The organism is Pseudoalteromonas sp. NZS11_1 (genome assembly GCF_015864275.1).
GTDB lineage: Bacteria > Pseudomonadota > Gammaproteobacteria > Enterobacterales > Alteromonadaceae > Pseudoalteromonas > Pseudoalteromonas arctica.
In genome coordinates this window covers 57672-105407 of sequence record NZ_JADYXK010000014.1, presented here as the reverse complement: position 1 = coordinate 105407, position 47736 = coordinate 57672, and the positions used below count along the sequence as shown (strand labels likewise).

Genomic DNA, 47736 nt, shown 5'->3' with positions numbered 1-47736 from the left:
GATTACATCAAGGTCAGAAGTAATAATCTTCACTAAAAGACCGTATATATGACAGCAAACCTGTCCCTGCTATCGTTGAATGACACCTTGCAATACTGGAGGAGACCATATATGAACTCTAGATAATAAATCTATCTCAAGTAGCGTTCAGGTTAATTAATAGATAGCCTAGTTAAACTGGGTTATCTATGTCTATAAATGTCACATCAAAGCCATGCTCTTGAGCAAGTAACTCACCCAGAGCTTTTACACCATAGCGCTCTGTTGCATGATGCCCTGCGGCAAAAAAATCAATGTTTTGCTCACGAGAACTATGAATTGTTTGCTCCGATGCCTCACCCGTTAAATAAGCATCAATGCCTTGCTCTGCAGCTAAATCAATATACCCTTGCCCACCACCAGTACACAGTGCAATGGTTTCAATTTTAGCTGAACGTACTAAACTTGTGAGTGGGGTTCGATTTAGCACTTTTGCAATTTTATCGGCAAAATCTTCACCACTTAATGGTGTTTTTAAACGCCCTTTCATTGCTACGCTATTTGAAGTTGGCTCTAGCCCTGTTTCAATTTCAATATCCAATAACTTTGCTAGTTGCGCGTTATTGCCAACTGCTGGATGAATATCGAGTGGTAAGTGATAGCCAAATAAATTAATATCGTGTGCTAATAACGCACCTATACGACGCTTTTTCATTCCCGTTATTGGTTGGGATTCCCCTTTCCAAAAAAATCCATGGTGAACTAAAATAGCATCTGCTTGTTGCTCAATGGCAGCATCTATTAATGCTTGACTTGCGGTTACACCCGTCACAATTTTTTTAATTTCGTTTTTACCTTCAACTTGTAAGCCATTTGGGCAAAAATCTTTAATTAATTGAGGTTTTAAAATGTCATTTAGGAGTTGGTTAAATTCTCTACGTTGCATATAACTTACCTTACTTAGCACTGAATTTTGTGCAAATTTTGGCGTTTATAGCTCTAAAATGGAAGGAAAATCGCAAAAAATTGAAAAACTGTTTTAAAATAGGTATAAATACCTCTTCTTTATCTGTGTTCACAACGTATAGGGTCTCTGATGAGCAAACTAGACAAAACAGAAGTGTTATCTGCCTTTGAAGCAGCGTACGAAACTGCCAATGGTAAAAAACCTGAAATCACAACTAAACCTGGTTGGTACAGCATTGATGGCGGTAAAAATTTACGCCTAGCTGACGTAGCAGAGCTTACTAAAAAGTTAAACTCTGGTAAAACAACTAAAACGAAAAAACCAAAAGCAGCTGCGCCTGTTAAAGCACAGAAAAAAGCGCCATTCACTGTTGTTACCGAAAACGAAGAAGGTTACACAGCGGAAGAACTTTGGATTGTAATTTTAGCTCGTAAAGATCATGACTGTCGCTTACCGCGCGGTGTTGTTTAATCAACATTTATGATTTTTAAAAGAAACCGCGTTAAGCGGTTTTTTTATGTGCGTTATTTGCTAAAAAATATCTAAAAATTATATTAATTATCGTCTTCCAACCTTAATTGCACCATTTAATCAAAAAAATAGAGCCTTATAAGTTGAGTAAGACTAAAAAAAGCGGCTATGTAGCCGCTTTCAAAAGATCAAAATAAATTATAACTTTTCGAAGTAAAGTGGTTCGCGCTCTTTTTTACCCACTTCACTCATTGTCTCTGCATTGAATAATCGACCATTGATCATGGTGTAATCTACTTTATCCGAATCTCGAATATTTTTAAGCGGATCGCCATCTATAACCATTAAATCTGCCAGTTTGCCCACTTCAAGCGAGCCTACGTTTTTATCAAGCCCTAAATACTTAGCCGGATCAATTGTCGATGCACGTATAGCCTCAAGCGGTGTCATTCCGCCTTGTGCAAACATCCACATCTCCCAGTGTGCACCTAAGCCTTCACGCTGACCGTGAGCACCTAAGTTAACTAATACACCTAGGTCTTGTAGCTCAGCAGCAACGCGTGCGTTATTAAAGTGATTATAGTGATGATCGGGCGCTTTAATGCGGCGCATAGAGCGTGGTAATAATTGATTTTTTGGCACAAATTTACTTAAACGCGGGTGATTCCACACATCAGTTTTATCGTACCAGTAGTTCTCACCCCAAATGCCACCATAAGCCACTACAAGCGTAGGTGTGTAACCTACATCACTTTGCGACCATAACTGCTTTATATCGTCGTATATATGCTCTACAGGGATTGAATGCTCAATACCTGTGTGTCCATCTACAATCATACTTAAGTTATGTTGTAATAATGAGCCGCCTTCTGGTACTACCATCATTTCAAGTTCACGACCTGCTTCAATAACTTGTTGGCGCTGCTCTCGGCGTGGCTGGTTATACGACTTAACACTAAATGCACCTACTTTTTTAAGGCGCTCTAAATGAAATTTAGCATCGTCTAACGAGTCAATATGCGAAGTATAACCTGGCATATTTGCGCCATATAAAATAGTACCGGTTGAGAAAATACGCGGGCCAACAATCATGCCTGCTTTTTGCATTTCGCTTGCGGTAAATATTTCTGAGGTATCGTTTGATGGATCGTGAATTGTAGTTACACCCAGCGCTAAACCTGCAAAGTTTTTCCAGTTTTGCTGAGGTATAATTTCGTCACTTGCTTGCGAGCCATGTGCATGAGCATCAACAATACCAGGCATAATAGTTTTACCTGTTACATCAATAACCTCAGCACCTTTAGGAATGCTTATATCGCTGGCTGTACCAATTGCTTTAATATGCTTGCCATCAGTGATAATTACACCATTTTCAATAACCTTTTCGCCGTCCATAGTTATAATTTTTGCACCAGTGAGCGCAATCATACCTTTAGGCTCTGCCATTTTTTTACTGAAACCGATATTATCGCCACTTTTCACTTTAAAGTCGGCATCTTCGGCTTTGTTAATGGCAAACATCCCCTCAAGGCTTGCATGATAAAGCTCAGGCCCTAATGTCCAATAAAGTTTGTTGCTCTTAGCACTCCAGCTAATGTTTTCACCAGCACGTACCGATAACTGCTCTATTGGAAATTGACTGTCTTTAGGCCCAATATTAATTGTTTTACCACTTTGAACAAACGGCGTTACAAATACTTTAAATCGCTCAGCAAAAGCCAGATATTGCCCATCTGGTGATACTCTAAATTCAGTCGCATGCTCTGACTCGTATAGTTTGCGAACTTTTTTACTTTCAAGCTCAACTACACTAAGCGTTGGTTTTGGCCAAGGACTCATTATAAAAACGCGATCGTTTGCATCTCCAAATTGTGGTTGATAACCACTTTTTGAAATAAGCTCACTTTTACCGCCTTTTGCGCTTACGCTATAAACCCCCGGATTAAGTGACCACTTAGGGTTTAAAATACTGCCCCCCGTGGCTTTTCGATAAACAACCGTTTTCCCATCTGGACTAAACGTAGGCTCTACGTACTTGCCAGGCTCTTTAGTTATTGTATCGCCACGACCACTGCGCACAGACACAACCCTTACAGACCCTTGTTTGTTGTCATCCCATGTGGTGTAAACTATTTTTTTACCATCGCGAGAGTACTGTGGAAATAATTCGTAATGATCAGTTTGCTTTGTTAAACGCTTAATTTTACCCGACTCTAAATCGCGTTTATAAATATGCCCAAGCGCTTCAAAAATTGCAGTTTCGCCATCGGGGCTTACTTGCACATTACGCAGCATTTTTACATCAAACTCATCAGTATCTAAGTTTTGTGTAAAGCGCACCGCTTTTTGAATTTTTTTAGTAGTTTGCACTTTAAAAGGAATGGTTTTAACGGATTTGTCTGCAACATCTAGCTTGTGAATTGTACCACCAGCCCAAAATACTAACTCTTCGTTATCGGGTGTCCATGCAATAGTTGGGTATACACCATGAATAGCCCATGTTTCTTGCATATCTCGCTCAAGCTTATCGTAAAGCTTAGTGTGCTCACCGCTAGTTAAGTCATATAAATACAAGCTAGTTTGAAAGTCATCACGCTTTATATAAGCAAGTTTTTTACCATCTGATGATGGTGTAGGCCTAATAGCACCGCCCATCGTATCGATTACAGTTTCAATTTCACCCGTTTCACGGTCGTAGCGCTTAATTTTATAAATGCCCGCTACAGAATCCTTTGAATAATGAAAGGTTTTACCGGGTGTTGCATCATGCGAAAAGTATACATAACGACCATCAGGTGAAAACATTGGCTCACCTAAATCTTTTTGATCGTTCTCGCGTTTTGTAAGCTGTACGCCCTTACCACCCGCTTTGTGATACAACCACACTTCACCTGCTCCCAATGAGCGGCTAGCTGTAAAGTGTTTACGCGCAACTAAGTAGTCGCCATCAGGACTCCATGCAGGACTATTTAGTAATCTAAAGGTTTCATCGGTAACAGCGTGTTGATTTTCACCATTTAAGTCCATTATCCAAATGTTATCGCCACCACCTTGGTCGGAGGTAAACGCAATACTTTTGCCGTTAGGACTAAAGCGTGGTTGCATTTGCCATGCAATATCAGAGGTGAGCTTTGTAGCTGTACCACCACTCATTGGCATAGTGTAAATATCGCCAAGTAAGTCAAACACCACGGTTTTACCATCAGGGCTAATATCTATATTCATCCATGTGCCCTGCTCAACGCTAATTGCAGCGTCAACAAATTGCCCCTTAGGTGAATCTACTTGCCATTTTTGTTCGTCTTTTTCAGCAGCATTTACCTGCCCTATCGCTAATGACACCGACAGCGCCAATACTGTATGAAGCATTTTTTTCATGCGTTTCTCGCTTGTTATTGTTGCAGTAAAAACTATTTCACATGATTGCAACAAAAACAAACGCAACTTGCCAGCGTTATATGATAAAGCGCGGTTTATGTAGGTTTAATGCCAAACAATAGGGTCAAATTGATAGTAATTAACTAGCATACTGTAAATTTCAGGATCGTATCGGCGAAGCTCTGCGGGTTTTTCGAGGAAGGTTTCGGTGAGTACAGCAAAAAACTCAGCTTCGTTAGTCGCACCATAGCTGTGAATAACATGCGGCATGCTATAGGCAACATGGCTTTTTAACTGGGTGAAAGCACGGCTAAATACTCGGCCCCACTCTTTGTAATCTGCTGAGCTTTTTAAAATGGGTGTGCCCGTTGTTTTACCTGTTTCTTGATCGAGTTGATGCGCAAACTCATGAAATACCAAGTTATGTCCATCGCTTGGTAAACGATTACCCTCAAGTACATCATGCCAGCTTAAAACGAGCGTGCCGCCAGGCCATGACTCGCCTAGTCTTACCGTATTATGGTAACTCACAAGTCCTGCACTATCGCGAGTTGATTGCGGAGCATAATAAGCACTTGGATATAATAAAATTTCTTTTACATTTCTATATAACGGCCACGGTTTATTAAGTACTAATACACACGCATCGGCGGCAACAATTAACTTCATTGCAGACGTTAGCCTTAAGCCATCACAACCGACAAAGCGTTTTTCGTTTAAAAACCACGTAATATGTCGCTCTAATTTTTCTCTGTCGGCGTCGGTCATTTTTTTATAGATGGGCATGCAACGCAGTAAAATATCTTTTTGCTGCGAATTTAAAGCAAAGTCTTTATATTTACTGCGCCATAATCGGTTTTGAATTGATGGCCAACGCCAGAAAATCACCACAAAAAGAATTAAAACAACAATTAACAGTCCATTTATCATGGGGATTTCCTGAGCTAAGGTATGGTATATAAATATGTCCAGCACACGTGCTTTTCAAGCATACAAGGTTATGTATTTGAATATAAAGTAATTCACATCGCATTGCTTATAGATTACTTATAGATTACTTATAGATTACTTATAGATTACTTATAGATTACTTATAAATTGTTTACTGCTTTGCACTGCCGTTACTGATGTGTTTAAAGTTAATTTTTGCAAAAGGTGTCAAATGTACCCTGCAATGTGTTTATAAATTTCGCTACGTGCAAACCATCCATTAATGAATGGTGTACATCGATAGCTAAAGGCATTGTGCCTGTGTGTTTATCAAACTGACCAAATACAAATTTAGGAATGCCTAAACTCTGCCCTTCACTAAATGCATGCGAAAACGCACTAAAATTCAGCCACGGCAAAACAGATATATGAATTAAATCTGCCTGCCCTTCTGTTTGAGCAAATGCATCAGAAAATAACGGCTGTAATTTCGCTTTTTTGCTTACGTCACTTGCATGATTTGTAAACTCTTTAAAATCGCTTGCGCTATTAAAATAACTAAAAACAAACGTATCGTTTTCAGACAACTCAACCACACTTGCGCGAACACTGTTAAGTAACCATGGTAGATTATCTATTATACGTAGCATTATTGAATCGTACTCATGGCACGCTTTTAAGGTGCAATATACATACGCTTGAAAAAAAGAAAATTGATTGGTTTTGCAATAGTCGTAAAGTGCTTGAGCATCTAAACGCACACACACATTAAAATAAGGCTGAGAAAAGTGTTTAAATAATTCAAAGTGTTGCTTTCTAGGCCAATTATCTAAATCGATAGGCTGCATGAGAGAAGTTGAGGGAGTCATAATTTGCCGCACAAAATTAAAAATAAAGTGTACCGCTGTTCAGTAATAATTGCATTAACTTACAGATAAACAAAAGGTGTGCAATTGCACACCTTTATTGCATTTTAGCTTAAATTTATAGACCGTTTTTAATGATCTCTTGCGCTAATTCGTCAGCAATTAAATGCGTTGATTTTTGCTCTTTTTCGCTACGGGCAAAGATTTCCGTTAACGTATTAAAAATACCTTCAACATGTTTATTAGACGCTGCTGCACTGTAACCTTCTGGTGCTGTTTCGTAATAAACATTAATAATACCACCAGCGTTAATTACGTAATCTGGAGCATATAAAATGCCTTTTTCACGAATAACTTCACCGTGGCGAGACTCTGCCAACTGATTATTAGCACAGCCTGCAATAATAGTTGCCTTTAAACGCGGTATCGTTAAATCGTTAACAGTTGCACCTAATGCACAAGGTGCATATACATCAACATCTAAGTCGTAAATTTCATCAATGCCAACCGCAGTTGCGCCAAACTCATTAACTACGCGATCAATAGCCACTTTGTTAATATCTGTTACAAACAACTCAGCGCCCGCATCAGCTAAATGCTTACATAAACCATAAGCAACAGCACCTAAACCTTGAACAGCCACTTTCACACCTGCAAAATTTTGATGACCACGTTGATGCTGTAGCGCTGCTTTAATTCCTAAAAACGTACCGTATGCTGTAAATGGCGATGGGTTACCACTTTTACCTTCAAGACCCAGTACGTAATTAGTTTCTTTATTCATAATAGCTACATCAGCACATGTGATGTTTACATCTTCTGCTGAGTAATAGCTGCCATTTAATCGCTCTAATTGGCGGCCAAATGCACGGAATAATTGCTCAGATTTAATTTCTTTCGCATTACCTATAATTACAGATTTACCACCACCAAATGGTAAGCGCGCAACTGCATTTTTATAAGTCATGCCTTTTGATAAACGTAGCACGTCGTAAACAGCATCTTCGTCGTTCGCATAATCCCACATTCTACATCCGCCAACAGCAGGACCTAAGTTGGTATTATGTACAGCAATAATTGCTTTTAAACCCGATTCTTCATCAGAACAAAAAACCACTTGTTCATGGTTATCAAATTCAACTCGATTAAACACAGCCACTTAAAATACTCCGAAATAGTTAACCCGTGAGAGGGTATGCGCGCTGGAAATTGACGAGACTCTATCACTTCATATTGGTGTTCGCTATACTCACAGAAGATAAAACCAATGAAAGCACAGCTTTTGTATTAAATAATCTTATTTATATCTTTATGTGAATAAAAAATTCATATTTTTGTCATTAAGCAGTTTTAAAAGCTATAAATACAATTAACGTGATGATTTACGTTTACGACAACGTAAATCAGTTGCGACATGTAAAGTTTAATATACAAGTGCGACTTGCCCGCTAAGTACCACAAAGTATGGGTTTACAACAAAAAACTAGGTTTTTGGTTAACTGGTCAGAGGTGTAACCTTGATACAAGCCTTCTCTAAAAAACAAAAAAGCGAGCACTAGGCTCGCTTGTTAAAAACATAACGTACGTTATTTTAGCTTGCTATCAAGCTCTTCAATTTTAGCTTTCCAGATTGCAGGGCCTTGTGTGTGCGCATTAGCACCTTCACTGTCTACTGCAACGGTCACTGGCATATCTTCTACTTCAAATTCGTAAATAGCTTCCATACCTAAATCTTCAAAAGCAACTACGCGTGCTTTTTTAATCGCTTTAGATACTAAGTAAGCTGCGCCGCCTACAGCCATTAAATAAACAGATTTATGCTCTTTAATAGACTCAACAGTTGCAGGGCCACGTTCAGCTTTACCAATCATGCCTACAATGCCTGTTTTTTCTAGCATCATATCGGTAAATTTATCCATGCGAGTTGCCGTTGTAGGGCCAGCAGGACCAACTGCTTCATCGCGTACCGCATCAACAGGACCAACGTAATAAATAAATTTATTATCAAAGTCTACGCCTTTTGGTAAACCTTCACCTGAATTGATCATATCTTGCAGACGTTTATGCGCTGCATCACGACCTGTTAAAATAGTGCCCGAAAGTAAAACAGTTTCACCCATTTTCCATTCTTGAACATCTTTTTTAGTCAGTGTATTTAAGTCAACACGGCGAGTGCCTTCGCCCACTTCAAATGTTACTTGTGGCCAATCTTCTAGCTTAGGTGCTTTTAAATTAGCAGGGCCAGAACCGTCAAGTGTAAAATGTACATGGCGAGTTGCCGCACAGTTAGGGATCATTACTACAGGTTTTGAAGCTGCATGCGTTGGTGCTGTTTTAATTTTAACATCAACAACCGTTGTTAAACCGCCTAAGCCTTGTGCGCCAATACCTAATTTATTAGCGCGGTCAAAGATTTCTAAACGCAGTTTTTCTTCAGTCGTTTCTGCGCCGCGTTCCATTAGTTCATGGATATCAACCGGGTCCATTAACGACTCTTTAGCCATTACTGCCGCTTTTTCAGCCGTACCACCAATACCTATTCCTAGCATGCCTGGCGGACACCAACCAGCACCCATTGTTGGTAGTGTTTTTTCTACCCATTCAGCAACATCATCTGACGGGTTTAACATAACCATTTTACTTTTGTTTTCAGAGCCGCCGCCTTTAGCCGCAACCATTACTTCTACTTTACCGCCCGCTACTAAATCAATATGCACAACCGAAGGCGTATTATCTTTCGTGTTTTTACGCGTGCCAGCAGGGTCTGCAACAATAGATGCACGTAAAGGGTTATCTGGATTCAAATATGCACGACGAGTACCTTCATCAACCATTTGTTGAACGGTTAAATCTGTTTTATCCCACTTAACATCCATACCTACTTTAACAAAACAGGTAATAATACCGGTATCTTGGCAAAGTGGACGCTTGCCTTCAGCCGACATGCGTGAGTTAATTAAAATTTGTGCAATGGCGTCTTTAGCCGCTTTACTTTGTTCTTTGTTGTAAGCTTTTTCGAGAGCTTGAACAAAATCAAGTGGGTGATAGAACGAAATATATTGCAATGCATCTTCAATGCTATCAATAAAGTCTTGCTGACAAATTGTACTCATAGTGGTTCCTTAAGTTACCGTTACGCGTTGTCGCGTAATCTAAATCAAACCGGTGACGGTGGTTTGCACTGTTTTTTACAGCTTAGTGCTGCCAAAAAATTTGACTTATGATACCCTCCCAGCCCGTTTCGAGCCAGTTCTTAAAGGGGCAGTAAATGCTAAACAATAAAAAAAATTGTATTAAATTAGGCATAACACAAAACTGCATTGACGTTTTTGCGCATTTTTCACATTTGCCTTATGCAATTCTATTAGATTCTGCAAATAGTAATCATATAAACAGCCGTTTTGATATTATTGCCATTGAGCCGCAAAGTACCCTCGAAGTAAAAAATAATAAAAGCTTTTTAAATAATATAGAAAGTAGTGATAACTGCTTTGAAATTATGAATAATGAGCTTTCGCATCTTGATAAAACAAAAGCCGGTTACGATTTACCCTTTAACGGCGGCTGGCTTGGCTACTTTTGCTACGACCTAGGCCGTACAATTGAAAACATCCCCACTCGTGCTATCGAAGACATTAACCTTCCCCAAATGGCTATTGGCCTTTACTTAGATGCCCTTATTTACGACAAGCAGCAACAAAGCTGGTTTTATGTATCGCAGCCAAACACCGATCGATTAGCGCTTTATCAGCAATATTTAAATACACACGTTAACTCCCAAGTTAATACGCAGTCCTTTGCCCTAAACAGCGACTGGCAATCAAATATGAGTAAAAAAGAATACGCTACAAAATTTGCTCAAATTGAGGAGTATTTAAAAAGTGGCGATTGTTACCAAATTAATTTAGCGCAGCGCTTTAACGCTCAGTTTGAAGGCTCCCCTTGGGCAGCTTATATTAAACTGCGTGAGGCAAATAAAGCGCCGTTTTCAAGCTTTATAAATCACCCTCAAGGGGCTATTTTATCAATTTCCCCTGAGCGCTTTATATCTGTAAATAATAACGTTGTAGAAACCAAGCCAATTAAAGGCACACTGCCGCGAAAAGCAGATGCACTAGAGGATCAACGCCAAGCGCAAATACTCGCAGCATCAGCTAAAGATCGCGCTGAAAATGTAATGATTGTTGATTTACTTCGTAACGACTTAGGCAAAGTAGCAAAACCAGGCAGCGTTCACGTCCCTTCCCTTTTTGCTATTGAAAGCTTTCCGGCAGTGCATCATTTAGTAAGCACGGTAACCTCAGAACTTGATGAAGGTAAAACAGCGGTCGATCAGCTAAAAGCGGCTTTCCCGGGTGGCTCAATCACCGGTGCGCCCAAAATTAGAGCTATGGAAATAATTGAAGAATTAGAACCGCATCGCCGCAGCATTTATTGTGGCTCAATTGGTTATTTAAGTGCGTGTGGAAATATGGATACGAGTATCACTATTCGCACCTTGGTGTGCCACAAAGCGCAAATTTACTGCTGGGCAGGCGGCGGAATAGTGGCTGATTCTAAAGTCGAATTGGAATATCAAGAAACTTACGATAAAGTAAATAAAATCCTCCCTTTATTAAAACAGTAGGTCGTTTTGAATAGTGAACACATTATGGCGCGGTTTCTGTTAAGCCCTACAGCTGCGCCAAATCAGTTAAAAGACACACGTAAAAAACGCGCTAGCGCTGTTATGCTGCCAATTATTGATATAGATAACCATGCACATATTTTACTGTGTAAACGCCCTACTTATTTACACCATCACCCTGGGGAGATTTGTTTGCCCGGAGGTAAGTTTGAAGTAAGCGACATTACCCTTCGCACCACAGCCCTTCGCGAACTAAAAGAAGAGCTAAATATTGCCCAAAGCAACGTTAATGTATTAGGCCACTTACCTGAGTATTCAACCTTAACGGGTTTTAGTATTAGCCCCTATGTAGGTTTACTCAAAAAAGACACCACCTGGGAAAATGACTATAATGAAGTACAAGCGAGCTTTTTGCTCTCTGTCACTGAGTTAAATAACGAAGCTAACTGGCAACCCTTACCTTTTCAACGATTTGGGAAAACGGTTATTTTGCAAGGTTTTAAAACACCGCATGGTTTACTATGGGGTGCGACTGCAAGCATTATAAAAAACTTTACAAAACAACTCGCCTTACCAGTTTAAATCTTCGTTATTAGTAGTTACACAATCACAATTCCACGTTATCATGCTCGACCGTTCAAAGAGCAGCTTCGTGCTGATAAAACAAAGTAGAGACACACACATTATGATCAGTGCATTTGATATGTTTAGCATTGGTATTGGCCCTTCGTCATCACACACCGTTGGCCCAATGCGCGCATCACGCTTATTTGTTAATGACCTACAAGAACAACAATTATTAGCAAATGTTACCGATATTAAAGTAGAGCTTTATGGCTCTCTTGGTCAAACAGGTGTTGGCCATGGCTCGGGGAAAGCCGTAATTCTTGGTTTAGCCGGTTACGATCCTGAAACAATTGATGCCGATTTAGTCGACGACATTTTAGCAACCATTGAAAAAGATCAGGTTATTTATCTAAACAAAACACACAAAGCTAAGTTTCCAAAACAAGGTGCTATTGTTTTCCATCGTCGTAAAACACTGCCTAAGCATTCTAATGCAATGGAAATTATCGCCTCAAACAACGGCGAAAAAGTTTACAGCAAAGTATATTACTCTATTGGCGGTGGCTTCATTGTTACCGACGAAGAGTTTGAAAACGAAAAACAGGCGGCCCTCGATATTAGAGAAGAAAATCCAGCCCCTTTCCCATTTGGTAGCGCAAAAGAACTACTAGAGATGTGTAAAGAGTCTGGGTTTAGTGTTTCTACCTTGATGATGAAAAACGAAAAAACACTGCGCACTGAAGACGAAGTAAAAGACACATTGTTCCATATTTGGAAAGTAATGATGGCTTGTATTGACCGTGGTATGCGCACCGAAGGTATTTTACCTGGCGGCTTAAAAGTAAAGCGCCGTGCGCCTAGCTTATACTTAAAACTAAATATAGAGGTCAGTAACGACCCGCTTCGTGCAATGGACTGGGTTGATTTATTTGCCCTTGCCGTAAACGAAGAAAATGCGGCAGGTGGCCGTGTAGTTACTGCACCAACTAATGGTGCTGCGGGTATTTTACCGGCTGTGCTTATGTACTATCACACATTTGTGAAAGAAGTAGACCGCGATATAGCCACGCGTTATTTATTAACCGCTGCTGCTATTGGTATTTTATATAAAAAGAATGCCTCTATATCGGGTGCCGAAGTAGGTTGCCAAGGTGAAGTCGGCGTTGCGTGCTCTATGGCTGCAGGCGCATTAACAGAAATTGTTGGTGGCAATGTTGTGCAAGTAGAAAACGCAGCAGAAATTGGTATGGAACATAATTTAGGCCTAACGTGCGACCCTGTTGGTGGCTTAGTACAAGTACCGTGTATTGAACGTAATGCAATGGGCGCTATTAAAGCAATTAACGCTTCACGTTTAGCTATACGTGGCAGTGGCGAGCAAAAGGTATCACTTGATAAAGTGATTAAAACCATGCTTGAAACTGGTAACGATATGAAAACTAAATATAAAGAAACCGCTCGCGGTGGATTGGCTGTTAATATTATCGAATGTTAATCAGCTCGCTATAAAAAGAAAAAGCCGCCTATTTTTAAAATAGGCGGCTTTTTTATTATTCGTTTAATGTAGTGACATTATTTAACGGGTAACTCTATATCTGCAAATAACTTATCTACGTCATCTTGGTTACGTAATAAGCTTGCTCGCTCCACGCGCTCTTTAGTTAAGTGCGGTGCAAAACGTTCGATAAAATCATACATATAAGTACGTAAAAAGCTGCCCTTTCTAAAACCAATCTTGGTCGTACTAGCTTCAAATAAGTGGCTTGCATCAATACACACTAAATCGGTATCGCTTACTTGATCTATCGCCATTGAAGCAACAACACCAACTCCTAAACCCAGTCGTACGTATGTTTTTATAACATCAGCATCGGTTGCGGTAAATACAATGTGTGGTTCAAGCCCGTGTGCGCTAAACGCTTTATCTAACTCTGAGCGGCCCGTAAAACCAAATACATATGTAATGAGTGGATATTGAGCAATATCAGCAACGGTTAAACTATTTGCCTTTTTAGCCAACGGATGGTCTTTAGCGACAACAATACTGCGATTCCAATGGTAGCAAGGCAGCATAACTAAATCTGAATACAAATGCAGTGCTTCTGTTGCAATAGCAAAATCGGCATCACCGCGTGCTGCAGCATCCGATATTTGCTGTGGAGTACCTTGGTGCATATGAAGCGATACCGCAGGGTATTTTTTCATAAACCCTTGAATTACGTTAGGCAAAGCATAACGAGCTTGGGTATGTGTTGTAGCAATATTTAACTTACCTTGATCAGGTAGCGTATGCTCATTAGCAACGGCTTTAATACCTTCTACTTTAGAGAGTATTTCACGAGAAATATTAATAATATCTTCGCCGGCACCGGTTACATGCGTTAAATGCTTACCACTGCGACCAAAAATTTGCACACCCAACTCATCTTCTAACATGCGTACTTGTTTAGAAATTCCTGGCTGCGAGGTAAATAAACTCTCAGCAGTCGCTGAAACATTTAATTTATGATTTTGTACTTCTACGATGTATCTGAGTTGTTGTAATTTCATGGCTGCAAATTTTAACGTTATTATTCATATTATTTATAAAGGCAATACCGCTTAAAACCAAGTGTTATTTACGTAAAATAGCACTTTAGGTCTTTAGGTGTGCAATTATCTGATTAGAGCTCAAGGCTAGCATAATAAATATGCTTCAGGTAGCGATGATTATTCAGCTTTAGTTTATAAGCCCTTAGGCTTACTGCAGTTTATAAAGAGCTCAACCTATCAATTTTTTGGTATATTTTTTAAGTTAATCGGCGCAAAGCTACCCTGTTAACGTATATTTAATGTAAGATTAAATAATTAGGTTATATATCCGAGAATTACACCATGATCGTTTCTATTATAATAGTGCTTATAGTTGCATTGATTGTGATTGCACTTTGGGTAAGTGCTGTACAACAACACAAAGAAAAACAAGAGGCAGAACGCCGTAAAGAGCTTACAAAACAAAAAGCTATAATAGAAGAAACAGAAGAGGCACTAATGAATAGTGCTAACATCCCCCTTTCTGAAAATCTAGTTCGTACATTACAGCGCCGTATTTACGAAGCCTTAAATACAATGGTTACTAACTCGCAAACATCTAAAGCACTTAAAAGCCGCTTAAGTGAAGCAAAAACGCACTTATCTAATCCAGTTCAAGATAATAGCAGTGAAGCTTTAACGCTACCGAGTAATGACAAACAACTTGTAGGCCTAATTCAAGGCATTAAAAAATTACGCTCAATTTTACGCTCTGAACACAGCAAAGGTCGTATTGATAGCCAAGTTTTTGTTCTTGAAGATAAACGTCTCGAAAAACTACAACTGCGTATTAATATTGAAAGCCAAATAAAACGGGGCCTATCTGCCCGTTCAGCCAGTATGGTTGGCTCTGCAAGACAGTACTTTGAAAAAGCGCAGGCAACACTCAGTGCAGTTACCTACTCTGATGAATACGTAACTTCAAAACGCTTGGAAGTTGAAGGTTACTTAGAAGCAATTAGTGTTGAACTGCGAGCTTCTAATGCAAGCGCACTTAAAAAGAAAACAGAAGAAGAGCAAGACGACTTAGATATACTGTTTGCTCCTAAAAAGAAATGGTAATTCTTTTATAAAAGCATTAAAAAAGCCTGCACAAATTAAAATTTGTGCAGGCTTTTTTGTGTTTTTTGTTAGCTATTAAGACAAAAATGCAAACTTGAAAACAAACAAGGCTGTTAATATCCAAACACTAATACTGACTTGATCTTGCTTACCGCACAAGACTTTAACCGCCGTATAAGATATAAAACCAAGTGCAATACCGTGCGCAATCGAAAACGTTAATGGTGTCATTAGTAATACCACAGTAACAGGAATTGCATCGGTCATATCATCCCAGTTTACAAACTTTAAATTTTGCAGCATCAGAACAGCGACATATAAAATAGCGCCTGCCGTAGCATAAGCCGGTACCATTTGTGCAAGCGGTGCAAAAAACATCATTAGTAAAAAGCAAATACCTACAACTACAGCTGTTAAGCCAGTACGTCCGCCAACAGATACACCAGCAACCGATTCTATATACGATGTAGTCGTAGACGTACCTAGCATCGCACCTGCAATTGTTGCTGAGCTGTCAGCACTTAATGCGCGCCCTAAACGAGGCATGTTACCCTTTTCATCAGCTAAACCTGCTTTTTGAGTTACCGCAACTAATGTACCCGAAGTATCAAAAAGATCGACAAACAAGAAAGCAAAAATAACACTCATCATTGATATATCAAAAGCGGCTGCAAAATCTAGCTGCATAAAAGTAGGCATTATTGATGGTGGCATAGCCATAACACCGTGATATTCAACAAGCCCCAAACTTAAAGCAATGCCAGTCACTAATAAAATACTAATAAGCACGCCACTTTTAAAATCGCGGTATAAAAGCGCTGCAATTACAAAAAAGCTTAATATAGCCAATAACGGTCCTGGAGAAGTAATGTCGCCCAACTGCACTAATGTTGCCGGGCTTGAGACAATAATGCCTGCATTTTTAAGGGCAATTAATGCTAAAAAAGCACCTATACCCGTTGCGATTGCTCGCTTGAGCACCAGAGGTATGGCATTAATAATCCACTCTCTGACTTTAAATAAGCTTAAAAACAAAAATATACAACCCGACATAAATACAGCCCCTAACGCGGCTTGCCAGGTATAACCCATTCCTAATACGACACCATACGTAAAAAAGGCATTTAGCCCCATACCAGGCGCTAATGCTAATGGATAATTAGCCCATAAACCCATTATAAAACAGCCTATCGCAGCTGCTATACATGTCGCTACAAATGCAGCCCCTTGATCCATCCCAGCCTCTGCGAGCATAGCCGGGTTTACAAATACAATGTATACCATAGTTATAAAGGTAGTTAGGCCAGCAACGCATTCGCGTTTAACTGTTGAATTATTTTCGCTCAGTTTAAATAAGGCTTCGAACATAATAAACTTGTGATAGTAAAAAGTGGCGAGATTTTAACATAAAAATTATCTTTTACAGGACATTTTACCTTGCTATATACTAAACTGTTAAAGTAGTTAAAATAATAAATGAACCAATATGCTTAAAACAACACCTTGTGAGCAAGACTTAGAGCAACAGCTAGATAATATTTTAGGTTTTGTTACTCAACCCGAAAATACCTCTGTGCCCGTTGATAATAAAAAAGATGAGCAAAGTACGTTAAATAAAGCCCTATATTATTTAAAAAATAATCAAGCTCCATTGGCTGCAAAATGGATGCGACTTGCTGCAATGGCGGGAAACCATAGAGCACAGTTTTATTTAGGTTTATTTTTTGTGAAAGGTGAAGGCGTGCCACAAAGTGTATTTCATGCTGTAGCTTGGTTAAGCTTAGCAAGTAGCCAAGGGTACGCCCCTGCCACTGCAGCGGTTACAGATATACGCAAACATATCGAAACTAAGCGATTTAAAGATGCTCAATGTTATGCGGCAAGTTTGTACGAACAAATTCACCAACTCCAGTTTTCTCATATGATCCCTCGCACGAGTGAAAACACATAAGCTAACTATGGCAGAAGTACTGTATGCAGTGTTAAAAAATACTGTATATGGTTACAAAGATAATCCTATACAGTATAAAACCCCAAAATGAAGACACTACGCAAAAATTTATTTTTAGAATACCTTCTCAAAAACAACCCTATAACAACCTGATTAATAAAGAATTATAAATTAAAAAATAAAAATAATGATCAAAAGCTGAATAACTGTACAAATAAATAGCATAAAAGGCTTGCACGAAAGCACTGTATAAACTACTGTATATGAATACTGTATAAAAACCCAGTGAGTGAACCTATGTTACAGCCTATTACCGTAAGAACAGTTAAAAGTTACCAACAAGATGAGCAAAGCGATTGCGTGAATTTGATTCAAATTGAAGATGAAATTTCAGCGACCTTTGAGCTTTTAAAAGTATTACACCAATACAATAGCTCTAATGCATGGACGTTACTAATTGCTCCAGATCATGTACCTAGCAAAGCTTTACTTGACTCATGCTCTATTGATACAAGTAAATTACTTGTTATTAGACAAAAGCACTTAGTAAATTTAGAGTATGTATTAAATTCTGCATTACATAACGGAAACTTTGCAGCGGTAATTACCTGGACCGATATAGTTAATAACCAACTACTTACGAATTTATCATTCGATTTAAGTAAAACGAATACAAAACTATACTGTTTTACTAAAAAGTCTCAAACAACAGAGATATCACTCGCCCAATAAGCTTGTTAAACTAATGTTTTAGACTTTGTATTATTATTATGACTTCACTCAATACCACATTATGTTTTTGCAGCAGTGGGCACAATTATGCCGATTGCTGCGAGCCACTTCACTTATCTGTTAAGCAAGCTGACTCTCCTGAACAACTTATGCGCTCACGATTCAGCGCTTATGTTCTTAAAAATGCAGAATATGTTTATCAAACCTACGCAAAAGAAAAACAAGCTGAAAATCCGGTTAAAGAAATCAATGATTTTGCTAACAGCTGTCGATTCATAAATCTTGATGTAATTGGGTCAAGCCATGATGACAATACTGGGACTGTAGAATTTAAAGCCCAATATTTTTATCAAAACTTATTTTGTGAGCTTCACGAAAAATCGCAGTTTATTAAAGAAAACACTCAATGGCGTTATTTAGATGGCACTATATATCCTGTTGAAGATATTAAAGTGGGCAGAAATGATGACTGCCCATGTGGTAGCAATAAAAAGTACAAAAAATGTCATAGCGTGTAATAAATAATCTTATTTAATATTTATCACCTACAAGGTGTTTTTAAGTGGCAAAGTGATTTACTAGCTAGCTAAACTTAAAAACACACTTGGTTACGACCTTGCATTTTGGACTCATACATTTTTTCATCTGCGATCTGCAAGGTGTTTTTGTTATTTACATACGGTTGTAGGGTTGCACCGCCAATACTAATAGTCACAAAGTCATATTCTGAATATCTGTGTAATATTCCTAAATCGACCACATTTTGTTTAATTTTATCAGCAACACAAATTGCACCTTCAGTGCTTGTATGCGGTAGAACAACTACAAACTCTTCGCCGCCGTAACGCGCAACAAAATCGGTTGGCCTTTGCAAACTATTAGTAATACTTTGTGCAACAAGGTTTAAAACCGTATCGCCTTGCACATGACCATAAAGATCGTTGTATTGCTTAAAGTAATCTATATCGATGAGTAATAGTGCATAGTCGACTTTTTCTCGTAAGGCGCTTCGTTCCATTTTAGAAAAATGCGCATCAAAATAACGACGATTGAATACCTTTGTTAAATCATCTAGAAATACTTTTTGATTGAGTAAGTCATGTTGCAGTTTCATCGTAATATGGGCGCGCACTCTTCTATATAAAGTTTCCGAGTTAGTTGGTTTTTTTATAAAATCTACAGCCCCAGCTTCCCAGCACTCTTCTTCTTGATTTTCAGATGAGGTTACAAAAATAACGGGGATATCTTGTGTTTCAGATATATTTTTTAATTTTAGACATGTTTCAATACCACTCATTCCTTCCATATTAATATCGAGTAGTATTATATCTGGCGGATTATGTTTACAAATTTCAATCGCATCCTCACCACAGCTCGTTGTTGTTACACTAAAATGCTCTGATAATATTTTTTTTAATACAATTAAGCTTAATAGCTGATCGTCAACGACAAGTACCTTAGAGCTCTTTAAGCTTAATTTCAATTGGTGGTCAGAGTAATTTATAGGCATGGTACAACTGTTTTGTTTTTTTAATTAAACACACCCTATATCACTACATTTTGTTATGCAAATGTTAATAAATTAAAATTCTACTTATTAGTTACTAATAAAAATGATTTATGGTGAATCTTTAATGCATAAAAACAAAAAATGAGCCACTTGGGCTCATTTTAAAACTTCGAACACTTAATTAAATTAAGTGTTATTCGTCATCATCTAAATCTAACTGTTGACGTTGAGCAGGTCGAGCTAAAATCTCTACATAGAAAGAGGTCAAACCTTGCTTTTCAATCTCGCCAATTTGGTTACTTAATTCAGCAACGTGCACAACTTGCGCATCTTCAGCTGTGTTACCAAACTTACAGTCAAATGCCCAATAGTCAGCATCTTCAGGTAGCGTTTTATTACGCTCTCTTTTCAAATATTTTTTCACTTCGTGCTTTGCAGCATCAACCATACGAGGGTATTTGATTTTCTCGTGATTTAGCGTGAATGTTTTCTTCATTACGTTCCTAATTACCTTGGTTTAATGATAATGGCATTTCATGTCATACCATTTGACGCCATTATAGCAATTGCATTTAATTTTTGGATGCTTTTTTTTCATTAAATCAATTATTAGCAAATATATAAAGCAGACCCGTTATAAAGCATATATTAACTGGTGATTATTACAATCATATATCACACCGCAATGAGCTGAAGTGGTTGATGTAATGCATCATTATTAAGGCTGTCGTAAAAAGCAGCTGCATCTATAGGGGGATTAGCTAGTTGGGTTTGTTCGCTTTTAATTCTTCTTCTGACGGCAAGCTCACAGTTATCTATTATATTAAGTGGAATATGCTTGTCATCATTTCTAATCGCAAGTGGTTCAGGGCTTAAGCATTGTCTTAACTTAATACTTGTCATACCACAGCGCTCTCCTTCTTGAGATATTAATGATGCATTAAATTGTCCAACCAACATGTTATATTCATCAGGGGCTAAAAGTTGCTTTGGACCTGCGCCAAATTGCTTTCTTAACGCCTCTTCTTCTATAACTAAATTATCTATTTCAGTTTTTGGTAAATGAAATTGACTAAAGTCGAGTGCGTCATGTGACAGCATCGCTAATAATAGTGCAAATTCGCCACGGCGATTTTCATGCACACTATTATTGAGTCTACTGTTTAACTGACTCTCTGTGATTAACAAATCATCTATTTGCATAGTCTTTAGCCGATTGTGGTAACTGATAGATATTTATCGGCTTTATTTCAATTTTCTTTAGCTTTTTTCTTTACTTAAATACGCAATTTGCTATTATCAGCGCCGTTGCATTGGAGGGGTTCCCGAGCGGCCAAAGGGATCAGACTGTAAATCTGACGGCTCAGCCTTCGCTGGTTCGAATCCAGCTCCCTCCACCACTTTTCTTACCGCTAAGTTAAGTGGGGCCAAATGCAATAAAATTAGTGTGGAGGGGTTCCCGAGCGGCCAAAGGGATCAGACTGTAAATCTGACGGCTCAGCCTTCGCTGGTTCGAATCCAGCTCCCTCCACCACTTCTCTACTATTCCTATATTCCTATATTCCTATATTCCTATATTCCTATATTCCTATATTCAGTAACATCAAAACACCCACTGTAAACTCATACCATTTTGTTTTAACCAATTAGATGATGTTTTGTAATCGGGGAAAAACGCCTCTACTCGCTGCCAAAAAGCTTTGCTATGATTTAAATACTTTAAATGGGCAAGCTCATGAACAATCACATAATCTATAGCGTGATAAGGAGCACCTATAAGATGTAAATTAAAAGTGAGTTCTCGCTTGCTATTACAACTCCCCCACTTTCGTTTATAAACACCTATTTTTAAATCATTTGGTAACTCTTCACCCATTTGAGTACAGAAATACGCTAAACGCATTTCTATGTAAGCAATAAGCTGCTCTTTTAAATAAGTCTCTAATAGCTGTCGATACTTTTGATTAGTGTTTTTAACTCGAGGAGATATTGTAATAAGTAAGTGGTCATCATACGGGGTTACTTTGGAATCTTGGCCTGAGTCCAATTTCAAATAAATAGTTTCTGAAAAAACACTTATTTTTTTAGATTCAAAGGGGTACTGCTTAGTGTCATCAATTGACGATTGTTTTTTTAATTGTTCTGCAACCCACTCTTGTTTTTCAAATAACCAAGTATCAATGTGTTTTTTTGCGACAAAATGTGGCGCATACACAGTTACCTTTTGACTATGCACTTTTATTGCGACTGTTTTGCGTCTAGTACTCTTTTTTAGTTGATATTCAAACACGACCTAAACTCTAAATATTGCATCCGTTTATATAATCCATATTACCATCAATTTTAAACTCTTAAGCATAAAGTCGCACTTAACTCCTAATCCGCTTTATTATAATAAGCTATAGATTGAGCCGTCTATTTTATTTGAATTGAAAGTCAAATCACTTTATTTACTTCAATAACAAAAAATAAATAAACTTGGTTAAAATTCGTCACTTTATAGCGCGATTAGAAATAACGGTTCATTTATTAGTAAATTAGATTAAACTTGTAAAATAAAGATTATATTTCGAGCCGTTATGCTATCAGCTTTCTTCATTACAGACCAAGATCCAAGCCTAATACTTAATGGGGTTTACGACCCTCTTCTAGTCTCAATGTCTGTATTAATAGCCATTTTTGCTGCTTTTTTTACTACTAAGCTCATTGATTTAGCAAAAGAGACTAAATTCCCTCGTTATCAACGTTTAGCAAATATAACCGCAGCAACTGTATTTTCTTCTGGTATTTGGAGTATGCACTTTATAGGTATGTTAGCTTTTTCGCTATGTACTAATATAAGCTACGATCCAACAATCACACTACTCTCTTTTCTTCCTGCTTTATTAGCATGTCAGTATGCGGTATCAATACTTGTAAATAGTGATGGAAACTTTAGAGTGCTCAGCATTTGCTCGATCTTACTAGGGGCTGGTATTGGTACAATGCATTACAGCGGTATGGCTGCAATGGAGCTTTCCCCAATGTTGCGCTATGACCCACTGACCTTTGGTCTTTCAATTTTAGTTGCCGTCGCTCTTTCGTTTATAGCGTTATATAGTCGCTTTAATCTTGAAAAATTTTTTCCAAAACTATCATACCTACAAAATAGAGCCATCAGCGCTATAATATTAGGCTTTGCTGTTGCTGCTATGCATTATATGGGCATGGCATCTACACGCTTTGTTGCAACATCTCCTCTTTTATATGACGACGCAAATGCTTCTGCTGGGCTCACTTTTGTAGCCATCGCGGTTGCAACTGCAACGATTGCCATTACAAGCGTAGTAGCGGTACTTAATGGCATGGTCAGATATAAAATGTTACTTGAAGAAAAGTCAGCCGACGAGTCTCGCTTAAACGCAATTTTAGGCACAGCCATTGATGGAATCGTGACAATAGATCACACCGGCATTATTTTGAGCTTTAATGAGTCAGCTAGCAAAATTTTTGGTTGGCATGAAAATGAAGTACAAAATCATAATATTAAAATGCTAATGGATGATGCTATCGCGATGCATCACGACAGCTATCTTTTACATGCTAAAAATGTTGATTTAGGTAAAGTAATTGGTGTTAACCGTGAAATTTTTGCTAAACACAAAAACGGCCACTTATTTCCAATTCGATTAGGCGTCGGTGAAGTTAATCAACCAGGGCAAAACCCTCTTTACGTAGGCTTTATTACAGACTTAACAGAGCAACGCGCTTTACAAAAAAGCCTTGAAGAAAAAGAGCAAAAGTATCGCTCCTTGATGGATAACATGCCAGGCGTTGCTTTTAGATGCAAATTTGATGATAACTGGACCATGCTTTTTATTAGCCCAAGTATCAACGAATTAACTGGTTATAACCCTAATGAATTTACTGAACACTGCATTGAATTTAACGATTTGATTTTAAAGTCTGATCAGCAGCCTATTGTAGATGCCGTAACAACAGCCGTAGAAGAAAAACGTCAGTATTCAATCGAATACAGGATTCGCCACAGAAACGGTAAAATATTATGGCTTTTAGATAAAGGCAGCATCGACTTTGATACCCAGGGTCAAGTAAAGTGGATTGATGGTGTTTTAGTTGATATTACAGAACGCAAAGAATATGAAGAAAAACTAGAGCAAGCTAAATTTAAAGCTGAAGAAGCAGCTCATGCAAAGCAATCTTTTATGGCTAATATGAGCCATGAAATACGCACCCCAATGAATTCTATAATAGGTTTTAGCGATCTATTAATGGACACTCCACTTGATCAGGAACAACAAAAGCATTTAGTGACCGTAAATAATGCAGCCCGTTCATTGCTTAGATTGTTAAATGAGATACTCGATTCTGCAAAATTAGAACGTGGTAAGCTCACCATTGAGCCAGTACACTTTAGTTTAAAACCAGTGATAGACAGTATTATCTCTACTTTCTGGTTAGAAGCTAAAAAGAAAGATTTAGAACTTAAACTCCATATTAAAAAATCAGTAAGTGCTACTTATTACGGCGACCCAGATCGACTCAGGCAAGTACTCACCAATCTAATTGGTAACGCTATTAAGTTCACCGAAAAAGGCTCTGTTACCGTAACCGTTGGCATAACACAAAATCAGCATCTGTTTTTTGAAGTGCAAGATACCGGTATTGGTATTGCAAAAGATCGTATTCAAGCAGTGTTTCAACCTTTCGAACAAGCCGATGGTACTACTACTCGCCGCTTTGGTGGTACAGGTCTTGGTACTACCATAAGCAAACAACTTGTAGAGCTTATGGGCGGAACAATAAACTTAGTAAGTGAACTAGGTAAAGGCACCTGCTTTTACTTTTCATTGCCGCTTACTTTAGGTGACGAAACTAAAATAGATCATTTTGATGGTCTACACACACAACTGCCTGCACTTAGGGTGTTAGTAGTTGACGATATAGAGCAAAATACAGAACTACTTTCTTTACTCCTGTCACGCGATCAGCATGCAGTTACCAAGGCATCTAACGGACTTGAAGCGATTAAAGTATTTGAAGGACAAGACTTTGATGTCATTTTAATGGATATACATATGCCATTGTGTGATGGCATAGAGGCAACACAAAAAATAAGAGCAATAGAAAATCAAAGACAAATTAAATACACGCCAATTATCGCGCTCACAGCCAGTGTATTACAACAAGATAAGCTTACGGCTAAAAAAGCAGGCATGAATGGCTTTGCAAATAAACCCGTCGATATAAATCAACTAAACCAAGAAATAGCACAAGTGCTTGGTCTTGGTATCGCAAAAGAAATGGTTATATCGCAAAGCGATCCTAAAGCACAGCATATAGATTTTGAAAAAGGGTTAGCACTTTGGGGCTCTAAGTGTAAGCAGCTTACCGAAATCACTAAATTTATTAGTGATAGCAATAAGCGGTTCGAAATATTATTCAGTGATAAATTATCAAACATAAAAGATGCTGATAGTCTCATACACACTCTTAAAGGTGTTGCTGGTAATTTGGGCCTAATAACGTTAATGAAGTTATTAACCGATTTAGAGCAAAAACAAAGTGACGCTAAAATTATTAGTACTTTAGACGATATAAAAAACGAGCTACTTGTCATCTCACAATTGCTATCATCTAATACTTGCGATAAGCCAAGTATTAAGCCTGAAGATAATAGTTCTGACACGCTATCAATTGATGAAATTAAGTCACTGTGTAAGACGCTTTATCAAGATGCACAAAATGCAGAATTAAATGATGAGCTACTAGCAAAACTGCAACGCGGCATACCTTCAATCTATAAAAATGAAGTTGATGCTATAGCCGAGGCCTTTGATGAATTTGATTTTGATAAAGCACACGTAATACTAGAAACCTTACTTGAAAAACTAACAAACAATGAGTATTAATTAATGGATTTTACAACAGATAGGCCACGAGTATTAATTGTTGACGATGAGCCTGCAAATCTAAAAGTAATGCGCGAAGTGTTAGGTAATCAATATCGTATGTCGTTTGCTAAATCGGGTGATGCCGCATTGGCACTACTTGAAAAAGAACTACCAAAGCTAATCTTGCTCGACATAATGATGCCAGATATGAATGGTTTTGAAGTATGTCAAATAGTTAAAGGCAACCCTAAAACATCACACATCCCAATTATTTTTGTAACTGCACTTGGTGATGAAAGCGATGAATTTAAAGGTTTTGAACTTGGTGCCGTAGATTATATTACTAAGCCAATAAGCCCTGCTATTGTAAGAGCTAGAGTTAAAACTCACTTATCGCTAGTGCAAGCTGAGCAATTAAAACAAGCACATGTAGATTTAGTACAACGCCTAGGCCGTGCTGCTGAATATAAAGATACTGACACTGGCGAACATATAGTGCGTATGAGCCAATACAGCAAAGTATTAGCATTAGCGCTAGGTATGGATGAGCAAAGTGCAGAGCTTTTACGCCAAGCCGCCCCAATGCACGATGTTGGGAAAATAGGTATCCCTGATGCTATCTTACTCAAGCCAGGAAAGTTAACTTTTGAAGAGTTTGAGCATATGAAGAAACACGCCATAATTGGTGCACAAATATTAGCAAATTCTTCATCGCCATTATTACAACTCGCTCATAAACTTGCTATTGAACACCACGAAAAATGGGATGGTTCAGGCTATCCTAACGGGATCAAAGGCGAAGAAATATCAATTGAAGGTAGAATTGTTGCCGTTGCTGACGTTTTTGATGCTCTGACTTCAAAACGCCCTTATAAAGAGGCATGGAGTGTAGAGAAAACAGTTTTACATATGCAAGAGCAAGCAGGAGCTCATTTTGATCCCGCTCTAATCGAACTATTTGTGAAAAAATTAGACGATATTCTTGCTATAAAAAATTCAAATCAAGAAAGCTAATTCTTTTTAGCGCTGTGAGAGCCAAGCTCAACATTTGGGTAGTAAGACTTTATATAACCATAGTCATGTGACGTAATTTCATGGCTATTGCTACTCTCATCTTTAAAGTACATAGAAAACGTTACACCATGATCTGCTAAAACTACTTTTATATTTAAACCCTCAAGATGATTACGCCATTGAATAAATTGATCCCCTGAGGCCAAAAATGCAATCCCTTTACTACGCCCCTCACCTTCAAAAAGTGCTAAACGAGTTGTTGAACTAGTATCTTCAAGTGTTAAAGGGCCGCGTCCGTCCTCATCCCAAAAGGCAAGCTCGGGTACTACACTAAAACCTAAAACACGCTCATACCACTTAACGGCATCAACCAAGTTATCAACATTTAAATGGCAATGATCAATCCCAGATAATTTAGGTATGCTTGTATTATTCACGTTGCTCACCTATTTCTGACTTTAATTGCTCTAAAAATTCATGCATGTAGGTTGTACGTCTATTCGCTTCTGCTTTAGCAGATGGCGTATTCATGCTATCGGCAATATGTAATAACTTTATAAAAAAGTGATCAAGCGTGTATGTTTTATCATCAGCCTCGCGTTCAACACAAAAAGGGTCTTCTGGGTTATACAATAACCGAGAAATTGATCCGCCTACTTTCATGCAGCGACTCACTCCAATAGCGCCCAATGCATCCATTCTGTCAGCATCTTGTACTATTTGCGCTTCAACTGTTTTAATTTTTATATTTGCGCTGAAGCTATGAGCGGCAATGGCATGATGAATCTCATCAAAAAGTGACTCGTCATAATTAATAGATTTTATAAATTCCAATGCCTTATCGGCTGCCATAGTAGAGGCTTTTGCACGATCAGGATGATTTTTAGCCACCGCCACACAGTCATGCATCCACGCTGCAGGTAATACAACTGACATGTTTGCCTGCTCCGCATTACATAGCTGTATTGCAACGCGCACCACTCGTTCTATATGGGTAATATCGTGAGCTACATCGGCATGCACTAAAGAGGCTATAAACTCTCTACATTGTGAATTGAGTATTTTTAAATCGGGGCTTAAAACGGCGTCAGGCACTATTAGGTTCCAAAAGCTAATGAATCGATAAATTATCCGTACTTTACCGTGCTTTATGCCCACCTTGCAAAACATTCATTGTATGTTGCTCCTTGCTTGACTAAAATACAGCGCTTATTTATTACTACTGAGAAGCCTTATGTCATCTGCCGTTTACCTACAAGCTGGTCGCGATAAATCATTAAAAAGAAAACACCCTTGGTTATTTTCAAAAGCCATCAAAAAAATTAAAGGTAAACCTGGATTAGGCGACACAGTAACGATTCACGATAGCGAAGGTAAGTTTTTAGCAACTGCTGCTTACAGCCCTCACTCACAAATTCGCGCACGTGTTTGGAGCTTTGACGAAAAAGAAGTCATCGATCAAAACTTTTTTGAACGCCGTTTACGCCGCTCATTAGAAGCACGTAGCCAAGTAATAGAAGAAGGCGGGCTCACAGGCTTTAGATTATGTGCTGCGGAGTCTGATTACTTACCAGGCGTTACAATCGATAAGTTTGATAACGTGTTAGTGTGTCAGCTACTAAGTGCGGGTGCCGAGCGTCATAAAGGCGAGATTGTTGGCGCGTTGATGTCTATTTTCCCAGGCTCTAGCATATACGAGCGCTCAGACGTAGAAGTACGCACTAAAGAAGGCTTAGAGCCAATAAAAGGCGCTCTTTGGGGTAATGAACCAACACAGCCGGTACTTATTGAGGAAAACGGTTTTAAAATTGAAGTCGATATAATTGATGGACATAAAACGGGCTTTTATTTAGATCAACGCGATAGCCGCGCCGCACTTGAGCGTTTTTCAAAGGATAAAACGGTACTTAACTGTTTTAGTTATACAGGTACATTTTCGTTGTACGCCCTGCGTGGTGGATGTGAGCATGTAACTAACGTAGACGTATCTCAACCCGCTTTAGATACAGCAAAACGTAATGTTGAGCATAATAACTTAGATTTAAATAAAGTAAGTTTTGTTAAGCAGGATGTATTTAAGTTACTACGCCAATACCGCGACGAAGGCAGACAGTTTGATACCATCGTAATGGACCCACCAAAGTTTGCTGATAATAAAGCGCAGCTAACCGGTGCGTGTCGTGGTTATAAAGATATCAATATGATTGCCATGCAAATACTAAAACCAGGTGGAACATTACTAACGTTCTCATGCTCTGGTTTAATGGAACAAAACTTATTTCAAAAAGTAGTAGCCGATGCAGCACTTGATGCAGGTAAAGACCTACTTATAATGGAGCGATTAAACCAGGCAGCTGATCACCCAATTGCTGGCAGCTACCCTGAAGGCTTTTATTTAAAAGGCTTAATCTGTAAGGTTTTTTAATATCTACTATTGAGTTTAACTGGATTCAAGTTAGTTAAACTGAATGATTTCAAGACCTGCTGTTACCGTGCCATCATCTTCTTTGCTGGCACGTATTACTTTTGCTGTTGCATTTAAAGGCGCAATACTTGGGTGAGTCGAATCAATGTTCACCGTCAGTAATGTATTAGGTTCAAGTAATTCATCTAAATGAATTGATAAACCTGTTGCACTTAAATCCACGCACTCTGCGGCAAAACTTAAACCCGCTATGGGTTCTATCGTTGTTAAATTTGCAGGTGTATTGATCTGCATGCGTCTAAAATTTCGCTTATCATCAGTAAACATACGTTACCTCTAAAAAACCGTGTTAATTTCTTCCAACAAAGCACCCACTGAAAATGGCTTTACAACATATGCGTTACAACCAGCGTCAAACCCTGCTTGTTTTTCAGATGGAGACTCTAGGCCCGATACCATAACAACAGGAATATTTTTTGTTTCAGGTGTGTGTTTTAGCATTCGGCATGTATCATAACCATCAAGACCAGGCATACAAACATCAAGCAAAATTATATCTGGCGGACTCGCAATTGCCGATGCAAGACAGCTTTGCCCTGAATCTGCATAACTAACATCAAATTTCGACGCGAGTGCTGCTTTGAGCATTTCAAAATTAAAATACTCGTCGTCTACCACTAAAAGTCGCTTTGTTTTATGTTCAATCGATGAGGACATAACTATGTCACTTCCTTTTCAAAACAAAAATAAATCCTCCTATTAAGGTACTAAGCTTAATAGAAAATGCAAGTTTTATTCTATCTCTTTTATCGCATTAAGTACTCGCTTAGCCGAAATTGGGTAAGGAGTTCCAAGCGTTTGAGCAAATAGCGACACTCTAAGCTCTTGTTGCATCCAAAAAATAGCGGTTACTTCTTGTGGAATAGGCAAGCCTTTAGGCGTTTTATTAACTACTTTTTTGTACTCTTGAGCAACTTTATCCAACTCTAGTACGCATAACCTATCACGATTTGGATCCACAGGCAGCTTCTCTAAACGTTTTTGAATCGCTTTTAAATAACGAATTAAATCCGTTATTTTATCTGCGCCATGCGCGCTCACAAAACCTTTAAATATAAGTGACTCAAGCTGTGATTTTATATCGCCATGCGCAGTTATCATGGTTAAATCAACGCGCCCTTTCATTTTTTTATGCAGTGCGTGCGCAATACTTAATACTTGCTCAACTTGCGTTGCAATCGATACAACGGCATCACCGAGCTCACCTCGTATTTGCTCTTTTACTGTTTCAAATACTTTTTCATCGCGTATATCGCCGTGTTTCACTAATAAGCTATCAACACCTGCGGCGATACAGTCATCAATTAAATCAGCTATTTTACCAAATGGGTTAAAGTACAAACCCAGCTTTGCCTTATTCGGTAAGTTTTGTTGTAAGTACTTAATTGGCGACGGCACATTTAACAATACTAAACGGCGCAAACCTTGTTGATGCGCTTGCTGCGCTTTTGCTTCACTATCAAAAAGCTCCACTGCAGCGGCTGATTTTTTATCCACCAGCGCAGGGTATGCTTTTATTTCGTATTGACCTTGTTTTTTAACATATGACGCTGGCAGCTCACCAAAGTCCCATTGTGTTAGGTCTGATTTTTCAATGCCTTTATCGGCTACTTTAGACAGTGTTTCGGTTACTTCACCTTGCAGCTCTGCTTTAAGTTTGGCTAAATCAAGTCCACGAGCAAGTAACTTATCGTGTTCATCACGTACTTCAAACTGTAATCGTAAATGCGGTGCAAGCGCGGTTAAATCCCACGCCTCCATATCAACTCTCACACCTGTCATTCTTAATAAACGTGTAGCTAAAGCATCAATTAAGCTACCTTGCATTGGCTCAATAGCTGCAAGTACTGCATCTGCGTAATTTGGTGCTGGCACAAAATTACGGCGAAGCGATTTAGGTAATGACTTTATAAGCCCACTTATTAGCTCATGTCTAAATGCAGGTATATGCCAGTCAAAACCACTCTCTTGTACTTGATTTAAAAGTGCTACCGGTATTTGTACCGCAACGCCATCAACTGCTTGGCCTGGGTCAAAATGATAAGCAAGCGGCAGTATAATATTGTCTTGCTGCCATGTGTCAGGGTAGTCAAACTCAGTGATATTACTTGCACCATGCTGCATTAGCTCTTCACGAGTCATGTGTAGGTAATGCTTATTTTGTTGTTTTTGTGTTTTATACCATTTTAAAAATGCAGCGCGGTTATTAATTTCTTTGGGTATTTTTTTATCGTAAAACTCAAATAACGTTTGCTCATCAACTAAAATATCACGACGACGCGACTTATTTTCCAGAACTTGAATATCTTCAATAAGCTCACTGTTAAATGCTAAAAAGCCCTCGTTTAAGCCCAGCTCTTGCTCAACTAATGCAGTGCGCACAAAAAGCTCTCGGCTCACTTTAGGGTCTATGTTGCTATAAACACAGCGGCGTTTATTTACGACAAGTAAGCCGTACAAAGTTTGCTGCTCAAACGCGATTACCGCACCTGGTTTTTTCTCCCAGTGTGGCTCTGTATAGCTACGTTTTACTAAATGCTGCGCTAATGGTTCTACCCAGTTAATGTCTATTTTTGCATTTGTGCGGGCATATAATTTACTGGTTTCTACCAGCTCCGCTGACATGATCCATTTAGGGCTCTTTTTAAATAAACCTGAACCCGGAAAAATATGAAACTGACTATTACGTGCACCTTTGTATATTTGCTTCTCATCTTTAAAGCCAATATGGCTCAGCATTCCGCTTAATAACGCTTTATGAACAAGTTCGCCATCAGCAGCTTGGCTGGTTGCTTTCATGCCCATTTCGTTACACACAGTACTTATTTGATAAACAATATCTTGCCACTCACGCAGGCGCATATAGGCTAGGAAATCTTTTTGACACAGCTTTCTAAACTGGCCGTTAGTCAGCTCGCTTTGTTGCTCTTCTAGGTAATTCCATAAGTTCAAAAAAGCGATAAAGTCTGAATCTGGGTCGTCAAAGCGACCGTGTTTTTCATTGGCTGCAGCACGTTTTTCTTGCGGGCGTTCGCGTGGATCTTGAATCGACAACGCCGCCACAATAACAATCACTTCACGCAATGCGCCAAGTTTGTGAGCTGTGAGCACCATTTTAGCTAAACGAGGGTCTACCGGTAATCGGCTGAGTTCTCTACCTGAAGCGGTTAAACTCGTTTTACTATCACGTTTGTCTGGTTTTACTGCTTGTAGTTCTTCTAATAACGATAAACCATCACTTATATTACGGCTATCTGGCGCTTGCACAAACGGAAATTGCGCCATATCACCAAGCCCGAGTGCCAACATTTGCAAAATAACTGAGGCAAGATTAGTACGCAGTATTTCAGGGTCGGTAAACTCTGGGCGCGATAAAAAATCATCCTCAGAGTACAAGCGAATACAAATACCCGCTTCAACACGTCCACAACGACCCATACGCTGATTAGCACTTGCTTGCGATATAGGTTCTATTGGCAGGCGCTGAACTTTTGTACGATAACTGTAGCGGCTTATACGCGCAGTACCTGGATCTATGACATAACGAATACCAGGCACGGTTAGTGACGTTTCGGCTACGTTGGTCGATAAAATAATATGACGACGAGAATGTGGCGCAAATATACGGTTTTGCTCTGCGTTAGATAAGCGCGAGTAAAGTGGTAATACATCAGTGTGTTTTAAATTACGCTTGCTAAGTGCATCAGCGGTATCGCGTATTTCACGCTCACCGTTTAAAAATATCAGTATGTCGCCAGGACCTTCCGCGCACAGTTCGTCAACAGCATCAAAAATACCTTGTAGCTGATCGCCCTCGGCTTCCATATCTTCTTTATTAATATCGGCCGTTGGGTTGTAACGCACATCAACAGGGAAAGTACGACCCGATACTTCTATAATGGGCGCATCATCAAAATGCTTTGAAAAGCGCTCAGGATCGATGGTTGCAGACGTAATTATTATTTTTAAATCGGGACGTTTTGGAAGTAGGTTTTTTAAGTAACCTAAAATAAAGTCGATGTTTAAGCTACGCTCGTGCGCTTCATCTATAATTATGGTGTCGTATTGGTTTAAAAATCGATCTTGCTGAATTTCTGCCAGTAAAATACCGTCAGTCATGAGTTTAACGTACGTATTATTAGAAACCTGATCGCTAAAACGAATTTTAAAACCGACTTGCTGACCAAGTTCGCACTTCATTTCTTCAGCAATACGGTTAGCCACCGTTCGCGCTGCTAATCGGCGTGGTTGAGTATGGCCTATTAAGCCATCAACACCACGGCCAAGCTCTAAACACATTTTAGGTATTTGAGTTGTTTTACCTGAGCCCGTCTCACCTGCAATAATAACCACTTGGTTATTTGCAATGGCGTCTTTAATTGTTTCCTTTTTTTGACTTACTGGCAATTGCTCAGGGTAAGTCACTTTAGGAAGGCCCGCTAAGCGTTTATCACGTAATTCTTGGCTACGGGTTATATCAGCCGCTATTTTTTCAAGCGCGTTGGCATGCTTGTTTTCATCCGTTATTTTTTTTACGCCATGTAAGCGTTTTTTGAAAATGAATTGATCTTTTTTCAAGCACGTTTTTAGCTCGCCAAACAACTGACCTAGGTTTACCACCCGCATACCTTATAAAATTAGTTAAAGAGCCATAATTGTATCAAATTAAACGGCCGGGGTTAATCCTACAAAATGCATAACACGGGGTTGTTTGTTATATAAACGCTGCGATTCACCTAAACTGCGAATAATAAATCTATCTCAAGCAGTTATTTTCAGCGCTAACTGCACTGAAAATAACTGGCTAGCAATAAATGAATTAAAATATCATTGTGGTTCAATACTTTAGTAAATCCCTTAACCAGAGTTGGGGTTAATTAAATTGCTTTGGCTTATTCGTCGTTAAAAATGCCCACGTAGGTCGCTTGCGTATTCGATTTACTTGCCCGATACATGCCAGAGGTATTAAACGGCAAGCTAATATTCCCCTTAGTATCAATAATAATAACGCCGCCAGTGCCACCAATTGGCTTAAGCACACCGTTTATAACTTCATCTCCAGCTTCAGCTATGGTTTTACCTTGATACTTAACGCGCGCACATATATCGCTCGCTACGTTATAGCGAATAAAATATTCACCGTGCCCTGTTGCCGATACTGCGCACGATTCGTTTTCAGCAAATGTCCCAGCACCAATTACCGGCGCGTCACCTACACGGCCATAACGTTTTGCCGTCATACCTCCTGTGGATGTACCTGCCGCTAAATTACCGTTTTTATCAAGCGCCACTGCGCCAACCGTGCCCATTTTGTAAGAGTTAGGCAATGCTTTGTGCGCAGCTTGGTACTTTTTACTGGTTGCTTTGGCTTTATCTAATTTTTGTTTTGCTTTTAAAAGCGCTTTGTAACGAGGCTCGGTATCAAATAAGTTATTTTCGACAAGTTCAACACCTTGCTCTTTAGCAAACTCCTCAGCGCCTTGCCCACTAAGCATTACGTGTACAGAGTTATCCATGACCAAACGCGCTAATTTAATCGGGCTCTCAATATGCTTTACACCCGCAACTGCGCCTGCTTCACGGTTTCGACCATCCATTATGGATGCATCAAGCTCATGCCCGCCATCGTAAGTGTATACCGCTCCACGCCCTGCATTAAAATAAGGCGATTGCTCTAATACTGTAATTGCCGCAGTTACCGCATCTAAACTTTCACCGCCTTGGTGCAATACTTTATAACCTGTCTCTACCGCCTCTGTTAATTTAGCACGGTACTGCTTTTCTTGAGCGGGTGTAAAGCGTGCTTTTTCTATTGTCCCTGCCCCACCATGAATCGCAATGGCAAAAGGAGTCTCTGCAGCGAATACGCTATTACTTAAAGCAAAAAGGCTGCTCGCAAAAATTGCTAATAAGGGTGTTTTCATAATGAGTTCTTTTATGGGAAAGTTATAAACTAATGTGAATGGTTGCGGGCTTAATTTCAACTAAAGTGAGTTTAATGGCATAAAAAAAGCGCCTTAAGGCGCTTTTTAAAATTTTACGTGTTTGTAATACCAATTTTATTAAAAACATGATCATTCTAGCGTATTAAATAGCTCACTAACTACGTTGAAAATTATTTATATAGAACAACTATGTATCATAATTTTAGCCTTGTTATTGAGCCATTTTCTTATCGCTATAATAGATCACTAATTTAATGCAATTGGTATAATTAAGCTTGTTTAGCTTTTAAACGCGCTAAACGTGCTACTTGATGAGTAGACGTTAAGAAAGAATAAATTGGTGCTAAGTAACCACGTTTACGAAGCTCTAAGAAATCAGCATCGCTTAACTCGTTTAGCTTTTTCTCATCGATAAGGTAAATACCGTTGATGTCTTTTTTCTCGCCTTTAATGTCTACTGTAAGCGTTTGCGCAATTAGTAGCTCTTTATCAGCAAGGAATTTAGTGAACGCTTCAGTTACTTGAGAAAACTCAATGAAAGATACAAGCGCTTCTTTACGACGTTTTAGGTAATCTGTTTCTTCGCCGTTTTCAAATAATGCATTACCTTCGTCTTCACCAACAAGCGCACTTGCTTCGTCAATTACGATACCGTATTGATCTTGATCTGGGTGTTTAACTAAGCCCAGTGGGTAACGAGTAGATGCCATAGGTGCAAATGCTGCAGTCCATTTGCCATCTTCTACAAAAAGGTTTTCGCCTGGCTCTAAGCCAAACATAGCAACAGCTTGAAAAGTGCCGCTTTCGTTGTTTTTAACGAATGACATTGGAAACTCGTTTGCTACGCGTGCAAACTCATGTGCAACTACTGGCACTAAATGTTGAGTTTTCATGAATTCTACATTGATGCCGTTTTGAATTTTAGTGTTGGCATGTTTTTCGTTGTGTAAAGGCTGTACTTGTTGCTCCGCCATGTTACTGCTCCGTTTATTTTAATTTATATGTTTCATTGTTAATACCTTTAGGCTAATGCTTTTGAGCTAAAAAAGGAAGGGAAACTTTTATGACAACGACCATGAAAAAATAAAATTTAACTAAATCTGAACGTTGCTAAAAAACATACAGCTCAAACTCATAAATTTTGTTCAAAAACAACACACTTCGTGGTTGATTTTAATACAAACCAAAGTTATTCATTAACATTGGTTAACAGTTCAGGACTGTTTTTTTGCAGTGTTTAGGCTTAAATTTGAGCAAATAAAAAAGGCCGCTTATATAAGCGGCCTTTAAAAGTTAAATTAGCACCTAAATTAAGGCGCCCAATATACTTCAATATTTATACTTGGGTGATTAAGCACTGCGCGAAGTGGCATGTCATTAACATCGCCGCCCGCTTTTGCTTGCTTATAAACAGCGAGTTTTTCTTCACCGCTAATTAAAAGCTTAACCACTTTAGATTGCGCAATGGCATTTAACGTAAGCGTCATTCGCTCAGTAATACTACCCGTCACATCACTTTGTATCGCATTAATTGCACATACTGTTTGCTCAGTTGTTAAACCGTGCTCTAAACCTTCTGCATTTGGGAATAACGACGCTGTATGACCATCTGGGCCCATGCCTAGAATAGTTACATCGTATGGCGCTTTTAAAGCACTGTAAGCGGCTTCACACACTTCACTGCCTTGCTGCGCGGTTGCAGCATCGTTTTTCATGGTTATAAAGTTTGCAGCACTGCCAAAATTTTGTAATAACGTGCTTTTAATAAATGCTTCGTTACTTTTTTCATGGCTTGGGTCTACCCAGCGTTCATCAACCATAGCAACATCAACATGTTGCCAATCTAAATCAAGCGTTGATAAATGCTTATAAGCGGGCGCAGGAGACGAGCCACCCGACACCATTAATACAGCACGGCCATCGTTTTTAATACCATCACGTAGTGATTGCTCAAGCGTTGCAGAAAGCTCAGCTGTTAACGCGTCTTTATCGTCAAAAAATTTTTCAACTAGTGTTGCCATGCTTATACCTTATCGCCTGTGTTAAACCACACGTGGCTTTTTTCTGCCAATAATTCATCAGCATCCTCAGGACCCCAGCTACCAGCACGATAAAGCGCAGGCTTGCCTTTGTCTTGCCAACGGTCAATGATTGGATCAATCCATTTCCACGCTTGACGAACTTCATCACGGTGAATAAATAATGATGGGTTATTTGCAGCGGCATCAAGCATTAAACGCTTGTACGCATCTGAGTGAAAACCATTGCTGTAAGCTTGTGAAAGCTCAATATTCATTGTCACTGGCTCAAGTTGCATTTGAAGGTTATCAAGACGCTTAGACATAAGCGTTAGTTGAATTGTTTCCTCTGGTTGCAAACGAATAACAAGACGATTTGGCTCGATATTACCCACGTTATCTTCGTAGATATTGTGAGATACTTTTTTGTATTCAACCACAATTTCTGCACAGCGCTTAGCCATACGTTTACCCGTACGAAGGTAAAATGGAACACCCGCCCAGCGCCAGTTATCAATATGTGCACGAATAGCTACAAACGTTTCTGTTTTACTAGAACCTTCATTTAGCTCTTCTAAGTAACCCGGTACAATTTTACCGTTTAAGTCACCTGGTACGTATTGACCACGAACAATATTTTCATCAACATCACCACCTACTAGTGGGCGAAGTGCTTCTAATACTTTTAATTTTTCGTTACGAATACTGTTAGCGTTAAGTTTATTAGGCGACTCCATTGCAACTAAACAAAGTAGTTGTAATAAATGGTTTTGAACCATGTCACGAAGTGCACCGGCTTTATCGTAAAAACCAGCACGGCTTTCAAGACCAACAGTTTCTGATAAGCTAATTTGGATGTTATCAATAGATTTAGCATCCCACATATTTTCAAACAATGAGTTTGAAAAACGTAGCGCCATTAAGTTTTGTACTGTTTCTTTACCTAAGTAATGGTCAATACGGAAAATTTGCTCTTCATTAAAAAATTCCGCAATTTTTCCATTAATTGCTTCAGCAGAATCACCGCAATAACCAATAGGCTTTTCAACAACAACGCGTGATGTAGGTGTAATTAAACCTTTAGTCGATAATATTTCACAACATGTGCCGTAAACAGCAGGTGGAAGCGATAAATAAAACACGCGAGACTTAGTGCTTTCGTGCTCATCTAAAATGCCTTTTAGCACATCCCAGTTGTCGTCTGCTTCTGTAACATTACTTACCACTGGCACTAAAAAAGTAGAAAACGCTTTCCAATCTTTAGCGTTAAACTCACCTTTGCTTAAAAATTCTTGTAATGCTTTATGCGCTGTTTCTATGTATTCAGCACGTTTCAATTCTTCGCGCACTGTTGGTAGGATACGTGAGCCTTCAGGTAAGTTACCTTCTTGATATGCTCTGTACATTGCAGGTAGCAATTTGCGTAACGCAAGATCACCACCGCCCCCAAAAATTATAATATCAAAAGGATTAAGCATAGTTACTCTCTACGTTGTGATACCCAGTACACTTTATAAATGCGCGGGTATGCCTATTTATTGCTAGATTAGATGGCTTTTATAGCTGTATTTAAATAAAAGCCTGCTGAATTGTTCTGTATCGATGATTTATTATTATTTTTATCATTGCGCTTATTAAATGAGCCTTAGGGGCCCTGTATCTCCTCTCACAAAAATACAGACCCTAAGCACTCCAGCGCTACCCGTTCAAAGGTACTCGGTTTACTTACTTGCGTAAGCGAATTTTTTACTGCGTACGGTTTTGTTTGTAGTACGCCATTAAGCCGTTTGTCGAACTATCATGAGCGTGTTTAACGCTTTCATCAGTGAGTTCACTCTCAATTTTAGATGCTAAACCTTTACCCAGCTCTACACCCCATTGGTCAAACGAACATATTTCTAAAATAATGCCTTGGCAAAATATCTTATGCTCATACAGTGCAATTAAACGGCCCACTGTTTTAGCATCTACTGTATCTAATAGCATAGACGTTGTAGGACGATTGCCTTGATGAATTTTATGATTTAATAACTCATCAATCTCTGCTTGCGATTTACCCTTAGCGGTTAAATCAGCAGTAACTTGCGCTGCATCTACACCACTCATCATCGCTTCTGTTTGTGCAAAAAAGTTTGATAATAAAATATCGTGATGCTTATCAACATTCACTTGTGGTTTAACTGATGCAATAAAATCTGCAGGTACAATTACATTACCTTGGTGTAAACACTGATAAAACGCGTGCTGACCATTAATACCCGTCATGCCCCAAATAATTGGAACTGTAGTATAAGGTACCGTTTCGCCTGCAAAGTTAACGTGTTTACCGTTACTTTCCATTTCGCCTTGCTGTAAATACGCAGGCAACATATGCAGTGCTTGGTCGTACGGTAATATAGCTTGCGCTGTGTAGCCTAAAAAGCTCGTATTCCATACACTAAGCAACGCCATAATTAATGGTATATTTTGCTCAAACGGCGCAGATTTAAAGTGCTCGTCTATTTCAAACGCGCCTTCTAAAATTGCTTCAAAGGCGTCGTAGCCTAAGTATAAAGCAATTGGTAAGCCTATCGCACTCCAAAGTGAAAAGCGACCGCCAACCCAATCCCACATGGTGAATACGTTTTCGTCGCTGATACCAAAGGCTGCCGTTTTTTCTAAATTTGTACTTACTGCAACAAAATGTTTTGCAATTGTACTTTCATCTTTTGTTGTTTGTAAAAACCAGTCAACCGCTGTTTTAGCGTTTGTCATGGTTTCTGACGTAGTAAATGTTTTTGACGAAATAACAAATAATGTTGTTTCAGGGTCAATGGCTTTCAATATAGACGAAATCTGTACACCGTCAGCATTAGATACGTAATGAACATTTAACGTATCATCAGCAAGTGCTTTTAATGCCTCAGTTGCCATTTGTGGGCCAAGGTTAGAACCACCTACGCCAATACTTACAACATCTTTTACCGCTTTACCGGTATAGCCTAACCATTTACCGCTACGAACTTTTTCTACAAACACTTTAATTTTAGCTAATTCGTTATCTACGGCTTGTGTTACGTTTTCGCCATCCACTATTAATGGAGTGTGAGCGCGATTACGAAGTGCCGTATGTAGTACTGAGCGATCCTCGGTGATATTTATTTTTTCACCGCTAAACATTTTATCGCGCCACGATGCAATATCGCATTCTTTAGCAAGCGACATTAAGTTAGCATAAACATCGTTATCAATAAGTTGCTTAGAATAGTCGAATAATACGCCAGGTACTTGAGTCGAAAACTGAGAAAAGCGCGTGTCATCTTGTGCAAATAACGTTTTCAGATGTGTTTGTTTCATCTTAGCTGCACTTTGTTCTAGTGCTTGCCAACTTGCTAGTTGCGTTCGGTTAGACATGGAAATATCCTCTAGTTTTTTCAATCAATTGATTTAAAAATGTTTTTTATAAAAGCAAAACTCTTAACACTGCTTATTTACACTAAAATAAAGCGCCGATAGTATAACTAAAAATGCAAAAAAAGTGCTGTTTTTATAATTTTAGATGCCGATGATAACGCAATTTTTAGCTTTTGACACCGGTATCATAAAAATTTTATAAATTAATTTACCCGCAATTTTAAAGGCAACGGCATAGCTTAATCAATCAAAATGAAATATTCATGAATTTTCATAAGTACTACTAATTACTTTTTATACTCATTAACTAATTACTGTGCATGTTTACCTTGCGAGCAAATAAACCTTAAAAACAAAAAAAATCGGCCCTAAAGCCGATTTTGTATAAATTACAATCTTTGTTTAATTACTAAGCGCTAACCCGCCACTTAGGTTATAAACCGTTTTGTATCCTAGTTGCATTAAATTAGTTGCAGCAATTTTTGAGCGGTTACCACTACGGCATAATAAAATGTACTTGTTATTTTTGTTTAATTGCCCTTCAAATACCGCATTTGCCATTCTGCTAAGTGGTATATTTAATGTTTTTTCATCTAGCGTATTAAATAACTGAGCAACATTATTTGCTCCATGCTCATACGGCTCCCGAGTATCTATTAAATATGTATCGCTGGTGTTTAACATTACTTTAGCGTCATCAAAATTTAATTGCTGTGTATCAACCTCAGGTAACGCATTTACATAACCACACAATTGCGTGTTATCTACTTGTTTTGAAGCGTCGTACTGCTGTTTTTGTATTGCAAATTCATCAACTGAAATACTGCCGCTCACTAACGCATCAAGTAATGGTGTTTGGTTTTGCTGTACAGCCCAGTTCATGGCAAAACATTGTTGGTAGTCGTGCCCTGAGCAAATAATGCTGGTGCTATTAAGTTGCTCGCTCATTGCTAAAATAGAGCGTGCCATTGCTTTTGCATCCCCACCTATGAGTGATGTATTGCCAAGCCCTGCAGGCAGTATTAAATCACCACAAAAACAGTAACGCGTTTCGCCATTACTGTTTTTTAATAAATAACTTACACTGTCTTTGCTGTGCCCAGGTGTAACTACTTTTTCAAGTACGTCGTTTGCCAAGTTAATACTTGCTGTATTTAGCGGCCAACCTAGCGAATCAACCTCACCTTTTATAACTCTTGAGTCAAGAACGCTGGTTAGTAAATTAGTCGCTGACTCTCGCTCTTGATGCAGATGAGTATTAAGCACCGCCGATATAGTTAAGTTTTGTGTATTAGCTATTTTTTCAAAGCGCGGAATAAGCTCAATAATAGGATCGATAATTACAGCGTGTTTATCATCGCTCACATAAAGCCAACTACATGCACCTTGGTGCCTAAATTGAGTAAGGCCTAGTGCGCATACTTCTTGTTGTGGTGTGGTGCTGTCAGATACGATTAAACAGTTTGCCTGTAGTATTGCTTTAAGAGCGCGAATACGCACACAAGCATCATCAATATCGTGTTGTGTTGCAGCAGGTCCAAACGATAGCCTAATCGCGTTTTCGCTTTGCCACTTACTTGCACCCATTGCATCTAAAACAAAACTTGTTGATGCGCCTGTACTACAAGCCGAGCCTCCACTTACACGAATACCCGCAGCGTCAAATAAATCAATCACTTCTTTGCTCGTTAAATCGTTAACAGCAAAGTTAAGTGTGGTAGGCACGCTATAAGCAAAATCATGATTGAATGTAATATCGCCAAAGGTGTCTTTTATCGCGCTTTGTAACTGGCTTCGATAAGAGTTAAGTATGCTAATTGGTTTAAATGTATCGTCTGATTTATCAAGCAACATACTAAATAGCTTATTTAACCCTGCAATACCGGGTAGATTTTCGGTGCCTGAGCGCATTCCACTTTCTTGACCGCCACCCGCTATAAAAGGTGTGTACGCACTGCCACTACGAATATATAAAAAACCAATACCTTTAGGTGCATAAAGCTTATGCCCCGAAAAAGGTGCGTAGTCTATTGTTGTATCACTCAGCGCGAGCGCTTGTTTACCGAGCGCCTGCACGCAATCCACCATCCACGATACATTTTTATTACGGCTACGAATTACCTGCTCAATAGCGGGTAAATCTTGATATACACCGGTTTCGTTATTAACGGCCATGGTGCAAATCATCAAAGCGTTATCGATATGTTTAGCTATAAAATCTAAATCTAAAATACCGTTACTATCAACCGGAATAGCAAGCACCTCAGCATTAACGTCAAGTACGCTATTCCAGTGCTTAAGTGTATTTGGTACCGCTTTATGCTCAGTAGCACCATATAACAATACGGGGTTTTTAATCGGGTGTTTTTTAGCCTCTATTAGCGTAGAAACCACCGCAGTTTGAATACCTTCTGTTGCGCCAGAAGTAAATAAAATATCACCATTATTTGCGCCAATAACCGTGTGTGCTTTTTGACGTGTTTGTTCTAATAAATGCTTGGCTTGAATACCTGTAATGTGCGGGCTTGAAGGATTACCAAAACATATTTGCATGGTATGAGAAACAACATCAGCAATACAAGGCAACACAGGGGTCGTTGCGTTTGCATCAAGGTAAACTTGTTTTACTGGCTCATCGTGCAATAAAAACTCAGACATTAAAAAACGCACCTTATTACTAAAAAATATATCTTATTACCAATAGTACATAAATTTACAGGTAATGAGTAATAATCAATTAGCACTAGAGGTGCGTTTACTATTCTTTTTTAGACTAAAAGTCTGTTTACTTAATTATTCACTGACCTCTTTACTTATCTCTTCATGCGTTGACGACCAAGCTGTTATTAGCGCTTTTACTAATGAAGCCAACGGGATGGCAAAAAATACGCCCCAAAATCCCCACAAGCCACCAAAAAATAATACCGCGACAATTATAAATACCGGATTTAAATCAACCGCCTCAGAAAATAATAGTGGCACAAGCACGTTGCCATCAAGCGCCTGAATAATTCCGTAAATAATTAAAATGGTCCAAAACTGTGTTTCTAATCCAAACTGAAACAGCGCAACTGCCGCTACCGGAATAGTGACGAGTGCCGCGCCAATAAATGGAATTAATACCGACAAGCCAACAAGCACACCAAGTAATGCGGCGTAGCGTAAATCTAAAACAGTAAATGCAATAAAAGACACACCACCAACAATTAAAATTTCAAACACTTTACCGCGAATGTAATTCATAATTTGTTGATTCATTTCGTGCCACACTTGCAAAATTAAGCGTCGTTGCTGCGGGATCAGTTTAGCAATACTCCCCGTTAGCTCCAGCTTATCTTTAAGCATAAAAAACACCAGTAACGGCACAAGTACTAAATATATAAGCCATGCAACAACATCTTTTAATGACGTAAGTGAAAACGACAATACAGTTTGACCAAACTCAATGATTTTAGCTTCTACCGTTGCAACAATAGCTTGTACTTGATCTATGTTAATTAAACTTGGATATTGTTCAGGTAAAGCCATTAAATAAGACTTCCCTTGCTCTAACATATGCGGGGTTTCTTGCACTAAGTTACTGGTTTGCTTCCAAAGCACTGGGCCAATAACCAAAATAAGGGTGAGCATAATGCTAATAAATATCAACATTACAATAATCGTTGCAGTAAAACGTTTTAAGCCAACGCGCTCTAAATGAACAACCGGCCAATCAAGTAAATAAGCGATAACCAGTGCAACAAGCACAGGAACAATTAACGAGCCAAAAAAGTAAAGTAAGGCCACTGAGGCCAATAATAAAAATAATAAGGTAGACGAATGAGGATCCGAGAACTTCCTTTCGTACCATGTTTTTACGTATTCAAACATGTAATGGCTCCACTAATAACAACCCACGTTGTTTATCAAAATTGTAACTATAAGCATTTTTTTGCAAAAAACGTTCAATATCGTTCGCACTTTCACCTTTATTAAGACTAAAAGTGATACGTTGTTTTGAAGATTGCGCACTTCGTAGCGCAAGTTTAAACTGCACAAATTGCTGAGGGCATTTAAACTCTTTTAAATCGCGCTCTACCATAACTACTTTATCCGTATAGTAAATGAATAATAAGTCGCATATTTACGGTCAATATACTTATATGCCCAAACCGTTGTAACTTTTTGTTAAAACAATACCTGCAATAGTTTATCCTTATAACATAACTAGCAGTAAGGATAAGTTAATGCCTGGCACGCATAATAAAGCGCAACTACCAAGTAATCCAACACTCAAAGAGATTAATTGGTTTAAAAAGCAAATTAATTGGGGCGAACTACCTCCTTTTTATCACCTTGTTGCCTCATCAATAAGCGAATCTGAAGGGATTTTAGATCATGGATTCGATAATGCAGTTAAACAACTTATAGATAAACGCAATTGGAACTTAGATTTATTAGAAGGCCATGAAGACAGCCTTGGTTTAATACACACTAAACATAAGCCACGTATTGCGCTGCACCAAGTTTTTACCGACAGAGGCTTTGAGCTATGGGCACAGCCTTATGCTAAAGATGTTATTGTTGACCAATACATAAAAAATAATCGCTTTATGGAGTTTAGAGTGTGGGATCCACATTCAATGAAAAACCTGATCAGAATAAGTCAGTTACATAAGTTTATTGGCTTTTATTTTGAACGGGGCGACAAAGCAGATAAAGCCATTATTTTACATGCACATAAAGTAGTACATAAAATTATTACTTTTTTGCAGCGAGAATTGAACGTTGTAAAGCTTGATGGAGTCACAATAAAAGAACTATACCAATTGTGCGAAAAAGACAGCCGTGCAAGCAGTGACGAAATAGACATAGCCAAAATTGCAATTGGCGAACAAATTAACAAGGAATAAAATGCAGCTAAAATCAGCATTTATCACTTTATGCAGTGCCGCGCTTACGTTTAGCTTATTAGTAAGCGAACCTTTAAAAGCGCAAACCAATTTCACACTTCCTGATTTAGGAACATCTGCATTACAAGCACTGCCACTTGAAAAAGAACAAGCTATTGGCGAAGTAATGATGATGCAAATACGAGGTTCATCGCCAGTTATAAACGACCCTGTGCTAGATGAATACCTCACGACTATTGGCCGTAAACTTGTTGCTAATGCTAACGATGTACGTTTTCCGTTTTCGTTTTTTTGGATAAATAACCCAGAAATAAATGCGTTTGCATTTTATGGCGGCCATGTTGGAGTGCACACAGGATTAATAGCGCAAGCCGATAACGAGAGCCAGTTTGCTTCGGTACTTGGTCACGAAATTGCTCACGTAACACAGCGCCACTTAGCACGTAGAATACAGCAGCAACAAGATAACAGCGCGCTGACCATTGCCGGTATGATTGCAGGTATATTAGCAACCGTTGTTGCACCCGACGCGGGTATTGCCATTATATCTGCCAGCCAAACACAATCTGCTTTTAGCCAGTTAACGCATAGCCGCTCAGCTGAGCAAGAAGCTGACCGCATAGGCATGCAAACACTTAATAATGCAGGATTTGATCCCCGTGCATCGAGTGAGTTTTTAACTAAACTTGCCGCGCAAATTCGCTATAAATACAAGCCACCAGCATTTTTGCTAACTCACCCATTACCAGAGAGCCGTGTATCAGATGTACGTTTGCGTGCAGAGCAATTTCCTGTGCGCCTTATGAATGCGAGCCTTGAGTTTAATTTAGCAAAAAGTCGAGTGCTTGCCCGCTATGACAACAAACCAGAAAACGCAGAAGATCTATTTAGAAAACTACTGCGCGAAAACACCTACAACAACACTGCATTAAAGTACGGCTTAGCCATAAGCTTGCTTGATCAAAAAAAGCTTGATGAAGCAGCACCAATATTAGACGAGCTTTTAAAAAACGATCCTAAAAACCTATTTTATATAGATACCCATACCGATTTACTTATTGCACAAAAAAAGGCAGATGAAGCCGTTAAGTTTTTAGCCGACTTAAATCAGTATCGCCCTAATAATCAGGTAATTACACTTAACTATGCCAACTCAGCACTTGAAGCTGAGCAATATGAGCTTGCTGAAAATATTTTAAAGAGTTTTTTACTCGAAAAGCCAGATCATAACTTAGGCAAACAACTCCTTGCAGACGCGTATAAAAAACAAGATAAATTAGCCTCTTATCACGAAGCTAACGCCGATGTATTAGCACAATATGGTGCTTATTTAAAAGCCGCAGACGAAGTACAAAAAGCACTAAACTTTGTAGAGCCTACTCAACTTGTAAAGCAACAACGTTTAAAAGCACTACTTACCCAGTATCGACTTTTACAAAAAGAGCTTGCAAGACTTTAAGTCTGCAAGCGGTTACCCTAAAATAGACGCAATTCACACTTTGGAATCATTTTATGTCTGTTACTATTTACCACAACCCTCGTTGTTCTAAATCACGCGAAACGCTAGCGCTACTGCAAAGTAAAGCAATAGAGCCAAGTGTTGTAGAGTATTTAAAAACGCCTCTTACACACGAGCAAATTTCAACGCTTGTAATCCAACTTGGTTTTTCATCCGTACGTGAATTAATGCGCACAAAAGAAGATGACTACAAAGCACTTAATTTAAAAGATGAAAGCAGTGAATCAGCATTAATAGATGCCATGGTACAAAATCCAAAACTAATTGAACGCCCTATTGTAGTGAATAACAATAAAGCAGCGATTGGTCGTCCACCAGTAAACGTACTAAGCGTTTTATAATGAGTGCAACCATAGTGGTGCTTTATCACTCAAGCCATGGCTCAGTTGAAGCAATGGCTCACGAAATAGCAGAGTCGATAGAGCAACAAGGTGCTACAGCACTGCTTCGCACCTTTGTGGCTAAAAATGCGCACGACATTGTGATCACCAAAGATGATTTAATAAATTGCGATGGTTTAGCATTTGGTACACCAACCCGATTTGGCATGATGGCCTCTCAAGCTAAAAGCTTTTGGGAAACCACCAGCGACTTGTGGTTAAAAGGTCAGTTAATAGATAAGCCAGCGTGTGTGTTTTCGTCATCAAGCAGTATGCATGGTGGTAATGAAGCAACCTTACTTAACTTATCTCTGCCACTATTACACCACGGTATGATGCTACTGGGCGTGCCGTACGATGTACCCGAACTACTTGCAACACAAACAGGTGGAACACCATACGGTGCAACACACGTTGCTGGCAGCGCTAATAGTGCACAGCTAAGCAAAGACGAAATTAAAATATGCCAAAGCGTTGGTAAACGCCTTACTCACATTGCGAGAAAACTTAAATGAATACAGCTGACAACCCAGCTAAAAAGCCGATTACAGTAAAGTTTCAGCGTGCCGCACTATTTGGCTATGT

Annotated in this window: 41 protein-coding genes and 2 tRNA genes (1 of these 43 cut by a window edge); 18 read left to right on the top strand and 25 right to left on the bottom strand. The window is 38.9% G+C overall.

Annotation, left to right across the window (positions count from 1 at the left end; all coding sequences use genetic code 11):
• Window positions 1-172: 172 nt before the first annotated feature.
• Entirely contained in the window at window positions 173-925 is a 753-nt protein-coding gene (locus I6F44_RS11700) for a Nif3-like dinuclear metal center hexameric protein (protein WP_024598325.1), read from the bottom strand.
• Window positions 926-1075: 150 nt separating this feature from the next.
• Here I6F44_RS11700 and I6F44_RS11695 point away from each other — a divergent pair, with 150 nt between their 5' ends.
• Entirely contained in the window at window positions 1076-1417 is a 342-nt protein-coding gene (locus I6F44_RS11695) for a hypothetical protein (protein ID WP_002961684.1), read from the top strand.
• A 198-nt stretch (window positions 1418-1615) separates the two neighbouring features.
• Here I6F44_RS11695 and I6F44_RS11690 read toward each other — a convergent pair whose 3' ends face one another.
• From I6F44_RS11690 to I6F44_RS11670, 5 genes are all read right to left on the bottom strand, one after another.
• Window positions 1616-4795 (bottom strand): amidohydrolase family protein, encoded by a 3180-nt coding sequence (locus I6F44_RS11690; RefSeq protein WP_197173821.1) that lies wholly within the window; start codon window positions 4793-4795, stop codon window positions 1616-1618.
• 105 nt (window positions 4796-4900) lie between these two features.
• A complete protein-coding gene (locus I6F44_RS11685) occupies window positions 4901-5725 on the bottom strand; it encodes a M90 family metallopeptidase (RefSeq protein ID WP_002961680.1) in 825 nt (274 codons plus the stop codon).
• Window positions 5726-5934: 209 nt separating this feature from the next.
• Window positions 5935-6573, bottom strand: coding sequence for a CatA-like O-acetyltransferase (locus I6F44_RS11680; RefSeq protein ID WP_007583847.1), 639 nt, complete (start codon window positions 6571-6573; stop codon window positions 5935-5937).
• A gap of 136 nt (window positions 6574-6709) precedes the next feature.
• On the bottom strand, window positions 6710-7750 hold the full coding sequence (locus I6F44_RS11675) for a Leu/Phe/Val dehydrogenase (RefSeq protein ID WP_197173820.1): 1041 nt from the start codon (window positions 7748-7750) through the stop codon (window positions 6710-6712).
• Between the two features lie 427 nt (window positions 7751-8177).
• Entirely contained in the window at window positions 8178-9704 is a 1527-nt protein-coding gene (locus tag I6F44_RS11670; RefSeq protein ID WP_007583843.1) for a fumarate hydratase, read from the bottom strand.
• A gap of 155 nt (window positions 9705-9859) precedes the next feature.
• On the opposite strand from I6F44_RS11670, the gene pabB reads away from it, so the two are divergent.
• From pabB to I6F44_RS11655, 3 genes are all read left to right on the top strand, one after another.
• Window positions 9860-11218, top strand: a complete 1359-nt coding sequence (pabB, locus tag I6F44_RS11665) for an aminodeoxychorismate synthase component I (protein WP_197173819.1) — start codon at window positions 9860-9862, stop codon at window positions 11216-11218.
• A gap of 6 nt (window positions 11219-11224) precedes the next feature.
• The gene (locus I6F44_RS11660; RefSeq protein ID WP_033026841.1) at window positions 11225-11800 is read left to right on the top strand and encodes an NUDIX hydrolase; all 576 of its coding nucleotides are present in this window, start codon (window positions 11225-11227) and stop codon (window positions 11798-11800) included.
• Window positions 11801-11903: 103 nt separating this feature from the next.
• Window positions 11904-13280 carry an L-serine ammonia-lyase gene (locus tag I6F44_RS11655; protein WP_010555091.1) on the top strand — a complete coding sequence of 459 codons (1377 nt, stop codon included), beginning with the start codon at window positions 11904-11906 and terminating at the stop codon, window positions 13278-13280.
• A 77-nt stretch (window positions 13281-13357) separates the two neighbouring features.
• Here the strand turns inward: I6F44_RS11655 and cysB are convergent, their stop codons facing one another.
• Window positions 13358-14335 carry an HTH-type transcriptional regulator CysB gene (cysB, locus tag I6F44_RS11650; protein ID WP_002961670.1) on the bottom strand — a complete coding sequence of 326 codons (978 nt, stop codon included), beginning with the start codon at window positions 14333-14335 and terminating at the stop codon, window positions 13358-13360.
• A 324-nt stretch (window positions 14336-14659) separates the two neighbouring features.
• Here cysB and I6F44_RS11645 point away from each other — a divergent pair, with 324 nt between their 5' ends.
• On the top strand, window positions 14660-15418 hold the full coding sequence (locus I6F44_RS11645; protein WP_197173818.1) for a hypothetical protein: 759 nt from the start codon (window positions 14660-14662) through the stop codon (window positions 15416-15418).
• A 75-nt stretch (window positions 15419-15493) separates the two neighbouring features.
• Here I6F44_RS11645 and I6F44_RS11640 read toward each other — a convergent pair whose 3' ends face one another.
• Window positions 15494-16786 carry an NCS2 family permease gene (locus I6F44_RS11640; protein ID WP_010555089.1) on the bottom strand — a complete coding sequence of 431 codons (1293 nt, stop codon included), beginning with the start codon at window positions 16784-16786 and terminating at the stop codon, window positions 15494-15496.
• A 118-nt stretch (window positions 16787-16904) separates the two neighbouring features.
• Between I6F44_RS11640 and I6F44_RS11635 the strand changes: the two genes are divergently transcribed.
• From I6F44_RS11635 to I6F44_RS11625, 3 genes are all read left to right on the top strand, one after another.
• Window positions 16905-17369 (top strand): tetratricopeptide repeat protein, encoded by a 465-nt coding sequence (locus tag I6F44_RS11635; protein WP_007583707.1) that lies wholly within the window; start codon window positions 16905-16907, stop codon window positions 17367-17369.
• Window positions 17370-17666: 297 nt separating this feature from the next.
• Entirely contained in the window at window positions 17667-18101 is a 435-nt protein-coding gene (locus I6F44_RS11630; protein WP_007583705.1) for a SulA-like leucine-rich domain-containing protein, read from the top strand.
• Window positions 18102-18139: 38 nt separating this feature from the next.
• Window positions 18140-18619 (top strand): YchJ family protein, encoded by a 480-nt coding sequence (locus tag I6F44_RS11625; RefSeq protein ID WP_197173817.1) that lies wholly within the window; start codon window positions 18140-18142, stop codon window positions 18617-18619.
• A gap of 74 nt (window positions 18620-18693) precedes the next feature.
• Here I6F44_RS11625 and I6F44_RS11620 read toward each other — a convergent pair whose 3' ends face one another.
• The 3 genes from I6F44_RS11620 to I6F44_RS11610 all read right to left on the bottom strand — a co-directional run bounded on the left by I6F44_RS11620 (window position 18694) and on the right by I6F44_RS11610 (window position 20814).
• Window positions 18694-19611 (bottom strand): diguanylate cyclase, encoded by a 918-nt coding sequence (locus tag I6F44_RS11620; RefSeq protein ID WP_197173816.1) that lies wholly within the window; start codon window positions 19609-19611, stop codon window positions 18694-18696.
• 193 nt (window positions 19612-19804) lie between these two features.
• Window positions 19805-20107, bottom strand: coding sequence for a DUF6172 family protein (locus tag I6F44_RS11615; RefSeq protein WP_002961433.1), 303 nt, complete (start codon window positions 20105-20107; stop codon window positions 19805-19807).
• 179 nt (window positions 20108-20286) lie between these two features.
• On the bottom strand, window positions 20287-20814 hold the full coding sequence (locus I6F44_RS11610) for a VC2046/SO_2500 family protein (protein ID WP_197173815.1): 528 nt from the start codon (window positions 20812-20814) through the stop codon (window positions 20287-20289).
• Window positions 20815-20926: 112 nt separating this feature from the next.
• Between I6F44_RS11610 and I6F44_RS11605 the strand changes: the two genes are divergently transcribed.
• Window positions 20927-21011, top strand: a tRNA-Tyr gene (locus I6F44_RS11605).
• Window positions 21012-21060: 49 nt separating this feature from the next.
• A tRNA-Tyr gene (locus tag I6F44_RS11600) sits at window positions 21061-21145 on the top strand.
• Between the two features lie 69 nt (window positions 21146-21214).
• On the opposite strand, the gene I6F44_RS11595 is transcribed toward I6F44_RS11600, so the two are convergent.
• Window positions 21215-21847: a M48 family metallopeptidase gene (locus I6F44_RS11595; protein ID WP_442960266.1), complete on the bottom strand. Its 633-nt coding sequence runs from the start codon at window positions 21845-21847 to the stop codon at window positions 21215-21217.
• Window positions 21848-22190: 343 nt separating this feature from the next.
• Here I6F44_RS11595 and I6F44_RS11590 point away from each other — a divergent pair, with 343 nt between their 5' ends.
• Both I6F44_RS11590 and I6F44_RS11585 read left to right on the top strand, forming a co-directional pair.
• Complete coding sequence (locus tag I6F44_RS11590) at window positions 22191-25523, top strand: MHYT domain-containing protein (protein ID WP_197173814.1); 3333 nt, start codon at window positions 22191-22193, stop codon at window positions 25521-25523.
• Between the two features lie 3 nt (window positions 25524-25526).
• Complete coding sequence (locus I6F44_RS11585; RefSeq protein ID WP_197173813.1) at window positions 25527-26519, top strand: response regulator; 993 nt, start codon at window positions 25527-25529, stop codon at window positions 26517-26519.
• Here I6F44_RS11585 and I6F44_RS11580 read toward each other — a convergent pair.
• On the bottom strand, window positions 26516-26956 hold the full coding sequence (locus I6F44_RS11580) for a VOC family protein (protein ID WP_197173812.1): 441 nt from the start codon (window positions 26954-26956) through the stop codon (window positions 26516-26518). The genes I6F44_RS11585 and I6F44_RS11580 overlap by 4 nt on opposite strands.
• Window positions 26949-27689 (bottom strand): HD domain-containing protein, encoded by a 741-nt coding sequence (locus I6F44_RS11575; protein WP_231612832.1) that lies wholly within the window; start codon window positions 27687-27689, stop codon window positions 26949-26951. Before I6F44_RS11575 ends, I6F44_RS11580 begins: the two co-directional genes overlap by 8 nt.
• Before the next feature lie 64 nt (window positions 27690-27753).
• Here I6F44_RS11575 and I6F44_RS11570 point away from each other — a divergent pair, with 64 nt between their 5' ends.
• On the top strand, window positions 27754-28944 hold the full coding sequence (locus I6F44_RS11570) for a class I SAM-dependent methyltransferase (RefSeq protein WP_121954326.1): 1191 nt from the start codon (window positions 27754-27756) through the stop codon (window positions 28942-28944).
• A 30-nt stretch (window positions 28945-28974) separates the two neighbouring features.
• Here I6F44_RS11570 and I6F44_RS11565 read toward each other — a convergent pair whose 3' ends face one another.
• The 11 genes from I6F44_RS11565 to I6F44_RS11515 form a co-directional block, all read right to left on the bottom strand.
• Window positions 28975-29271 carry a PilZ domain-containing protein gene (locus I6F44_RS11565; protein WP_007581065.1) on the bottom strand — a complete coding sequence of 99 codons (297 nt, stop codon included), beginning with the start codon at window positions 29269-29271 and terminating at the stop codon, window positions 28975-28977.
• Between the two features lie 9 nt (window positions 29272-29280).
• Window positions 29281-29661, bottom strand: coding sequence for a response regulator (locus I6F44_RS11560; protein ID WP_007581064.1), 381 nt, complete (start codon window positions 29659-29661; stop codon window positions 29281-29283).
• Window positions 29662-29736: 75 nt separating this feature from the next.
• A complete protein-coding gene (hrpA, locus tag I6F44_RS11555) occupies window positions 29737-33624 on the bottom strand; it encodes an ATP-dependent RNA helicase HrpA (protein WP_197173810.1) in 3888 nt (1295 codons plus the stop codon).
• Window positions 33625-33896: 272 nt separating this feature from the next.
• Window positions 33897-34928, bottom strand: a complete 1032-nt coding sequence (locus I6F44_RS11550; RefSeq protein WP_007581062.1) for an isoaspartyl peptidase/L-asparaginase family protein — start codon at window positions 34926-34928, stop codon at window positions 33897-33899.
• Window positions 34929-35218: 290 nt separating this feature from the next.
• A complete protein-coding gene (locus I6F44_RS11545) occupies window positions 35219-35923 on the bottom strand; it encodes a SapC family protein (protein ID WP_002961447.1) in 705 nt (234 codons plus the stop codon).
• A gap of 336 nt (window positions 35924-36259) precedes the next feature.
• Window positions 36260-36970 carry a 6-phosphogluconolactonase gene (gene pgl / locus I6F44_RS11540; protein ID WP_007581060.1) on the bottom strand — a complete coding sequence of 237 codons (711 nt, stop codon included), beginning with the start codon at window positions 36968-36970 and terminating at the stop codon, window positions 36260-36262.
• Window positions 36971-36972: 2 nt separating this feature from the next.
• The gene (zwf, locus tag I6F44_RS11535; protein WP_197173809.1) at window positions 36973-38445 is read right to left on the bottom strand and encodes a glucose-6-phosphate dehydrogenase; all 1473 of its coding nucleotides are present in this window, start codon (window positions 38443-38445) and stop codon (window positions 36973-36975) included.
• Window positions 38446-38713: 268 nt separating this feature from the next.
• On the bottom strand, window positions 38714-40360 hold the full coding sequence (pgi, locus tag I6F44_RS11530; protein ID WP_197173808.1) for a glucose-6-phosphate isomerase: 1647 nt from the start codon (window positions 40358-40360) through the stop codon (window positions 38714-38716).
• Window positions 40361-40762: 402 nt separating this feature from the next.
• Complete coding sequence (locus tag I6F44_RS11525; protein ID WP_197173807.1) at window positions 40763-43018, bottom strand: aminotransferase class V-fold PLP-dependent enzyme; 2256 nt, start codon at window positions 43016-43018, stop codon at window positions 40763-40765.
• Window positions 43019-43153: 135 nt separating this feature from the next.
• Window positions 43154-44230, bottom strand: a complete 1077-nt coding sequence (locus I6F44_RS11520) for an AI-2E family transporter (protein ID WP_007581049.1) — start codon at window positions 44228-44230, stop codon at window positions 43154-43156.
• Window positions 44223-44441 carry a sulfurtransferase TusA family protein gene (locus tag I6F44_RS11515; protein WP_002961455.1) on the bottom strand — a complete coding sequence of 73 codons (219 nt, stop codon included), beginning with the start codon at window positions 44439-44441 and terminating at the stop codon, window positions 44223-44225. The genes I6F44_RS11520 and I6F44_RS11515 overlap by 8 nt, the downstream gene beginning before the upstream one ends.
• Window positions 44442-44586: 145 nt before the next feature.
• On the opposite strand from I6F44_RS11515, the gene I6F44_RS11510 reads away from it, so the two are divergent.
• The 5 genes in view from I6F44_RS11510 to I6F44_RS11490 are tightly spaced (at most 53 nt apart) and all read left to right on the top strand, a layout consistent with a single transcriptional unit that may run on beyond the window.
• Window positions 44587-45252: a hypothetical protein gene (locus I6F44_RS11510; protein WP_197173806.1), complete on the top strand. Its 666-nt coding sequence runs from the start codon at window positions 44587-44589 to the stop codon at window positions 45250-45252.
• 1 nt (window position 45253) lies between these two features.
• Entirely contained in the window at window positions 45254-46711 is a 1458-nt protein-coding gene (locus I6F44_RS11505; protein ID WP_197173805.1) for a M48 family metalloprotease, read from the top strand.
• A gap of 53 nt (window positions 46712-46764) precedes the next feature.
• Window positions 46765-47112 (top strand): arsenate reductase (glutaredoxin), encoded by a 348-nt coding sequence (gene arsC, locus I6F44_RS11500; protein WP_197173804.1) that lies wholly within the window; start codon window positions 46765-46767, stop codon window positions 47110-47112.
• Window positions 47112-47666: an NAD(P)H:quinone oxidoreductase gene (gene wrbA, locus I6F44_RS11495; protein WP_007581039.1), complete on the top strand. Its 555-nt coding sequence runs from the start codon at window positions 47112-47114 to the stop codon at window positions 47664-47666. The genes arsC and wrbA overlap by 1 nt, the downstream gene beginning before the upstream one ends.
• A protein-coding gene (locus I6F44_RS11490) for a DUF2069 domain-containing protein (RefSeq protein ID WP_197103090.1) crosses the window boundary here: on the top strand, window positions 47663-47736 show its 5' end (the start). It continues 370 nt past the right edge of the window; 74 of the gene's 444 nt are visible here — the first part of the coding sequence; the start codon lies at window positions 47663-47665; the stop codon falls past the right edge of the window. Before wrbA ends, I6F44_RS11490 begins: the two co-directional genes overlap by 4 nt.

Bases quoted from the DNA above. Each gene is read 5' to 3' on its own strand.
- I6F44_RS11700 (WP_024598325.1), bottom strand. From the start codon at position 925: ATGCAACGTAGAGAATTTAACCAACTCCTAAATGACATTTTAAAACCT.
- I6F44_RS11695 (WP_002961684.1), top strand. From the start codon at position 1,076: ATGAGCAAACTAGACAAAACAGAAGTGTTATCTGCCTTTGAAGCAGCG.
- I6F44_RS11690 (WP_197173821.1), bottom strand. From the start codon at position 4,795: ATGAAAAAAATGCTTCATACAGTATTGGCGCTGTCGGTGTCATTAGCG.
- I6F44_RS11685 (WP_002961680.1), bottom strand. From the start codon at position 5,725: ATGATAAATGGACTGTTAATTGTTGTTTTAATTCTTTTTGTGGTGATT.
- I6F44_RS11680 (WP_007583847.1), bottom strand. From the start codon at position 6,573: ATGCAGCCTATCGATTTAGATAATTGGCCTAGAAAGCAACACTTTGAA.
- I6F44_RS11670 (WP_007583843.1), bottom strand. From the start codon at position 9,704: ATGAGTACAATTTGTCAGCAAGACTTTATTGATAGCATTGAAGATGCA.
- pabB (WP_197173819.1), top strand. From the start codon at position 9,860: ATGCTAAACAATAAAAAAAATTGTATTAAATTAGGCATAACACAAAAC.
- I6F44_RS11655 (WP_010555091.1), top strand. From the start codon at position 11,904: ATGATCAGTGCATTTGATATGTTTAGCATTGGTATTGGCCCTTCGTCA.
- cysB (WP_002961670.1), bottom strand. From the start codon at position 14,335: ATGAAATTACAACAACTCAGATACATCGTAGAAGTACAAAATCATAAA.
- I6F44_RS11645 (WP_197173818.1), top strand. From the start codon at position 14,660: ATGATCGTTTCTATTATAATAGTGCTTATAGTTGCATTGATTGTGATT.
- I6F44_RS11640 (WP_010555089.1), bottom strand. From the start codon at position 16,786: ATGTTCGAAGCCTTATTTAAACTGAGCGAAAATAATTCAACAGTTAAA.
- I6F44_RS11635 (WP_007583707.1), top strand. From the start codon at position 16,905: ATGCTTAAAACAACACCTTGTGAGCAAGACTTAGAGCAACAGCTAGAT.
- I6F44_RS11630 (WP_007583705.1), top strand. From the start codon at position 17,667: ATGTTACAGCCTATTACCGTAAGAACAGTTAAAAGTTACCAACAAGAT.
- I6F44_RS11625 (WP_197173817.1), top strand. From the start codon at position 18,140: ATGACTTCACTCAATACCACATTATGTTTTTGCAGCAGTGGGCACAAT.
- I6F44_RS11620 (WP_197173816.1), bottom strand. From the start codon at position 19,611: ATGCCTATAAATTACTCTGACCACCAATTGAAATTAAGCTTAAAGAGC.
- I6F44_RS11615 (WP_002961433.1), bottom strand. From the start codon at position 20,107: ATGAAGAAAACATTCACGCTAAATCACGAGAAAATCAAATACCCTCGT.
- I6F44_RS11610 (WP_197173815.1), bottom strand. From the start codon at position 20,814: ATGCAAATAGATGATTTGTTAATCACAGAGAGTCAGTTAAACAGTAGA.
- I6F44_RS11590 (WP_197173814.1), top strand. From the start codon at position 22,191: ATGCTATCAGCTTTCTTCATTACAGACCAAGATCCAAGCCTAATACTT.
- I6F44_RS11585 (WP_197173813.1), top strand. From the start codon at position 25,527: ATGGATTTTACAACAGATAGGCCACGAGTATTAATTGTTGACGATGAG.
- I6F44_RS11575 (WP_231612832.1), bottom strand. From the start codon at position 27,689: ATGTTTTGCAAGGTGGGCATAAAGCACGGTAAAGTACGGATAATTTAT.
- I6F44_RS11570 (WP_121954326.1), top strand. From the start codon at position 27,754: ATGTCATCTGCCGTTTACCTACAAGCTGGTCGCGATAAATCATTAAAA.
- I6F44_RS11565 (WP_007581065.1), bottom strand. From the start codon at position 29,271: ATGTTTACTGATGATAAGCGAAATTTTAGACGCATGCAGATCAATACA.
- I6F44_RS11560 (WP_007581064.1), bottom strand. From the start codon at position 29,661: ATGTCCTCATCGATTGAACATAAAACAAAGCGACTTTTAGTGGTAGAC.
- I6F44_RS11550 (WP_007581062.1), bottom strand. From the start codon at position 34,928: ATGAAAACACCCTTATTAGCAATTTTTGCGAGCAGCCTTTTTGCTTTA.
- I6F44_RS11545 (WP_002961447.1), bottom strand. From the start codon at position 35,923: ATGGCGGAGCAACAAGTACAGCCTTTACACAACGAAAAACATGCCAAC.
- pgl (WP_007581060.1), bottom strand. From the start codon at position 36,970: ATGGCAACACTAGTTGAAAAATTTTTTGACGATAAAGACGCGTTAACA.
- zwf (WP_197173809.1), bottom strand. From the start codon at position 38,445: ATGCTTAATCCTTTTGATATTATAATTTTTGGGGGCGGTGGTGATCTT.
- pgi (WP_197173808.1), bottom strand. From the start codon at position 40,360: ATGTCTAACCGAACGCAACTAGCAAGTTGGCAAGCACTAGAACAAAGT.
- I6F44_RS11525 (WP_197173807.1), bottom strand. From the start codon at position 43,018: ATGTCTGAGTTTTTATTGCACGATGAGCCAGTAAAACAAGTTTACCTT.
- I6F44_RS11520 (WP_007581049.1), bottom strand. From the start codon at position 44,230: ATGTTTGAATACGTAAAAACATGGTACGAAAGGAAGTTCTCGGATCCT.
- I6F44_RS11515 (WP_002961455.1), bottom strand. From the start codon at position 44,441: ATGGTAGAGCGCGATTTAAAAGAGTTTAAATGCCCTCAGCAATTTGTG.
- I6F44_RS11510 (WP_197173806.1), top strand. From the start codon at position 44,587: ATGCCTGGCACGCATAATAAAGCGCAACTACCAAGTAATCCAACACTC.
- I6F44_RS11505 (WP_197173805.1), top strand. From the start codon at position 45,254: ATGCAGCTAAAATCAGCATTTATCACTTTATGCAGTGCCGCGCTTACG.
- arsC (WP_197173804.1), top strand. From the start codon at position 46,765: ATGTCTGTTACTATTTACCACAACCCTCGTTGTTCTAAATCACGCGAA.
- wrbA (WP_007581039.1), top strand. From the start codon at position 47,112: ATGAGTGCAACCATAGTGGTGCTTTATCACTCAAGCCATGGCTCAGTT.